Annotated in this window: 52 protein-coding genes and 1 pseudogene (2 of these 53 cut by a window edge); 34 read left to right on the top strand and 19 right to left on the bottom strand. The window is 68.1% G+C overall.

Translation table 11 applies throughout. The features are described 5' to 3' along the window. Positions 1-868, bottom strand: the start of a protein-coding gene (locus ACIA49_RS26000; protein WP_396379926.1) for a sigma-54-dependent Fis family transcriptional regulator. Its footprint begins 911 nt before the window's first position; only the first 868 of its 1,779 coding nucleotides appear in the window; its start codon is at positions 866-868; the stop codon falls past the left edge of the window. A gap of 103 nt (positions 869-971) precedes the next feature. Here ACIA49_RS26000 and ACIA49_RS25995 point away from each other — a divergent pair, with 103 nt between their 5' ends. From ACIA49_RS25995 to ACIA49_RS25950, 10 genes are all read left to right on the top strand, one after another. After that, complete coding sequence (locus ACIA49_RS25995; protein WP_396379925.1) at positions 972-1,199, top strand: hypothetical protein; 228 nt, start codon at positions 972-974, stop codon at positions 1,197-1,199. 79 nt (positions 1,200-1,278) lie between these two features. After that, positions 1,279-2,925, top strand: coding sequence for a hypothetical protein (locus ACIA49_RS25990; RefSeq protein WP_396379924.1), 1,647 nt, complete (start codon positions 1,279-1,281; stop codon positions 2,923-2,925). A 3-nt stretch (positions 2,926-2,928) separates the two neighbouring features. Then, positions 2,929-4,008 carry an NADH:ubiquinone reductase (Na(+)-transporting) subunit F gene (locus tag ACIA49_RS25985; protein WP_396379923.1) on the top strand — a complete coding sequence of 360 codons (1,080 nt, stop codon included), beginning with the start codon at positions 2,929-2,931 and terminating at the stop codon, positions 4,006-4,008. Then, complete coding sequence (locus tag ACIA49_RS25980) at positions 4,005-5,189, top strand: aromatic/alkene monooxygenase hydroxylase subunit beta (protein ID WP_396379922.1); 1,185 nt, start codon at positions 4,005-4,007, stop codon at positions 5,187-5,189. Before ACIA49_RS25985 ends, ACIA49_RS25980 begins: the two co-directional genes overlap by 4 nt. Continuing rightward, positions 5,186-5,560 carry a propane 2-monooxygenase effector subunit MimD gene (mimD, locus tag ACIA49_RS25975; RefSeq protein ID WP_396379921.1) on the top strand — a complete coding sequence of 125 codons (375 nt, stop codon included), beginning with the start codon at positions 5,186-5,188 and terminating at the stop codon, positions 5,558-5,560. The genes ACIA49_RS25980 and mimD overlap by 4 nt, the downstream gene beginning before the upstream one ends. A 13-nt stretch (positions 5,561-5,573) precedes the next feature. Beyond that, the gene (locus ACIA49_RS25970; protein WP_396379920.1) at positions 5,574-6,617 is read left to right on the top strand and encodes an amidohydrolase family protein; all 1,044 of its coding nucleotides are present in this window, start codon (positions 5,574-5,576) and stop codon (positions 6,615-6,617) included. After that, positions 6,617-7,312, top strand: a complete 696-nt coding sequence (locus ACIA49_RS25965) for an iron-sulfur cluster assembly protein (RefSeq protein ID WP_396379919.1) — start codon at positions 6,617-6,619, stop codon at positions 7,310-7,312. Before ACIA49_RS25970 ends, ACIA49_RS25965 begins: the two co-directional genes overlap by 1 nt. Further along, on the top strand, positions 7,309-8,334 hold the full coding sequence (locus ACIA49_RS25960) for an NAD(P)-dependent alcohol dehydrogenase (RefSeq protein ID WP_396379918.1): 1,026 nt from the start codon (positions 7,309-7,311) through the stop codon (positions 8,332-8,334). The genes ACIA49_RS25965 and ACIA49_RS25960 overlap by 4 nt, the downstream gene beginning before the upstream one ends. A 22-nt stretch (positions 8,335-8,356) precedes the next feature. After that, the gene (gene groL / locus ACIA49_RS25955) at positions 8,357-10,048 is read left to right on the top strand and encodes a chaperonin GroEL (RefSeq protein WP_396379917.1); all 1,692 of its coding nucleotides are present in this window, start codon (positions 8,357-8,359) and stop codon (positions 10,046-10,048) included. 12 nt (positions 10,049-10,060) lie between these two features. Further along, a complete protein-coding gene (locus ACIA49_RS25950) occupies positions 10,061-11,263 on the top strand; it encodes an ROK family protein (protein WP_396379916.1) in 1,203 nt (400 codons plus the stop codon). Here ACIA49_RS25950 and ACIA49_RS25945 read toward each other — a convergent pair. Next, positions 11,260-11,505, bottom strand: coding sequence for a winged helix-turn-helix transcriptional regulator (locus ACIA49_RS25945; protein WP_396379915.1), 246 nt, complete (start codon positions 11,503-11,505; stop codon positions 11,260-11,262). The genes ACIA49_RS25950 and ACIA49_RS25945 overlap by 4 nt on opposite strands. A gap of 48 nt (positions 11,506-11,553) precedes the next feature. Between ACIA49_RS25945 and ACIA49_RS25940 the strand changes: the two genes are divergently transcribed. Further along, positions 11,554-12,009, top strand: coding sequence for a cupin domain-containing protein (locus ACIA49_RS25940; protein WP_396379914.1), 456 nt, complete (start codon positions 11,554-11,556; stop codon positions 12,007-12,009). A gap of 796 nt (positions 12,010-12,805) precedes the next feature. On the opposite strand, the gene ACIA49_RS25935 is transcribed toward ACIA49_RS25940, so the two are convergent. Next, the gene (locus tag ACIA49_RS25935) at positions 12,806-14,500 is read right to left on the bottom strand and encodes a DUF222 domain-containing protein (protein WP_396379913.1); all 1,695 of its coding nucleotides are present in this window, start codon (positions 14,498-14,500) and stop codon (positions 12,806-12,808) included. A gap of 2,536 nt (positions 14,501-17,036) precedes the next feature. Next, complete coding sequence (locus ACIA49_RS25930) at positions 17,037-18,386, bottom strand: NAD(P)/FAD-dependent oxidoreductase (RefSeq protein WP_396379912.1); 1,350 nt, start codon at positions 18,384-18,386, stop codon at positions 17,037-17,039. A 166-nt stretch (positions 18,387-18,552) separates the two neighbouring features. Between ACIA49_RS25930 and ACIA49_RS25925 the strand changes: the two genes are divergently transcribed. Then, positions 18,553-20,286, top strand: coding sequence for an L-aspartate oxidase (locus ACIA49_RS25925; protein ID WP_396379911.1), 1,734 nt, complete (start codon positions 18,553-18,555; stop codon positions 20,284-20,286). Here ACIA49_RS25925 and ACIA49_RS25920 read toward each other — a convergent pair whose 3' ends face one another. Genes ACIA49_RS25920 through ACIA49_RS25900 form a run of 5 tightly spaced genes read right to left on the bottom strand, consistent with a single transcriptional unit; the run spans position 20,287 to position 23,147 of the window. Then, positions 20,287-20,751 carry a nitroreductase family deazaflavin-dependent oxidoreductase gene (locus tag ACIA49_RS25920; RefSeq protein ID WP_396379910.1) on the bottom strand — a complete coding sequence of 155 codons (465 nt, stop codon included), beginning with the start codon at positions 20,749-20,751 and terminating at the stop codon, positions 20,287-20,289. It abuts the gene before it with no gap. A 49-nt stretch (positions 20,752-20,800) separates the two neighbouring features. Beyond that, entirely contained in the window at positions 20,801-21,376 is a 576-nt protein-coding gene (locus ACIA49_RS25915; protein ID WP_396379909.1) for a hypothetical protein, read from the bottom strand. Position 21,377: 1 nt separating this feature from the next. Beyond that, a complete protein-coding gene (locus ACIA49_RS25910; protein ID WP_396379908.1) occupies positions 21,378-22,436 on the bottom strand; it encodes a DUF6286 domain-containing Asp23/Gls24 family envelope stress response protein in 1,059 nt (352 codons plus the stop codon). Continuing rightward, positions 22,429-22,617 (bottom strand): hypothetical protein, encoded by a 189-nt coding sequence (locus ACIA49_RS25905; protein WP_132173446.1) that lies wholly within the window; start codon positions 22,615-22,617, stop codon positions 22,429-22,431. Before ACIA49_RS25905 ends, ACIA49_RS25910 begins: the two co-directional genes overlap by 8 nt. Before the next feature lie 38 nt (positions 22,618-22,655). Then, positions 22,656-23,147: an Asp23/Gls24 family envelope stress response protein gene (locus ACIA49_RS25900; protein WP_396379907.1), complete on the bottom strand. Its 492-nt coding sequence runs from the start codon at positions 23,145-23,147 to the stop codon at positions 22,656-22,658. A 224-nt stretch (positions 23,148-23,371) separates the two neighbouring features. On the opposite strand from ACIA49_RS25900, the gene ACIA49_RS25895 reads away from it, so the two are divergent. From ACIA49_RS25895 to ACIA49_RS25870, 6 genes are all read left to right on the top strand, one after another. After that, positions 23,372-23,932: an RNA polymerase sigma factor gene (locus ACIA49_RS25895; RefSeq protein WP_396379906.1), complete on the top strand. Its 561-nt coding sequence runs from the start codon at positions 23,372-23,374 to the stop codon at positions 23,930-23,932. After that, positions 23,923-24,498, top strand: a complete 576-nt coding sequence (locus ACIA49_RS25890; protein WP_396379905.1) for a hypothetical protein — start codon at positions 23,923-23,925, stop codon at positions 24,496-24,498. The genes ACIA49_RS25895 and ACIA49_RS25890 overlap by 10 nt, the downstream gene beginning before the upstream one ends. Beyond that, positions 24,495-24,860: a hypothetical protein gene (locus ACIA49_RS25885; RefSeq protein WP_396379904.1), complete on the top strand. Its 366-nt coding sequence runs from the start codon at positions 24,495-24,497 to the stop codon at positions 24,858-24,860. The genes ACIA49_RS25890 and ACIA49_RS25885 overlap by 4 nt, the downstream gene beginning before the upstream one ends. A gap of 278 nt (positions 24,861-25,138) precedes the next feature. Beyond that, the gene (locus tag ACIA49_RS25880) at positions 25,139-26,683 is read left to right on the top strand and encodes an aldehyde dehydrogenase family protein (protein ID WP_396379903.1); all 1,545 of its coding nucleotides are present in this window, start codon (positions 25,139-25,141) and stop codon (positions 26,681-26,683) included. Next, a complete protein-coding gene (locus ACIA49_RS25875; RefSeq protein ID WP_396379902.1) occupies positions 26,680-28,014 on the top strand; it encodes an aminotransferase class III-fold pyridoxal phosphate-dependent enzyme in 1,335 nt (444 codons plus the stop codon). The genes ACIA49_RS25880 and ACIA49_RS25875 overlap by 4 nt, the downstream gene beginning before the upstream one ends. Position 28,015: 1 nt before the next feature. Then, entirely contained in the window at positions 28,016-29,335 is a 1,320-nt protein-coding gene (locus ACIA49_RS25870) for an aspartate aminotransferase family protein (RefSeq protein WP_396379901.1), read from the top strand. Here ACIA49_RS25870 and ACIA49_RS25865 read toward each other — a convergent pair. Together ACIA49_RS25865 and ACIA49_RS25860 are read right to left on the bottom strand one after the other, a co-directional pair. Next, complete coding sequence (locus ACIA49_RS25865; RefSeq protein ID WP_396379900.1) at positions 29,325-30,320, bottom strand: Gfo/Idh/MocA family protein; 996 nt, start codon at positions 30,318-30,320, stop codon at positions 29,325-29,327. The genes ACIA49_RS25870 and ACIA49_RS25865 overlap by 11 nt on opposite strands. Before the next feature lie 10 nt (positions 30,321-30,330). After that, positions 30,331-31,311 (bottom strand): Gfo/Idh/MocA family protein, encoded by a 981-nt coding sequence (locus tag ACIA49_RS25860; RefSeq protein ID WP_396379899.1) that lies wholly within the window; start codon positions 31,309-31,311, stop codon positions 30,331-30,333. Positions 31,312-31,478: 167 nt separating this feature from the next. Between ACIA49_RS25860 and ACIA49_RS25855 the strand changes: the two genes are divergently transcribed. The 4 genes from ACIA49_RS25855 (at position 31,479) to ACIA49_RS25840 (ending at position 37,562) form a co-directional block, all read left to right on the top strand. Then, a complete protein-coding gene (locus ACIA49_RS25855) occupies positions 31,479-32,621 on the top strand; it encodes an ROK family protein (protein ID WP_396379898.1) in 1,143 nt (380 codons plus the stop codon). 111 nt (positions 32,622-32,732) lie between these two features. Further along, positions 32,733-34,469, top strand: coding sequence for a DUF4832 domain-containing protein (locus ACIA49_RS25850; RefSeq protein ID WP_396379897.1), 1,737 nt, complete (start codon positions 32,733-32,735; stop codon positions 34,467-34,469). An 11-nt stretch (positions 34,470-34,480) separates the two neighbouring features. Continuing rightward, positions 34,481-35,944, top strand: coding sequence for a DUF4832 domain-containing protein (locus ACIA49_RS25845; RefSeq protein WP_396379896.1), 1,464 nt, complete (start codon positions 34,481-34,483; stop codon positions 35,942-35,944). Positions 35,945-36,140: 196 nt separating this feature from the next. Then, positions 36,141-37,562 (top strand): alpha/beta hydrolase, encoded by a 1,422-nt coding sequence (locus ACIA49_RS25840; RefSeq protein WP_396379895.1) that lies wholly within the window; start codon positions 36,141-36,143, stop codon positions 37,560-37,562. Here ACIA49_RS25840 and ACIA49_RS25835 read toward each other — a convergent pair. Continuing rightward, positions 37,526-38,179, bottom strand: coding sequence for a response regulator (locus ACIA49_RS25835; RefSeq protein WP_396379894.1), 654 nt, complete (start codon positions 38,177-38,179; stop codon positions 37,526-37,528). The two genes, ACIA49_RS25840 and ACIA49_RS25835, sit on opposite strands and share 37 nt — an antisense overlap. Continuing rightward, positions 38,176-39,285 (bottom strand): sensor histidine kinase, encoded by a 1,110-nt coding sequence (locus tag ACIA49_RS25830; RefSeq protein WP_396379893.1) that lies wholly within the window; start codon positions 39,283-39,285, stop codon positions 38,176-38,178. Before ACIA49_RS25830 ends, ACIA49_RS25835 begins: the two co-directional genes overlap by 4 nt. A 189-nt stretch (positions 39,286-39,474) precedes the next feature. Between ACIA49_RS25830 and ACIA49_RS25825 the strand changes: the two genes are divergently transcribed. Next, positions 39,475-40,923: an alkaline phosphatase PhoX gene (locus ACIA49_RS25825; RefSeq protein ID WP_396379892.1), complete on the top strand. Its 1,449-nt coding sequence runs from the start codon at positions 39,475-39,477 to the stop codon at positions 40,921-40,923. A gap of 33 nt (positions 40,924-40,956) precedes the next feature. Here the strand turns inward: ACIA49_RS25825 and ACIA49_RS25820 are convergent, their stop codons facing one another. The 3 genes from ACIA49_RS25820 to ACIA49_RS25810 form a co-directional block, all read right to left on the bottom strand. After that, entirely contained in the window at positions 40,957-41,421 is a 465-nt protein-coding gene (locus ACIA49_RS25820) for a hypothetical protein (protein ID WP_396379891.1), read from the bottom strand. Between the two features lie 18 nt (positions 41,422-41,439). Then, entirely contained in the window at positions 41,440-42,003 is a 564-nt protein-coding gene (locus ACIA49_RS25815) for an RNA polymerase sigma factor (RefSeq protein ID WP_396379890.1), read from the bottom strand. Between the two features lie 64 nt (positions 42,004-42,067). Then, complete coding sequence (locus tag ACIA49_RS25810) at positions 42,068-44,662, bottom strand: CHAT domain-containing protein (RefSeq protein WP_396379889.1); 2,595 nt, start codon at positions 44,660-44,662, stop codon at positions 42,068-42,070. An 85-nt stretch (positions 44,663-44,747) separates the two neighbouring features. On the opposite strand from ACIA49_RS25810, the gene ACIA49_RS25805 reads away from it, so the two are divergent. Next, positions 44,748-46,010 carry a S8 family peptidase gene (locus ACIA49_RS25805; protein WP_396379888.1) on the top strand — a complete coding sequence of 421 codons (1,263 nt, stop codon included), beginning with the start codon at positions 44,748-44,750 and terminating at the stop codon, positions 46,008-46,010. Positions 46,011-46,297: 287 nt separating this feature from the next. Here ACIA49_RS25805 and ACIA49_RS25800 read toward each other — a convergent pair whose 3' ends face one another. Then, positions 46,298-46,726: a hypothetical protein gene (locus ACIA49_RS25800; RefSeq protein WP_396379887.1), complete on the bottom strand. Its 429-nt coding sequence runs from the start codon at positions 46,724-46,726 to the stop codon at positions 46,298-46,300. Positions 46,727-46,947: 221 nt separating this feature from the next. Between ACIA49_RS25800 and ACIA49_RS25795 the strand changes: the two genes are divergently transcribed. After that, positions 46,948-47,508, top strand: a complete 561-nt coding sequence (locus ACIA49_RS25795; protein ID WP_396379886.1) for a hypothetical protein — start codon at positions 46,948-46,950, stop codon at positions 47,506-47,508. Positions 47,509-47,524: 16 nt separating this feature from the next. Here ACIA49_RS25795 and ACIA49_RS25790 read toward each other — a convergent pair whose 3' ends face one another. Next, the gene (locus ACIA49_RS25790; protein WP_396379885.1) at positions 47,525-50,935 is read right to left on the bottom strand and encodes an error-prone DNA polymerase; all 3,411 of its coding nucleotides are present in this window, start codon (positions 50,933-50,935) and stop codon (positions 47,525-47,527) included. Positions 50,936-51,035: 100 nt separating this feature from the next. Between ACIA49_RS25790 and ACIA49_RS25785 the strand changes: the two are divergent. The 9 genes and pseudogenes from ACIA49_RS25785 to ACIA49_RS25745 all read left to right on the top strand — a co-directional run. Then, positions 51,036-51,176: pseudogene (locus ACIA49_RS25785) on the top strand (TetR family transcriptional regulator); the annotation flags it as partial. A gap of 93 nt (positions 51,177-51,269) precedes the next feature. After that, positions 51,270-51,650 carry a hypothetical protein gene (locus ACIA49_RS25780; RefSeq protein ID WP_396379884.1) on the top strand — a complete coding sequence of 127 codons (381 nt, stop codon included), beginning with the start codon at positions 51,270-51,272 and terminating at the stop codon, positions 51,648-51,650. A 22-nt stretch (positions 51,651-51,672) separates the two neighbouring features. Beyond that, positions 51,673-52,200 carry a TetR/AcrR family transcriptional regulator gene (locus ACIA49_RS25775; protein ID WP_396379883.1) on the top strand — a complete coding sequence of 176 codons (528 nt, stop codon included), beginning with the start codon at positions 51,673-51,675 and terminating at the stop codon, positions 52,198-52,200. After that, positions 52,197-53,387, top strand: coding sequence for a cytochrome P450 (locus tag ACIA49_RS25770; protein WP_396379882.1), 1,191 nt, complete (start codon positions 52,197-52,199; stop codon positions 53,385-53,387). The genes ACIA49_RS25775 and ACIA49_RS25770 overlap by 4 nt, the downstream gene beginning before the upstream one ends. Before the next feature lie 187 nt (positions 53,388-53,574). Continuing rightward, a complete protein-coding gene (locus ACIA49_RS25765; protein WP_396379881.1) occupies positions 53,575-54,303 on the top strand; it encodes a GNAT family N-acetyltransferase in 729 nt (242 codons plus the stop codon). Next, entirely contained in the window at positions 54,296-54,520 is a 225-nt protein-coding gene (gene infA / locus ACIA49_RS25760; protein WP_391548810.1) for a translation initiation factor IF-1, read from the top strand. Before ACIA49_RS25765 ends, infA begins: the two co-directional genes overlap by 8 nt. Before the next feature lie 29 nt (positions 54,521-54,549). Next, positions 54,550-55,353 (top strand): helix-turn-helix transcriptional regulator, encoded by an 804-nt coding sequence (locus ACIA49_RS25755; protein WP_396379880.1) that lies wholly within the window; start codon positions 54,550-54,552, stop codon positions 55,351-55,353. A 48-nt stretch (positions 55,354-55,401) separates the two neighbouring features. After that, the gene (locus ACIA49_RS25750) at positions 55,402-56,145 is read left to right on the top strand and encodes an SDR family NAD(P)-dependent oxidoreductase (RefSeq protein WP_396379879.1); all 744 of its coding nucleotides are present in this window, start codon (positions 55,402-55,404) and stop codon (positions 56,143-56,145) included. A 76-nt stretch (positions 56,146-56,221) separates the two neighbouring features. Next, positions 56,222-56,557, top strand: a complete 336-nt coding sequence (locus ACIA49_RS25745; RefSeq protein ID WP_396379878.1) for a hypothetical protein — start codon at positions 56,222-56,224, stop codon at positions 56,555-56,557. Here the strand turns inward: ACIA49_RS25745 and ACIA49_RS25740 are convergent. After that, positions 56,543-57,288 carry the 3' portion of a transglycosylase domain-containing protein gene (locus ACIA49_RS25740; protein ID WP_396379877.1) on the bottom strand. Its footprint extends 1,534 nt past the window's final position, so 746 of the gene's 2,280 nt are visible here — the last part of the coding sequence; its start codon lies beyond the right edge, outside the window; its stop codon occupies positions 56,543-56,545. The two genes, ACIA49_RS25745 and ACIA49_RS25740, sit on opposite strands and share 15 nt — an antisense overlap.

The following is a 57,288-nucleotide window of genomic DNA, read 5'->3' as shown; positions in this document are numbered from 1 at the left end:
CCGGACGGCAGTTGATCCGCACCCACGTGCCCGAAGGCAACTCCGCTGCTACTGACTCCGCCGTACCGCGGCTCAGGCTTTCACCGGCATAACCCAGTACGGCGCGTTGATCCGCCGCGTCCAGGAACTGTCGGGCCTGCGCGTTCATCATCAGCAGGTCGTCGTCGACCACCATGACCATGTCGCCGAGCCGGCGGCTGCTGTTGCGGTACGCCTGAAGCAGTGCCAGCTCGCGGGTGGAGCTGTCGGAGAGCATCGCGGCGCGGATGTTGTCGGCGGTCGTCTTGGCCAGCGCGATCAGCAGCGACCCGGCGTCCTTGCGCCAGCAGGTCAGGTCGATCGCCCCGACCGTCTTCCCGGTGACCGGGTGCTTGATCGGTACGCCGGCGCAGGCCAGGTCCTCGAGGTCCTCCGCGTAATGCTCGTGGCCGAAGACGTGCATCGGGCCGCCACCCTCGAGCGCCGTACCGATGCCGTTGGTGCCGGCGAACTCCTCGGCATAGCTGAACCCCGGCGCGAGGTGGACCTTGTCCAGGTGCCGGCCGAGACCGGCGTCAGCGGTCAGGCGTTCGAGGACGAGTCCGCTGCGGTCGGTCAGGATGATGCTGATCGCCTGGCCGTCGAGATTCTCGTGCAACTGCTGGAGCACCGGACGTGCACTACGGCTCAACGGCAGCTCGAGATCAGGGTCGGCGACGTACGGGAGGGCGATGCGGTCCGCGGGCAGCTTCCACCGCTGCGAGCGCACCCAGGACGCGAGGATGGTCGGCCGCACGTCGGCGGCGCGGACCGGTTCGAACGTCAGGAAGTTCAGCCGGGCCTGCGCGACCCGTGGGCTGGTCTTGGTTGTCAGAGCGAGTTCGTCCACAGAGCCTCCCCACTGCACTCCTTTCGAGAGTAGTGCAGTGCGCCACATCCGCGGTCTCAGATTGAGACATCCGTTGCGTCCGGGTGGCCGTCCGATGTGAAGCATGAGCGAGACCTACAACCCCTGGACCATCGTCCACGCGGTCTTCGAGCATCTGGCCGCCGCCGGCCTGCATCCGGTTCTCGGCAGCGACGGCAATCCCAGCGAGCCCGCGGCCGAGCTGCTGCGGGCCCTCGGGATCGATCCCGACATCCAGGGCGACCAGCGGATCGCGGTCGCCAAACAGGAACGCCTGGCCGAGCTCAGACAAGCGATGTTCGGCGAGCCGTGACCGGCATCTCATATTGAGACCTCGGTGCGGTCGCGGCGGCGATCTACTTCGAAGCAACCCCAGCGACGTAAGGAGTGCCATGAGTCGCCAGAGTGTGGCCAAGGCCCACCAGAAGATCCAGGAGCTGTCCTGGGAGCCTGCCTACCACGAGCCGGTCTCCCAGTACGGGACCGACTACACGTTCCGCAAGGCGCAGAAGAAGGACCCGCTCAAGCAGGTCCTGCGGTCGTACTTCCCGATGCAGGAGGAGAAGGACCACCGCGTCTACGGCGCCTCCGACGGAGCGATCCGCGGCAACATGTTCCGGCAGGTGCAGGAGCGCTGGCTGGAATGGCAGAAGCTGTTCCTGAGCATCATCCCGCTGCCGGAGATCTCCGCCGCGCGGGCGATGCCGCTGCTGTTCCGGACCGTTCCGAACCCGGAGCTGCACAACGGGCAGGCCATCCAGATGATCGACGAGGTCAGGCACTCGACGATCCAGCAGAACCTCAAGCGCCTGTACATGAACAACTACATCGACCCGGCGGGCTTCAACTCCAGCCTGCGCAACTTCCAGAGCGACTACTGCGGCACCATCGGCCGCCAGTTCGCCGAGGGGTTCATCACCGGGGACGCGATCACCGCGGCCAGTATCTACCTCACGATCGTGGCCGAGACCGCGTTCACCAACACGCTGTTCGTCGCGATGCCGGCCGAGGCCGCCGCGAACGGCGACTACCTGCTGCCGACCGTGTTCCACTCGGTCCAGTCCGACGAGTCCCGGCACATCAGCAACGGGTACGCGACGCTGCTGATGGCGCTGGCCGACGAGGGCAACCACCAGCTGCTGGCCCGCGACCTGCGCTATGCCTGGTGGAACAACCACCGCGTCGTCGACGCCGCGATCGGCACCTTCATCGAGTACGGCACCAAGGACCGTCGCAAGGATCGCGAGTCGTACGCCGAGATGTGGCGGCGCTGGATCTACGACGACTACTACCGCAGCTACCTGGTGCCGCTGGAGAAGTACGGCCTGGAGATCCCGCACGACCTGATCGAGGAGTCCTGGAACCAGATCTGGAACAAGGGCTACGTGCACGAGGTCGCGCAGTTCTTCGCCACCGGCTGGCTGGCCAACTACTGGCGGATCGACCCGATGGACGACAAGGACTTCGAGTGGTTCGAGTACAAGTACCCGGGCTGGTACGACAAGTACGGCGCCTGGTGGGAGAACTACGCCCGGCTCTCGAAGCCGCACGGCAACAAGCCGATCGTCTTCGAGGAGGTCGACTACGAGTACCCGCACCGCTGCTGGACCTGCATGGTGCCCTGCCTGGTCCGCGAGGACATGGTGATGGAGAAGGTCGACGGTCAGTGGCGCACCTACTGCCACGAGATGTGCAAGTGGACCGACGCGACCGCGTTCCGGCCGACGTACCAGGGCCGGCAGACGCCGAACATGGGCAAGCTGATCGGGCACCGCGAGTGGGAGACCCTGTACCACGGCTGGAACTGGGCGGACGTGGTCTCCGACATGGGCTTCGTCCGTGACGACGGCAAGACGATGGTCGCGCAGCCGCATCTGGACCTGAACCCCAAGGAGATGTGGACCCTCGACGACCTGCGCAAGTGCCCGCCGCTGGCGAGCCCGAACGTGCTGCTGAACGAGATGAGCGACGACGAGCGCACCGCGTTCGCCGCCCGCTACGTCAAGGGTGGTCCCGGCGGACGTCCCGGCAAAGACTGACGGATGACGGGCAAACACGTCGTACGGTTCGAACCCGTCGGCATCGAGATCGAGGTGGCGGAGGATCAGACGATCCTCCGCGCCGCGGCCGAGCAGGGCGTGATGCTCATGCACGGGTGCAAGGAGGGGCAGTGCGCCTCCTGCAAGTCGTTCGTTCTCGACGGTGACGACATCGAGCACGATCGGTACTCGACCTTCGCGCTTCCGGACTACGAGCTGGACGAGGGCTACACGCTGCTGTGCCGGGCGCACGCCTACGAGGACCTGACGATCGAACTGCTCAACTACGACGAGGAGATGATCCGCTCCGGGCTGCCGATCCAGGAGCGGGTCGCCGAGGTGGTCGCGATCACCCCGGTCACCCATGACCTGCGGCATCTGGTGCTGAAGCTGACCGGGGACGACGGCGAGCTCAAGTTCTTCCCCGGCCAGTACGTCGACATCCGGGTACCGGGGACGGAGGCCAGCCGTTCGTTCTCGATGGCCAACACCTCAAGCCGCGGCGGTGTCAACGGTGAGGGGGGCCAACTGGAATTCGTCATCCGCATCTACCCGGGCGGAATGTTCTCCGAGTTCCTCGACCAGCGGTTGCAGGTCGGGGACCAGCTGGAGATCACCGGCCCGTTCGGGGTCTTCACGCTGCGGGACAACCCGGGCTCGCGGATCGTGTTCGTCGGCGGCGGCGCGGGGATGGCGCCGATCCTGTCGCTGTTGCGGACGATGGCCGAGCGCGGGATCGAACGGCAGGCCACCTACTACTACGGGGCCCGCAAGCAGCAGGACCTGTGCTTCCACGACGAACTCCAGGCACTGCAGGAGACCCTGCCGGGTTTCCGGTACGTGCCGGCCCTGTCCGAAGAAGAGTGGGACGGCGAGAGCGGGCTGATCACCGACGTGGTCCGCAAGCACGAACCGGATCTGAAGGGCGCCGACGCGTACGTGTGCGGCCCGCCCCCGATGGTCGAGGCCGCACTCCCGTTGCTCGAGGGACTGGGCGTCGTACCGAAGCACATCTACTACGACAAGTTCACCACGACCGGCGATGCCGGTGACCCCAAGGTGCTGGAGGCAGAGAGCCGATGACCACCACACAGAATCCCGCTCCCGAACGGAGCGTGCCGAAGCCGGTCTTCACCGATGCCGAGGCAGGCGCACGGGTCTTCCCGGACTCGTCGTCGCGGCAGTACAACTACTACAAGCCGCAGAAGCGCAAGCAGAGCCTGTACGAGGACGTCACGGTCGACGTCCAGCCCGACCCGCGGCACTACCTGAGCCAGGGCTGGCTGTACGGCTTCGCCGACGGCCGCGGTGGTTACCCGCTGGACTGGACCGCGCTCAAGGCGTGGGGCCAGGACAAGGAGTCCCCGCAGCGCGGCATCGGCAGTGGCGGGATGTTCCCGAAGGAGTGGCCGGCCACCGGCTGGCACGAGTTCCGCGACCCGAACGAGGAGTGGGAGCTCACCTTCTACCGCAACAACTCCAACGTGGTCCGCCAGGTCAACCAGAACATCGACTCGGCCAAGCTGTCCAAGGCGTTCGAGCAGTGGAACCCGAACTGGGTCCGCTTCGTCGAGCAGCACGTCGGCGCCTGGATGCACGTCGACCACGGCCTCGGCCTGTACCTGTACGCGAACGCCAACCGGCGCGCACCCACCAACATGCACAACAACGCGATCTCGGTGAACAGCATGCACCGGATCCGGGCCGCCCAGGACCTCGCGCTCTACAACCTCACGCTGTCGGAGGAGATCGAAGGCTTCGACGGTACGGCGCACCTGGAGACCTGGACGTCCGATCCGGCCTGGCAGGGTGTCCGCGACGTCGCCGAGCGACTGACCGGCATCGACGACTGGGGCGAGGCGATCTTCGCCGCGAACGTCGTCTTCGAGCCGCTGGTCGGTGAGCTGTTCCGCAGCCAGCTCGTCCAGCAGGCAGCACCGCGCAACGGTGACTTCGTCACCCCGACGGTGATCGGTGCCGGCGAGCACGACTTCGCCGAGCGCGACCTGCGCTACACCACGGCGATGTTCGAGCTGCTGACCAACGACAGCGAGTTCGCGGACCACAACAAGGCCCTGCTCCAGGACTGGCTGTCCACCTGGACCGCGCTCGCCCTGTCCGCTGCCCGCACCCTGCAGCCGCTGTGGTCGCAGCCGGATGCCAAGCCGCCGCGGTTCGAGGACGGACTCGACCGGGTGAAGAGCCGGTTCAGCGGGATCCTCTCCACGCTGGGCCTCGAGGACCCGAAGGAGCTGACACTGTGACCAGCCTCAAGACCACGTCGGAGAGCCCGTTCAAGTCCGACAACACCGCGTCGAACAAGTGCGGCGTGACCCTGATGAACAACCAGGTCGGCGCGGTCGTGGCCGAGGTGATGAGCGGTCTGGACAACGTCACCGTGACGCCGCTGCCGTCGATGATCCGGGTCGACGCGACCGGCCGGATGGACTTCGTCTACGACGACATCTCCGAGGCCCTCGGCCAGGAGCCCGGCTACTACGACGCGGCCGAGTTCGAGGAGAACATGTCCACCCACTACGGGCGGATGGTGCACCTCGACGACCGGACCATCATGTTCGCCAATCCCGAGGACGCGGCCGAGTACATCGGCTTCGATCTTTCCGCGACCGAGTAGGGGGAGACCGCCCGTGTACGAGAAGAACGGTGAGAAGTACTTCGTGGTCGACAGCCACATGCACTTCTGGGACGCCGGGCCGGACAACTGGGTGCCGGGCGCCGAACAGTACGCCAAAGGCTGGATCGAGTGTTTCCACGCCTACCAGAGCCTGGGTCCCCAGGAGACCCACTGGACGATCGAGAAGTTCATGAGCTACACCGAGGACGACCTGATGAAGGACGTCTTCTCCGACGGCTACGTGGACGTCGCGGTCTTCCAGCCGACGTACCTCAAGGAGTGGTACGCCGACGGGTTCAACACCACCGAGAAGAACGCCGGCCTGGGTGAGAAGCATCCGGGCCTGTTCGTCCACAACACCCGGTTCGACCCGCGGGACGGCGACACCGGGCTGGCCGAGCTGAAGGCGAACATCGACCGGTACAACTCCACCGGCGTCAAGCTCTACACCGCCGAGTGGAACAACGGGTCCCGGGGCTACAAGCTGTCCGACCCGGCGGCGTACCGGTATCTGGAGAAGGCCCAGGAGTGGGGCATCAAGAACGTCCACGTCCACAAGGGCCCGACGATCTGGCCGCTGGACAAGGACGCGTTCGACGTCTCCGACATCGACCACGCGGCAACCGACTTCCCCGAGCTCAACTTCATCGTCGAGCACGTCGGGCTGCCGCGGATCGAGGACTTCTGCTTCATGGCGACCCAGGAACCCAACGTGTACGCCGGTCTGTCCGTCGTGATCGGCGGTCTGATGCACGCCCGGCCGCACTTCTTCGCCAAGGTGATGGGTGAGCTGCTGTTCTGGGTCGGCGAGGACAAGATGACGTTCGGCAGCGACTACGGCATCTGGGAACCGAAGTGGCAGATCGAGGGCTTCGTCGACTGGGAGTTCCCGGACGCACCGGAGTTCGCGGACTACCCGCGGCTCGGGGTCGAGGGCAAGAAGAAGATCCTCGGACTGAACGCGGCCAAGCTCTACGACATCAAGGTGCCGGACGAGCTGCAGCTTGCCAGTGCCACTCCGGCGGCGCAGGACGACGCGAAGCTGGTCACCCAGTAATGACGACAGTCGTCGAGCGGTCCAGGGTGCTGAGCGCCCTGGACCGCGTCCGGGATCCCGAGCTGGATGAGCCGATCACCACGCTCGGGTTCGTTGCGTCCTGCCACGTGTCGGCAGCCGGCGACGTCGCCGTCCGGCTCCGGCTCCCGACGTACTTCTGTGCGGCCAACTTCGCGTTCCTGATGGTCGCCGACGCGTACGACGTCCTGGCCGCCCTACCGGAGATCCGCTCGGTCGACGTGGTCCTGGAGGACCACTTCGCGGGCGCGCAGATCAACGCCGGGGTCGCCGCCCGGGCCGGGTTCGTCGCCAGCTTCGACGGTGAGGCGGCCGCCGAGCTGGACGAGCTGCGGCGCACCTTCGTCACCAAGGCGATGCTGGCCGGCACCGACCAGGTGTGCCGGCCGTTGATTGCCTCCGGCACCGATCCGGCGTCGCTGGCCGCGCTGACGCTGGGCGACGTACCGGAGTCTCCCGAGCTGGATCGGCTGCGTCGTCGGCGTACCGAGCTCGGCTTGCCGGTGGACGACACGTCGCCGTTGCTCATCGACCCGGCGACCGGTGGGCCGGTCGAGGCGGCCGGGGCACCGAAGTACTTGGGTTTCGCTCGCCTCACCCGGACCGGGATCGAGGCCAACACCGGGATCTGCAGGGGCATGTTGAGTCATCGGTACCCCGAGGAGGAGCAGGGATGAAGGCCGTTCGACTGCACGGATACCACCAGCAGCCGGTCGTCGAGGACGTACCGGAACCGGCCGTCAAGGGCCCGCTGGACGTGGTCGTCAAGATCGGTGGCGCGGGAGTGTGCCGGACCGATCTGCACATCATCGAGGGCCAGTGGGACGCGGCGATGCACCCGCCGCTGCCGTACACGATCGGCCACGAGAACGCCGGCTGGGTCTCGGAGATCGGTTCCGCGGTGACCAATGTCGCCGTTGGCGACACCGTCATCCTGCACCCGACGCCAACCTGCGGGCTGTGCCGGGCCTGCCGGGCCGGCGACGACATGCATTGTGTGGCAAGCACTTTCCCGGGACTCGACAGCGACGGCGGGATGGCGGAGTACCTCCTCACCTCCGCACGCGCCTGCGTCAAACTCGACCCGGCGACGCGACCACAAGACGTTGCCGCGTTGGCCGACGCCGGCATCACGGCGTACCACGCGGTCCGCAAGGCGATCCCGCTGCTCTGGCCCGGTACGACGGCGGTCGTGATCGGCGCGGGCGGTCTCGGCCACATCGGGATCCAGTGCCTGGCCGCGTTGACCGCGACCCGGATCATCGTGGTGGACCGCAATCCCGAGGCGCTGAAACTCGCCGAGCAGCTGGGTGCCGATCAGACGGTCGTTGCGGACGGCAACCAGATCGAGACGGTCCGGGAGCTCACCGACGGCGCCGGAGCGCACGTCGTACTGGACTTCGTCGCCGAGCAGGGTGCGGAGCAGGACGGCTTCGCGATGACGGCGGCGGGCGGTTCGTACTTCGTGATCGGGTACGGCGGCCAGGTGCAGATCCCGACCCTGGACATCATCTCCACCGAACGCAACATCATCGGGAACATCGTCGGGACCTTCAACGAGCTGGCCGAACTGATGGCGCTCGCCCAGGCCGGCAAGGTCACCCTGCACACCCGCAGCTATCCCCTGGACGCGGCCGCCGAGGCGATCGCCGATCTCGACGCCGGCCGGGTTCGCGGCCGCGCGATTCTCGTTCCCTGACTGACTTTTCTGGAGGGTTTTCATGGCCAAGGAACTTCGCTTCGGCACCCAGGCACGCGACCTGTTGCTGGCAGGGGTGGATCAGCTCGCCGACGCGGTGAAGACGACCCTCGGCCCCAAGGGCCGCAACGTGATCCTGGAGAAGATCACCGGATCGCCGGTGATCACCAACGACGGCGTCACGATCGCCCGGGAGATCTTCCTCAAGGACCAGTTCGAGAACATGGGCGCGCAGCTGGTCAAGGAAGCCGCGATCAAGACCAACGACATCGTCGGTGACGGTACGACGACCGCCACCGTGATCGCCCAGGCCATCGTGCACGAGGGCATGACGGCGATCTCGGCCGGCGGCAACCCCGTGCTGGTGAAACGGGGTATCGACCTGGCCGTCGGCAAGCTGGTCGAGCGGCTGCGCGAGGTGGCGCATCCGGTCCAGAGCGAGCGCGATCTCGCCCGGGTCGCCGCGATCTCGGCCAACGACGACGACACGGTCGGCGCGGTGATCGCGAAGGCGCTGCACACCATCGGTGACGGCGGCATCGTCACGGTCGAGGAGTCGGCGACGTACGGGATGCGGGTGGACTTCGTCGAGGGATTCGAGTTCGACAACGGATACCTGTCGCCGTACATGGTGACGGATCCGGGCAGCATGCAGGCGGTGCTGGAGGATCCGTACATCCTGTTGTGTAGCGAGAAGATCACCAAGATCCAGGAGATCATGCCGCTGCTGGACAAGATCATGCGCGCGCCGCGACCGCTGGTGATCATCGCGGAGAACCTCGAAGGCACCGCGCTCAGCATGCTCGTGCACAACCATGTGAACGGGCTCTTCCAGTGTGTCGCCGTTCGGGCACCTGGCTTCGGTGACCGGCGGCTGCACAAGCTCGAGGACATCGCCGCGATCACCGGTGGCGCGGTCTACAGCAAGCACTCCGGCTTCACCCTGGAGACGATGACGCTCGACCAGCTCGGCCGCGCGGACCAGATCCGGGTCAACGCGGACCGGACCGCGATCGTGGCCGAGGGCGGGCACGAGAAAGAGGTCGAGTTCCGGCTCACCCAGCTGCGGGCCGAGCTGCAGCGGGCGTCGTTCGGAGTCGACGAGGACGTGCTGACCGAGCGGATCGGCGCACTGTCCGGACGGGTCGCCGTGATCCGGGTCGGTGCACCGACACCGGCCGAACTCAAGGAACTTCAGCATCGCGTCGAGGACGCGCTCTCCGCGACCCGCGCCGCAATGGCTGAGGGCATCGTGGCCGGCGGCGGCATGGCCCTCCTACATGCCGCGTCGGCTCTCGATGATCTGGACGTCAAGGACGACTACGCCACCGGAGTGGCGATCGTGCGGCGCGCGCTGCGCGAACCGGCGTACCTGATCGCGACCAACGCCGGCTACAACGGCGGCGAGGTCCTGGAGCGTACGTCGGCCATGGGGGTCGACGACGGTTTCGACGCCCTGGACGGCGTCTACGGGAACATGCTCCAGATGGGCATCGTGGATCCGCTCCGGGTCGCCCGGTCGGCGCTGCAGAACGGCGCCTCGGTGGCCGGGCTGCTGCTGACCACCAACACGCTGATCGCCGAAGAGCAGACGCCGTGGGGCGGCAGCGCGGCCCTGATGACCGAGTACGGCGCGCTGGACGAGGGCCTGCACCAGCCGTCGCCCGACTCGAGCACGCCGCAGTCCCTCGGGCTCGGCCCCTCGGTCGGATAGTAATCTCCTGGGGTGGCTCAGGATTCTGGACGATCAGGTGACTCCTCGCTGCTGCGGAAGCTGAACGCCGCAGCAGCGCTGGAGGCCTTCCTGAAGGCCGAGTCGCTGACCCCGCGTGAGCTCCGCGCCGTCGTCGGCGTCTCCCGGCCGACGGCCGAGGAGCTCCTCGCCGGCCTGATCGCGGAGGGGCGCGTCGAAGAGACCGCTCCCCCACGGTCCACGGCCGCTGCCTCCCGCGGCGCCGGCCGTCCGGCCCGGCACTTCCGCTTCCGGGCCGAGTCCGGCCACGTCAGCGGTATCGACATCGGTGCGCACAAGGCAATGGCCGTTGTCACCGACCTGCGCGGCAACACCCTCGCCACCCAGCGCGTCGAGCTCGACCCGACGCTGGACGCTGCTGGTCGTTTAGCTGCTGCCATCGAGATCACGCGCGCCACCTGGCGCGAGGCCGGTCTCGGCCCGGCCGAGATCACCAACGCCGCCTGCGGCGTCACCGGAGCGCTCCGGGCCGGTGAGGGCGTTCAGGACGTACGGCGTGGTCCGATCGGCTCTGGACTGGCCGTGTACTCGCTGCCCGGCTTCACTGAGGTCGACGTAGCTGCCGAGCTGTCGGCCGGGCTCGGCGTACCGGTTGCGGTAGCGAACGACGTGAAGCTGGCTGCCCTGGCTGAGCAATGGAAGGGCGCGGCGCAGGGGTATCGCGACATCGTCTACATGTTCGCCGGTCATCGCGCCGGCGCCGGAGTGCTGATCAACGGGCACGTGCACCAGGGCCACCACGGCGCGGCCGGCGAGATCGGTACCTGGCCGGCGCTCGGCTGGGAGGCCGCGGTCGACCAACTGCACGCCCGCGGTGCCGCGTTGGCGGCGGCTGCCGGTTTGCCTTCCGGTCGTGAGGGCGAGTTGGTGATCGCGTCCGCGGCTGTGCAGGATCCGGAGAGTCAGCGAGTGCTGATCGAATTCGCCGAGGTGCTGGCCCGTGGCGCCGCCGTACTGGCTTTGGCCGTTGATCCCGAGGTCGTCGTACTCGGCGGCGGGATGTCACGCGGTGGGGCAATCATCGCCGAACCGTTCCGACGTGAGCTGGCCCGGTTGGCGCTGGTCCCCATCGAGGTCATCAGCTCGACGATGGGTGCGGATTCGGTCGCGCTGGGCGCGGCCCGGATGGCACTCGACACCGTGCTCGCGGACCTCCTCGCCGTACCGGGTGCTTAGCCGCGGTACGTCGTCACCCAGCCCTCGATCTGGCCGACGATCGCCAGGAGATCCTTGCCCGCGGCCGTAACGGCGTACTCGACCTGTGGCGGCAGGGTCGGATAAACGGTTCGCGTCACGAGTCCCGCCGACTCGAGATTGCGCAGGCTCGTGCTCAACATCCGTTGCGTGATCGGAGCGAGCGTTCTCCTCAGTTCGTTGAACCCCTTGGCGCCGTCGCGGAGCTCGAAGAGCGCGAGCACTTCTCCCCGATCAGCGCCAGCACCTTCCGCGCCTCCTCACACGCCTGCATGGGTCCGGTCTGGGCAGCCGGCGACGTCTACACGATCAAAGCCCGCGCCGAGCAGACCCACGGCGGCTTCGGCCTGATCGAAGCCACGGTCCCCGCCGGCGGCGGTCCCCCACCCCACGCCCACCCCAACGAGGAAGAGACCTTCTACCTGCTGTCCGGCGAACTCGAGTTCCTCGACGGCGACGAAACCTTCCTCGCCAAGCCCGGCGACTTCGTCCACATCCCCCGCGGCGTCCGCCACCGCTTCCACAACATCGGCAACCACGCCGCCAAGATGCTGTTCTTCTTCACCCCCGGCGGCGTCGAATCCATCATCGCCGACCACGCTCAACCCGCCGTACCCGGCGAATCCCCACCCACCACCCTCACCCCCGAACAACTAACCCGCTTCGCCACCATGTCCGCCCTAGCCCACACCATCAACCTCCCCGCCCCAGTTGACGCATCAACCTAACCCTAACGCGCTCCTTAGCCAGCCGATAGGACGGCGCCCACGAACGACGACTGCCCCGCCTCACACCGCCGTTGCGTGGGCATCCGGCCGTTGACCACCTCAACCCACCACCCCGACTACCCCTGCCCCGACAAGGGCACGTCCGCCCATGCCCCTCCAACTCGCCGCCCTGCATGGGCATCCGGCCACTGCTGCACAACCGCGTATGCGGCCATACCCACCTCAACTCGCCGCCCCAGCGTGGGCATCTGGCCATGCGGGGCGGCAATTCAACCGGCTCCACACCTGCACCCCCGGTACACCGGGCCCTCCCCGCCTCAGCCCGCCGCCCACAACCCGACCACCTCCACCCCAAACCGCCATACCAACACGTCCGGGCACGCCGGGCCTGCCCGCCTCAGCACAGTGCCCCCAACAACTCGACCGGATCCGCGCCAAACCGCCGTACCAGCACGTCCGGGTACGCCGGTCCTGCCCGCCTCAGCCCGCCGCCCCCACAATCCGACCAGCTCCACGCCAAACCGCCGTACCAGCACGTCCGGGTACGCCGGTCCTGCCCGCCTCAGCACAGTGCCCCCGACAACTCGACCGGATCCGCGCCAAACCGCCGTACCAGCACCCCCCAGTACGCCGGCCGCCAGCGCGAGCCTCGACCGACGCGAACCCGGTCTCGCCCTACCGCCTAATGCACGGCGTACACCGACTGGATTCGCGGTCCGCGGCCGCGATCGTGCGATCCGCGAGGCAGTGACCGCGCGGATCGCTCGGGGCGGGAAGCCGCCCGCGGGCTGGGCGACTACGGACCGGTGGCTGGGGCGGTGTCAGTCGCCCAGGGATCGGTGAAGTCGGGCACCATCGCCCTCAAGCGAGTCCGGAAGGCCTCGCGAGCGGCGGCCACCTCCGGACTAGGGAGTCGACTGGCGGCAGGAAGTCGAGTCGCCTGCTCGTACACCGGGTTGCTGCTGACACCGCCACCCATGCGGTCAGCGCTCAGCCCACCAGCCCCGCCGCTGTCGGCAGGCGTGAGCCCGTCAACTCCCCAGAACCCGGAGCTGCGGGCAGGTCCGAACCCATCACCACCAACATCGCCACCCGGCGTAAACCCACCAGCTCCACCGTCGCCTGCAGCCCTAGGCCTCCCAGGGTCGGCTGCAAGCCCATCAGCAGCAGCATTGTGGGCAGGCGTGACCCCGTCTGGGCTCGCGCTCGAGGCAGGCGTGGCCCAGCCGATGACGGCGGCCAGGTCGGCGAGGGCTGTGGGACTCGTACGGGGTGGTGGGTCAGCCCAGCCGGGACGGGTGACCTGGACGAGCCCGCCCGTGATCGAGACAGCCCACTGGCCCGCGTGCACTGCGCGGTGGTGGGCAGCGCACAGCAGGACGAGGTTCTGAAGGCTGGTCGGGCCGCCGTCGGCCCAGTAGATGATGTGGTGGGCGTGGCACATCCACGGTGGTGCTTTGCAGACCACGCAGCCTTTGTCGCGCTTGTTCAAGGCCCGGCGCAGGTACCGGTTCACGAACCGCTGCTCGGTACCGACGTCCAGGGGTTGTGAGTCGCCGCCGAGCACGATCGGCAGGATCGCCGCGTCACAGGCCAGCAGCCGCACGGCCGAGGCGGACAGGTTGCCTCCGAGCACCATTTCACCGACCGCACCAGCCCCACCGGACTCAGTGTCTCCGGCGCGGAAGGCTTCGGGGGTGTTGGTGAGGAGCGCGGCTTTGAGGTCGTTGAAGTCGATGGTGACGGTGATGTGCGGTACGCCTGGATGGTCGGGGTTGCCGGCGGCGGCGTCCAGGACTCCTTTGAACGAGTCGACTTGGCGGACGTCGAGTGGCCGGGGGTCGCGTTCACCGTCGACGGTCTTGTGCGGTTTGGCTCCGGTGTGGATCTGGGTCAGTAACAGTTCGCCGCTGGCACCGGCCACGAACCCGGAGAACCTGACCCCACCATCGACCTGCCGCAACCGGAATGTCTCTTTCGCCAGCGCCTCGTCCTCAGCCGGCTCAGCACCATCGGTATCCAACCGCGCCAGGACCTCCTGGCCGAACTTGGCCAGCTCACGCGGGTTGGAGATCCGGGCCACCTCGACCATCTGCTCCTCGGCGACCTCCAACACGTCAACCGGGACCGACGCGGGCGCCTTCTCCAGGGTGGTGACGATCACCTTGGCCAGCGCGGGATCCAGGACCGCCGGGTGTGCCGGGTCGGTGGGGTCGGGCAGCGCGTCGGTCACCGCCGGATACTTGCCGAGGGCACCGGAAAACTTCAGGTCTTTACGGACGACGGCGGGGTCGAGCCGGTACCGCTGTGATACGAGTTCGACGGTGTCGCGGGCGCCGAGTTCTTGGGCGGTGCCCATGTCGTCGAGTCGTGCGGTGGCTTGCAGGATGTAGGTCTCGATGAGGGACTTGGCGGCGTACAGGTTGTCGAGAGTGGTCAGCAGTTCGCTGCCACTCTGCGACCACACCGGCGCCATCGCCAAGTTCTCCATACCGAAAAGCATAGCCACGCCTACCGACAGTTTTCGAGCCGAGAACCCCTTATTTACAACGGATTCGTGGGCTGTTTTGTGGGCTGATTGCCCGTTCAACTTGCCCACACCTCCCGATGACGTTGCTCGGTACTTTTTCGTCACCTGGACCCGAAAAACTTACCGATAACGCAAGACCCCCCAAGCATCACGCACCCAAGCCACAGCCCGGAAGCCCAGGCAACCTCAACCTCGGTCGCCGACCGCACCATCCCCCTCAACCATCCACCTGCCGCACCCGAAGGTTTCAGTCGACCGCCGCAGGCGGCCGGAGCGACGCCAACCACCAGGGGTTTGAACAAGACGTCGGGGATGTGAACAGGCCATAGCTTGTTCACGCCCACCGCAGCAGGTGCACACCCCCGACACGCGGTCCCTATCCACCGAGCCACACCATGACTGGCGGGGTGCACTACCGGTTGGCTTTCATTGCCTGGACCCGAGAAACTCACCCATAGTGCAAGACCTCCTCGCATCCCGCACCTCAGCCATAGCCCGTCAGCCACTGGCAAGGGTGTACCTCGGTCGCCGACCGCACCATCCCCCTCAACCATCTACCTGCCGCACCCGAAGGCTCCAGTCGACCGCCGCAGGCGGCCGAGTCACGCCAACCACCGAGGGTTTGAACAAGACCTCGGGGATGTGAACAGGCCATAGCTTGTTCACACCCACCGCAGCAGGTACACACCCCCGACACGCGGTCCCTATCCACCGAAGCAGACCATGACTGGCCGGGTGCACTACCGGTTAGCTTTTCGTCGCCTAGACCCGAGAAACTCACCCCAGCGCAAGACTCCCGAGCATCACGCGCCTCAGCCACAGCCCGTCAGCCACAGGCATGGGTGTACCTCGGTCGCCGACCGCACCATCCCCCTTAGCCATCTGCTTGGCGCACCCTATGGTTTCAGTCGACCGCCGCCGGTGGTCGAGTCGCAGGGCGGCCAGGTAGGCGACTCGGCCGGGAGCGTGTCGCTGTGGCTGAGCGTGTCTGCGGCCGATTAAAGACAGGGCGGCTGAGCGACGCTGTGGCTGAGGGGGATGGCGAGGCTGCGACCGGGATCTCCCTTGCCTGGGGCTGACGGGCTGTGGTTGCGGTCCGGGAAAGACGCCGCGACCGGGTTCACGTTGCCTGTGATTGAGAGGTTGTGGTTCCTGTTAGGAAAGGGAGCTCTCGGCAACTTTCCGGACCCTTGCGCCACCAGCGCGACCGAGCAGGTCGATCCGTTCACGTCGGACGTCTGGAGGTTTAGTCGAGAATCGGTGGTGGTCGAATCCCCAGCAGGCCAGGTGGGCGACTCGGCCGGGAACGTGTCGCTGTGGCTGAGCATGGCTGCGGCCGATTAAAGACAGGGTGGCTGAGCGGAGCGGGGGCTGAGGGGGATGGTGAGGCTGCGACCGGGTTCTCCCTTGCCTGGGGCTGACGGGCTGTGGTTGCGGTCCGGGAGAGACGCCGCGATTGGATTCACGATACCTGGGCTGACGGGTTGTGGGTCCTATTACGAAAGGGGCTCTAGGCAACTTTCCAAATCCTCATACCACGGGCGTGACCGACCAGGTCGGTACGGTTCATGTGTGGCGCCTCGGGGGCTTGGTGGGCCGTCGGCGAGGGTCGGGTTGTGGGGCGGCCAGGTGCGCGACTCGGCCGACTATGTTCGCTGTGGCTGAGCATGTCGGCGGCCGATTAAAGGCCGTGCGGCTGAGCAGGGCGGTGGTTGAGGGGGGTGGCGAGGTCGCGACGCCAGTTCACCCTTGCCTGTGGCTGACGGGCTGTGGTTGCGGTCCGGGGAAGACGCCGCGATCGGGCTCACGTTGCCTGTGACTGACGGGCTGTGGTTGCGGTCCGGGAGAGACGCCGCGATCGGGCTCACGTTGCCTGTGGCTGACGGGCTGTGGTTCCTGTTAGGGAAGGGGCTTTCTGCAACTGTTCGAACCCTCACACAGCCGGCGTGACCGAGCAGGTCGATGCGTTCATGTGTGACGCCTTGAGGTTTGGTCGACCGTCGGTGGTGGTTGTGGGACGGTCAGGTAGGCGACTCGGCCGGCTATGTCTCGCTGTGGCTGGGCATGGCTGCGGCCGATTGAAGACAGGAGGCTGAGCTGGGCGGTGGCTGAGGGGGATGGCGAGGCCGCGACCGGGTTCACCTTTGCCTGTGGCTGACGGGCCGTGGTCGCGGTTCAGGAAGGGCGCCGCGAACGGATTCACGTCGCCTGAGTTGACCGGGATGTGGTTGCGGTTCAGGAAGGGCGCCGCGAACGGATTCACGTTGCCTGTGACCGACGGGGTGTGGTGCGGTCCGGGAAAGGCGCCGCGACCAGACTCGCGTTGCCTGTGACCGACGGGCTGGGATGCGGTTCGGGAGGGGTGACGCGGCTGGGTTCGCGTTGTCTGTGGTTGAGGGGCTGTGGTGGCGGTTGGGGAAGGGCGGCGCTCGGGACTGGCTGCGGTACGGGGAGCGTCGGGTTGCGGCGGCGGTTGTCGTGGGGTGGTTGTTGGGTGTTAGAGGTGGTTGGCTTTCTGGGTGAGTGGGTGGGGGTTTTGGTCGGCTTCGGTGGTGAAGGCGGCTCGGGGTTGTTGGACTGAGGCTAGGGAGACGATGTCGCGACCGTAGAAGACGGCTGCGAGCCAGATCGCCAGGACGCGGACCTTGCGGTCCCAGGTCGGTACGGCGAGGACGTGGTAGCCGCGGTGCATGAGCCAGGCGAGGAGGCCCTTCACGACGATGCGACGGAACTGGAAGACGCCGGTGCCCAGGCCTAGGGTCGCCACCGAGCCGAGCGAGTGGTGTTTGTACTGCTTCGGTTCGCGACCGCGGAGGTTGGCGATCAGGTTCTTTGCGAGCAGCTTTCCCTGCCGTACGGCGTTCTGTGCGTTCGGTACCGTCAAAGCGCCGGGCACGTCCGAGGCGAGGTCCGGGATCGCGGCGTCGTCACCTGCCGCCCATGCATCCGGGACGATGTCGTCGTCTGTTCCGACTCGCAGGTCGGGCCGGGTCTGGATCAGGCCGCGCGTTGTCACCGGGAGGTCGGTGTGACCGCGAACCAGTCGGGTCGCCGCGTTGCCGGCCGTCCAGACGATCAGCTCGGCGTCGAACTCCGATCCGTCGGACAGCACGACGTGACCGCCGGTGGCTGAGACGACCGTGGTCTCCAGGTGCAGGTGACCGCCTCGGCCTTCGAGCAGTCGGCGTACCCAGGCTCGCGGACCGTCGGTCACCTCGGGCAGGATCCGCGAGGTCGCCTCGACCATGTGGAACGACAGGTCGTCACGGGTCAGGCTGGGGTACGACTTGAGCAGGCTGTTGGCCAGTGAGAGCAGTTCGCCGAAACTCTCCACGCCGTTGAAGCCTGCGCCGACGAACACCACGGTCAGCAGCCGGCGTCGTACCGGGCCGGGCGGCAGCACGGACGCCTCGTCGAAGGCGGTGAGCAACCGGTCGCGGACTGCCACCGCCTCCTCGACGTGCTTCATCCCGATCGCGTGCTCCGCGATTCCGGGCAGGTCGAACGTGCGGGTGACCGCGCCGGCGGTCACCACGATCACGTCGTACGGGAGCTCGAAGTCGTCGCCGCTGACCGGGTGGATGGTGACGGTACGGCGGGCATGCTCGACCGTGGTCACCGAGCCGGCGATGATCCGGGTCCGGCGCAGGTTCCGGCGGAGCGAGATCGCCGCGTGCCGGGCCTCGACCGAGCCGGACAGCACCTCGGGCAGGAACGGCTGGTAGGTCATGTACGGGCGCGGATCGATCAGCACCACCTCGGCCTCACCGCGCCGGAGCTTCTTCTCGAGCTTCCAGGCGGTGTAGAAGCCGGCATACCCGCCCCCGACCACCACGATTGTGCGCACCGAAGTCCTCCTCCGTAAAAGCTGTCACCAGCTAAGACAGCGCATCGACCCCCACTGTGACAAGCCCCACCGCCGATGTGACTGCCGTTACCTGATCGATCTGTCACGGTTCCGGAATCTGCGTGGTCAAGTGGTTGTAGAGCCGATGAGCCGAAGGAGACCGTCAATGACGATGGCCGAGCAGCAGATCGCAACCTCCGTCCTGGTGATCGGAACCGGCGGTGGTGGCCTGCGGGCCGCGATCGAGCTGGCCGAGCGTGGCGTCGAAGTTCTTGCCCTGGGCAAACGTCCGCGGAACGACGCGCACACGTCGCTGGCGGCCGGCGGGATCAACGCGGCACTGGCCACGATGGATCCCGAGGACACCTGGCAGCAGCATGCCGCCGATACCTTGCAGGAGAGCTACCTGCTGGCCAACCCGGACACGGTCCGGATCGTCACCGAGGGTGCGGCGCAGGGAATCGCCGACCTCGAGCGTTACGGCATGCCGTTCGCCAGGGAGGCCGACGGGCGGATCTCGCAGCGGTTCTTCGGCGCGCACACCTACCGCCGGACGGCGTTCGCCGGTGACTACACCGGCCTGGAGATCCAGCGCACGTTGGTGAATCGCGCGGTTCAGCTCGGCGTACCGATCCTCGACAACGTCTATGTGACCCGGATCCTGGTCCGTGACAACACCGTGTTCGGCGCCTACGGATTCGACCTCGACACCGGTCGCCGGTATGTCATTCACGCTGATGCCGTGATTCTGGCGGCCGGCGGTCATACCAGGATCTGGCGTCGTACGTCGTCTCGTCGTGACGAGAACACCGGAGACTCGTTCCGGCTCGCGGTCACGGCCGGTGGGCGGATTCGCGATCCCGAGCTCGTCCAGTTCCACCCGTCCGGCCTGCTCGAGCCCGAGAACGCGGCCGGGACCCTGGTCTCCGAGGCCGCGCGGGGTGAGGGCGGTCAGCTCCGGAACGCGCTCGGAGAGCGCTTCATGAGCCGGTACGACGCTGAGCGGATGGAACTGTCCACCCGGGACCGGGTCGCGCTGGCGGCGTACACGGAGATCAAGGAAGGACGCGGTACGCCGAAGGGTGGCGTCTGGCTCGACGTGTCGCACCTGCCGCGGGAAACGATCATGCAGCGGCTGCCGCGGGTCTACCAGACGCTGCTCGAACTGCAGATGCTCGACATCACCCAGCATCCGATCGAGATCGCGCCGACCGCGCACTACTCGATGGGTGGGGTCTGGGTGCGGGCCGAGGATCATTCGACCGGGGTCGACGGTCTGTACGCGCTCGGCGAGGCGGCCAGCGGGCTGCACGGAGCCAACCGTCTAGGCGGGAACTCGCTGATCGAACTGCTCGTGTTCGGCCGGATCGTGGGCGAGGAGGCGGCGAAGTTCTCGATGAATCGCGAGTCCCAGCAGCGATCCGCGGACGTGGTCGGAGAGGCGCGGGCCGAGGTCGACGGCCTGCTCGCGGCCGACGGCCCGGAGAACGTCCGGGCCCTGCAGAGAGCGCTCCGCGACACTCTCACGGCGCGCGCCGGGGTGGTTCGCGACGAGGCCGGTCTGCTGGCCGGCATCGAAGAGCTCGGCGAGATCGAGGAGCGCACGGCTCAGATCGGCGTTCACCCTGACATCGCCGGCTTCCAGGATCTGGCACACGCGTTCGACCTGAAGTCCTCCGCACTCGCCGCTCGGGCCACGCTCGATGCTGCGCTCGAACGCCGGGAGTCCCGCGGCTGTCACAACCGCTCGGACTTCCCCGACCTCGACGAGTCGCTGCAGGTCAACCTCGTGTGGTCCGGCCCCGGCGAGATCACGAGAGAGCGCATCCCCGAGATCCCGGCCGAGATCCGGGCGCTCATGCGCGACGACATCTCCACCGAAGGCAAGCTCGTCGAGTAATCAGACGCGCGGGGTCAGCCGGACGACCGGATACTTACGCGCCGACTTCTCCTGGTACTTCGCGAACCGTGGCTGGGCCTCGACCACCGAGGCCCACGCCGCGTCGTACGACGAACCAGTCAGCCGCTCGGGCGTCACCGCGAAGACACCGCGACCGGGCAGTTCGGCCGTGGCCGCGCCCGGGTTGGCCAGCAGGTTCGCGTACCAGCCAGGGTGCTGACTCCCGCCGCCGGAAGCGACCAGCAACCAGGCGTCCGGACCGTCCGCGAACCAGGCGACCGGGTTCTCCCGGGTCAGCCCGCTGCGGCGTCCGACGGTGGTCAGGACCAGCAGATCCATCCCCATCATCGTGGCGCGTCCGCGACGGATCTTGCGGATCGCCCGCCCGTTCACCGTGCGCTGGAACCAGCGAGAGAGCGCTCCCGGCGTTCCCGCCTTCTTTTCCTGTGTGCTCGTGTTCTCCATGGCTACGACAGTAGGGATGAGACCGTCGTACCTGCTTCTCGATTCCTGATCAGATCACGCGAGCGACGGCAACGGTCTTGTCGGAGCGAGCCACGCGGAGCCGGATCCGGGTCCGGATCGCGGGCAGGCCGACAACGCCGGTGAGCTCGGTGGCGATCCGGGCTGCCGCCGCGCGGACGACCTCCAGATCGGCGGTCGGCTCGATCGTGCAGGTGAGCTCGGCAACCAGTTGACCCCGGTCAGCGACTACCTGACCAGAGCCGTCGCGGATGCCCGGCGTACGGGCAAGCGCTTGAGCAGCGGCGTCCACCGCCGAGTGAGCGTCGGCCACGAGCTGGCCGCTCCGGTCACCGCCAGGCAGCGCGAACCGACCGCCAACCCGTCGGGGCAGGTGGCGCGCGAGCCACCAGAGGCCGAACAGGATCGCGATCACTCCGGCAGCACCCGTTGCCCAGGGCCACCATTCCGCGCCGGTCGGATCGGTCCACGGACCGGCCGTGATCCGATCCGGTGCGGACGGGAGCTCGTCGTACTGCCAGGCGATCAGGAGAGCGCCGGCGGCGAGCAGAGAGAGCGCTATCAGCGTTCCGACCGTACGGTCGAGGGCAATCACTCCACGTCGCATGTCATTCCTCCCGTACGGCGATGCGCGTGCGCGGCGCCGGGGTGATGATCCGAAGGCGGTCGTCGACGACCGAGGTCACATCGGTGGTGACGCGGGCCCGATCACCGAAAGTGGTGACGATCAGGTCGACGCGCTTGCGCTTGAAGTGGCCGGACACCTCGGTCACCGAATCCACGTGCCGAGCACTGTCGGCGGCCAGCCGCGCGATATCCGTACTCCGCAGCCACACGAATCCGTCGGCCCCGTTGATCGCGTGATGAGTCCGGCGCCGGCGCTTGTACGTCAACAGCAGGACCAGCAGACCGACAACCAACGCACCGATCCCGGCCCACAGCATCCACCCCGCGGGCTCCAATGCGAACCTGCGACCGAACCCGCGAGCCACCCACGACGCACCGTCCATCAGCCCGGAAGCAACAGCCATCTCCCGAATCGCCACGCACCCGGCCAGGATGAGCAGAAACGCTCCAACGATGCCGACCCAGACAACCGCCGCCCCCGCCACCGGCCGCTTCCCGGCCACCGCATCGGAAGCCACCGAAGCGTCAGCCGAGAGAGCGCTCTCCGAGTTTTCTGAAGCGTCCACGGTGGTGATAGTGACGTCGGCTCGATCCACGCCAAGCCCCGTCAGGTCTTCAACTGCCGTCGTGATCGCCTGGCGGAGGTCAGCCGCCGTCTCGGCGAGCGGATGGGGCCACGTGATCGCGGTCTCCAGGGAGACCCGGACCCGCTGACCAGCAACCACTGCTCGCGCTTTCGGCAGCCCACGGCCCAGTACGGCGGACTGCCGCGACACCGCGGGATGCCGGCGGGCCGTGATCTCCACGATCCGCTCGACCGCCCGCTGTGCGATCTCGAGCCGGCCGCGATCGCCCCCGAATGCGATCGCGGACGGCTCCGAGACCCCCGGCACCGGCCCGTCCACCGGTGCGAGATCGTCCGGCGCGCGTCCGTTCGACGCACGCCCGTCCACCGTCGTTCCGTCGGTCACCACACCTCCGGCCGGCAAACCACCGGCGGGCAGTTCGTCGGTCGGGCGCGGGGTGCTGGTGTCAGCCACGGTTTCGGCGGGAGAGGAGGTCGTCGAGCGCCTTGGTCCCGCTGCCGTCGGACAGGAAACGGCCGACGACGAGGCCGACCGCACCCAGCACGAGGGCGAGCAGGAAGCCGGGGAACCCGCCGGCCGCGGCAGCGATGGCGATCAACAGGCCGGCGAACAGGCCGATGGTCGAGGTGCTCACTCGAATCTCCTCTAGCGAAGGGTCCTGCGGAAGGTGGGTCAGCGCACGCGGGGTTCGGCGGTCTCGGCCGCGTCGTCGTCATCGTCGTCGTCGCCGTCCAGGTGCACGTCGGTGACGGAGATGTTGACCTCGGTGACCTCGAGACCGGTCATCCGCTCGACGGCCGAGATCACGTTCTCCCGGATCGCGGCGGCCAGGTCGGCGATGCTCACGCCGTACTCGGCGACGAGCTCGATGTCGACCGCGGCCTGGGACTCACCGACCTCGACCGAGACGCCCTGGGACAGGTTGATCTTGGAGCCCGGGATCCGGTCCCGCAGCATCCCGACCGCCCGGGCGGCACCGCCGCCGAGGGCGTGCACGCCGGGGATCTCGCGGGTCGCGATGCCGGCGATCTTGGAGACCACGACATCCGCGATCGAGGTCTTGCCGCCGGCAACGGTGCCATCGGCAACGATCGTCTCCGCACCGGTGATCGGGGCGACGGTCGGGCGCTTGGCGGCCGGCTTGGTGGTGGCGGTTTCGGTCATCGGAGGATGCCTTTCTCGTCAGCGTCGGTGGTCTGAACAACACCAGGTTCGGAGCCGTTCGCCGGAAGGACGACCGTTCGGGCGGAATCGTCACGGTCCCTTCACATGGTCCACAGCGTGACATGGCTCACGCGCCGGATCCGAGAGGCTACCGTGACATCTGGCCATGCAGTGTCGTCTCAATTGCGGTCGTCCCAATCGCGCAGGCACAACCAGGAGGTGGAGTGACCACAGGGCTGACCGAGCTCGACGAGGCGACCCTCGTCGCCCGAGCCCGTGATCGCGACCCCGCGGCGTTCGAGCTGCTGGTCCGCCGCTACCAGCGGCGGATCTACACGCTCTGCCTGCGGATGCTGAACGGCGCGACCGGTGACGCCGAGGACGTCGCCCAGGAGACGTTCGTGACCGCGTGGCGCCGATTGCCGGAGATCCAGCACGACGCTGCCTTCGGTTCCTGGCTCTACCGCACCGCCACCAACAAGTGTTTGACGGTCTTGCAGCGCCGCAAGCCGACGACTGAACTGAACGAAGAGAGCGCTCCCCCGGATCTTGGCAACGACGCTGACCCTGCCCGTGCGGTGGGGAACACAGCGGCGATGCAGGCACTGGCCGTCGCACTGAAACGGCTCCCGCCGCCACAACGTGCCTGCTGGCTGTTGCGTGAGGTCCACGGTCGCTCGTACCAGGAGATCGCCGATCTCGTCGGTACGACGCCCACGGCGGTCCGCGGCCGGATTGCCCGTGCCCGCGCCGAACTTGCGGAGGTGATGAAGCCATGGAGATGAATCCCGACGAAGCGGTCACCGATCTGCACCCCTTGCCGTGCGGACGAACCGTCGAGGACGTCTGGGACGATCTGGAGTCCGGCCAGGACAGCGCGCACCGAGCCACCTGCCCGCATTGCCAGACGGCCCAGGCCGGCCTGGAGCAGTTGGCCGAGGCGACCCAGTTCCTGATCGACGACCCGGTCGAGGTCCCCGGTGGACTGCTCGACCGGATCATGACTGCCGTCCGGGCCGATCTCAACCTCGGCCGCACGATCCCCCTGCCCACCGAACCGGCCGAGGTCGAGGTCTCCGTGCACGCGCTCGCCGCCGTACTGCGGTATGCGGTCGACGGCACCACCGGCGTACGGGCTCGGCAGTGCCGGATCGAGTCGTCAGAGACGGACCCCGGATCCATCAGGGTGTGGATGTCGGTCGCGCTCGAGTTCGGGGCCGGTCAGGTCGGCGCGCTCGATGAGGCTCGGCAGCGGGTCGCGCTGGCGTTGCGCGGTCAGATCGGCCTGGAGCTCGAATCGCTCGACTTCGAGGTGGTCGACGTCTGGACCAACCCCGGAGGACCGCTGTGACGGACGACGCGGTCGCACAGATCGGGGCCGCCGACGCGGCGGCCCAGGCCGCCCGTGCGGTCGGCGGGGTCGTGCGGCTGCAACCCGGGATCAAGGGTCTGCTGCGCCAGTTCGGGGCACAGGCCTGGCAACGAGCGACGGGCCGTGAACTTCCCGATGTCGCCGGGGTCGAGGTCGATCTGAGCGATCCCGATCAGGTCAGCGCCGAGGTGCGGATCGTGGTCGGGGTCGACCATCTCGCCAGCGAGGTCGGCGAGAAGGTTCACCAGGCCGTCACCGCGGCGCTCGTGGTGACCACCGGGCGTCCGGCGATCGTCCGGATCCGCATTGTCGAGTTCGATCTGGAACCGCGCTACACCTGACCCACCGTGACGCAGATCGCCCTGTCGCCGCGCCGGGTTCGATGGTAGAAAGGCCGTGACATCGTCCGCGTGCCGCTTCGGCCGCAGACCACCGTGAGCGAAGGGAGCGGGGCCAATGCGTCCTCCGGGTTCCCTCAAGCCGCTCACGATTCTTCCCCCCGGGTAGCACTCGCTCCCCACACCACCAGCTGACCCCTGGTGGCCTTTGGCATGCGCGCGTTCTGCCGCCCTGCCCTCTTTCTGCCACAACCCATCTCTGTGTGTCGTGGAGGACATCTATGACGAAATTTCGTGTCACCTACGCAACCCTCAGTGCGGACAACGAGGATCTGCACACCGCGTACGAGCAAGGCCTCGCCACCGCGAAGGACTGGCTCGGCGCCGACCTGACCGGTTTCGTGGGCGGGAAACCGCTCTCTGGCCAGGAAACGTTCACGATCACCAGCCCCGGCGATGCCGCGCTCACCTTGTGCACCGTGCACAGCGCGACCTCGGCCGAGGTCGACTCCGCGGTCGGCGTCGCGGCCGACGCCGTACAGGCTTGGTCGGGCCGGCCGTGGCAGGAGCGGGTCGACATCCTGCTGCGCGCCGCGGATCTGATCAGTGAGCGCTCCAACGAACTCGCCGCGCTGATGTCCATGGAGGTCGGCAAGAACCGCCTCGAGGCGCTCGGTGATGTCGAGGAGTCGGCGGACCTGATTCGCTACTACTGCAAGCAGTACAGCGACAACGACGGTTTCGTCCGGCCGATGGATCAGTTGTCCGACGCCGAACGGACGACGAGCGTCCTGCGCCCGTACGGCGTCTGGGGCGTGATCAGCCCGTTCAACTTCCCGATGGCGCTCGCGGCCGGCCCGGCCGGTGGCGCACTCGTCGCGGGCAACACCGTCGTCCTGAAGCCGAGCCCGCAGGGCACGTTCACCGCGGTCAAGCTCTACGAATGCCTGCAGGACGCGGGTCTGCCGGGCGAGGTCCTGCAACTGATCCCCGGTGGTGACGAGGTCGGCCGCTTGCTGGTCGCGCATCCGGGAGTGAACGGACTGACCTTCACCGGCTCGTTCCAGGCCGGGATGGAGATCTACCGCAGCTTCCCGACGCCGTACCCGAAGCCGGTCGTCTGCGAGATGGGCGGCAAGAACCCGGCCATCGTGTCGGCGAAGGCCGACCTGCCGACGGCGATCGCCGGGATCGCGCGGTCCGCCTTCGGCTTCTCGGGCCAGAAGTGCTCGGCCTGTTCGCGCGTGTACGTCGAACGCTCCGTGTACGACGAGTTCGTCGCCGGACTCGCGGTCCGGGCCGGTGAGCTGAAGGTCGGTGACGCGACCGAGCGCGATGTCTTCGTCGGCCCGGTCGTGAACGACGAGTCGGTCACCCGGTTCAAGGACGCCGTCGCCCACGCGGCGAGTGTCGGCCGGGTCGTCGCGGGCGGTGAGGTGATCGAGGGTCGCTACGTGCAGCCGACCGTGGTCGCGGATCTCCCCGCGGGAGACCGGCTGCTGACCGACGAACTGTTCGTGCCGTTCGTCGCCGTTCAGCCGGTCGACTCGCTTGACGAGGCGATCCAGCTCGCGAACGCGACCGAACTCGGTCTCACCGCGGGCTTCTTCTCGGCCGACGACGCCGAGGTCGACGACTTCCTCGACCGGATCGAGGCCGGGGTCGTCTACGTCAACCGCGCCGCCGGCGCGACCACCGGTGCGTGGCCGGGCGTCCAGCCGTTCGGCGGCTGGAAGGGCTCCGGCAGCTCCGGCAAGGCCGGTGGCGGCCTGTACTACGTCCAGCAGTTCCTTCGCGAGCAGTCCCGAACGGTGGTAGCCCGATGACCCAGACCCCGACTCACGCCAAGCCCGACACCGGCCGACCTGAGTGGTTGCCCGAGGGCCGGCCGATACCGGACCTCAAGACCATGATCCCCGGACCACTGTCGAGCGCCGTCGTAGAGCGCGATCTCGCGGTCACGAGCCGTTCTCTCCCCCGCGCGTACCCGCTGGCTCCGCGCCGCGGGCACGGCAGCGTCATCGAGGATGTCGACGGCAACCTCTTCCTCGACCTCAACGCCGGCATCGCGGTCAACTCGACCGGTCACTGCCACCCGCGCGTCGTGGCCGCCGTCCAGGAGCAGGCTGGCGAGCTCCTGCACTACTCGGCGAGCGACTTCTTCCTGCCGATCTACAGCGAGATGTGCGACGCGCTCGCCGCGACCGCTCCGATGGACGGCCCGGTCCGGGTGTTCCTGTCGAACTCCGGCGCCGAGGCCGTCGAGGGTGCGCTGAAGCTCGCCCGCTACGCGACCAAGCGTCCGTACGTGATCAGCTTCTACGGCGCTTTCCACGGCCGGACGATGGGCGCGGTCACGCTGACTGCCTCGAAATCCAAGTACCACAAGGGATTCGGGCCACTGCTGCCCGGCGTGCTGCACGCCCCGTACGGCGATGACAGCACCTTCGAGCACCTGGAGAACACGCTCTTCCGCTACGAGGTCGCCCCGGATGAGGTGGCGGCGATCTTCGTCGAGCCGATCCAGGGCGAAGGTGGTTACCTGGTTCCGCCGGCGGGCTGGATGGCGCGGCTGCGGGAACTGTGCAACAAGCACGGCATCCTGCTGATCGCCGACGAGGTCCAGTCCGGGGCCGGGCGGACCGGCAAGATGTGGGCGATCGAGCACACCGGTGTCCAGCCGGACATCCTGATCACGGCCAAGGGTCTCGCCTCCGGACTGCCGCTGGGCGCGTTCATGGCTCGGGCCGAGCTGATGGAGAGCTGGCCGGCCGGCGCACACGGTTCGACGTACGGTGGTTCTCCGGTGGCATGTGCGGCCGGGCTCGCGACGCTCGAGGTCATCAAGTCCGAGCGCCTGATGGAGAACGCGACCGAGATCGGACAGCAGCTCCTCGAGGGGCTGACCAAGATCCAGGCACAGCACCCGGACCTGATCGTGGACGTCCGCGGCGTCGGGCTGATGATCGGCGTCGAGTTCGCGACCGCGGAGGACGCGGCTGCGGTGCAGCAGCGCGCGTTCCAGCGCGGGCTGCTGGTGCTGGAGTGCGGAGAGAGCGCTATCCGGCTTTCTCCCCCGCTGGTGATCACGGCGGGAGAAGCCGAGATCGCGCTCTCTCTGTTTGCCGACGCGGTCGCCGACGCGGTCGCCGGGTGACATGACCGGCTCCGTCTTCTCCCGTGCCGCCGGTCGCGACCTCCCGGTCGTGGCCGGCGGCCAGGGCGCCGAACTGTTCGACACCACCGGCCGGCGCTACCTGGACGCCGCCGGTGGGGCGATCGTGGTCGGGATCGGGCACGGTTCGGCCGAGGTCGCCGATGCGATCGCGGCCCAGGCCCGCGAGGTCGCCTACGTCCACGGCTCGGCGCTCGCCTCCGCGTCCTTGATCGAGTACGCCGAAACGCTCGGACCGCTCCTCCCCGTCGACGACCCCTACATCTATCCGGTGTCGGGCGGCAGCGAGGCAGTCGAGACCGCCCTCAAGGTCGCGCGCACCTATCACCTGGCCCGTGGCGAAGAGCGCTCTCTCGTGATCGGCCGCACCGGCGCGTACCACGGAAACACCCGGGGAGCGCTCTCCGTCTCCGGCCGCGACGGCCTGCGCGCGCCGTACCTGCCATGGCTGGGATCGGCGGCACACACGACCTCGCCGTACGAGTATCGCTGCCCGTTCCCGGACACCCACCCGGACGGTTGTGGAGCGAAGCACGCCGAAGCACTGGAGCAGCTGATCGTTGCCCAGGGCCCACAAAACGTGGCGGCGTTCATCGCGGAACCGATCGCGGGAGCCGCCCTCGGCGCCTGCGTTCCGCCTGACGACTACTGGCCGGCCATCACCGCAGTCTGCCGCCAGTACGGCGTACTGGTGATCGCCGACGAGGTTATGACGGGGTTCGGGCGAACAGGTCGCTGGTTCGGCTCTGACCACTGGGGCGTCCGGCCGGATCTGCTCGTCGCCGCCAAGGGAGCGGCTTCCGGCTACTGGCCGTTGGGGCTAACGGTCGCCAGCGGCGAGGTCCACGACACCGTGCAGCAGGCCGGCTTCGTCCACGGCCTCACCTACTCGCACCACGCCGTCGGAGCCGCAGCCGGCCTCGCCGTACTGAACATCCTGCAGCGCGACGGACTAGTCGAAGCAGCCGCCACCCGCGGACACCAACTCGAAACCGAGCTACACACCAACCTCGCCGACCACCCGCACGTAGGCGACATCCGTGGCCGCGGTCTGTTGTGGGCAATCGAATTGGTCGCCGACCGCGAGACCAAGGCACCCTTCCCGCGCGAAGACCGCGTCGCCGAGCGAATCGTCGCCGCAGCCAAAGAGCACGGCCTACTCCTCTACCACTCCACCGGCTGCGCAACCGGAACCGAAGGCGACCTCCTCGTCCTCGGCCCACCACTAGTGATCAGCCCTGCGCAGATCACGGAGATCACGCAGGGCTGCGCGGCAGCTATCCGCGACGCACTCAGTGGATGACGGGGGCGATGGTGTTGGTGCGGGCGCCTTCGTAGGCGGCGAGGAGGATGCCTAGGACGGCGATGCCTTCGACTTCGGTGTGGAGGGGGCGGGTCTTGGCGATGAGGGAGTCGGCGAAGTGACCGATCTCGGCGGCGAAGGTGTCGACGGGTTCTAGGTCGAAGGTCTCCGATTCACCAGAGCGGAGGTTGTAGGTGAGCGACGTACCGTCGCTGTGCAGGGAGCCCAGCTCGCCGACGGCGGAGAAGCGTTCGGTGGATCCGGCGGGCTGGTAGGCCCAGCTGGTCACGAGCTGGCCGACGACGCCGTTGTCGAAGCGGATCAGCACCTGGGCGGAATCCTCGCCCTCCATGAACTTCAGGCGGTGCGTCGACAGCATCGCGGTCGCCTCGACGGGCATGCCGCCGGCGAGGTGCAGCATCAGGTACGTCGGGTGGTAGCCGGTGTCGATGAGTTCGCCGCCACCGCTCGTCTTGCTGCTGGCGCGCCAGCCCATGGAGCTCGGGTCGAAGTCGTTGTAGAAGCTGTCGGTGGTCCGCACCTCGTAGATCGTGCCGATCGTGCCGGCCTCGAGGAGTTCCTTCGCCTTGGCGACCGCGGGCATGAACAGCTGGTTGTGCGCCGACATCAGCGTCACCCCGTTGGCCTCGACAGCACGCCGTACGTCGGCTGCCTCCTCGGCACTCAGGCACAGCGGCTTCTCACACAGGATGTGCTTGCCTGCTTCGGCTGCCGCGACGATCGCGTCCCGGTGCAGATGGTGCGGCAGGCAGATGTCGACCGCGTCCACATCCTCGTTGGCGAGCAGCTCGCGATAGTCCGTGTACGCCGTTGCGCCGAGCTCCGCCGCACGCACCTTGGCGGTCTCTTCGACCGCGTCGGCGACCGCGGTGACGCCGATCTTGTCCGCGTGCTCCGCGTAGCCCTTGATGTGGGCCGAGGCGATGCCGCCGGCGCCGATCAGGCCGACCTTGATCTGGGGCATGGTGATCTCCTCAGGAGTAGGCGACGACAGTGTTGGTGGTGGCGGCTTCGTTCGCGGCGACCACCAGGCGGGTGAGCTCCAGCGCGCGGGCGATGTTGTCGTCCGCACGCGTGCCGTTGGTGATGTGATCGACCCACTGGCCGAACGGGTCCAGGCTGTCCTCGGGCACCGGGAGTTGCTCGTCGCCGACCTTGAGCACGTTGCCCGCGTCGGTGTAGGTGAGCGTGTTCTCGGTGCCGAAGATCTCGATCGTGAACGGGTTCGGGCTGGCGAAACCGGCCTCGATCACGCCGATCGTCTGGTTCGGGTAGCCGACCACGACGACCGCGTTGTCCTCCAGGCCGAGACCCGCGATCGACCGGTACGTCGCGCTGACCGTCTCGGCGTCGGCGCCCAGGAAGAGCTGGGTCAGGTAGACCGGGTGGCAGCCCAGGTCGGTGAGCGCTCCCCCGATCGCGGCCTTGGGCTCGAAGAACCGCAGCGGCAGCCAGCCCTCCGACTTGCCGTCGCGCGGGATCGCGCCGTCGTGCGAGAGCCGGACCCGGGCGTAGGTCACCTGACCGAGCCGCCCGCTGTCGAGCACCTCGCGGATCGCGTTCGTGTACCCGTGCGCCAGCCGCGGCAGCGAGACGGTGAGCTTGACACCGTTGTCGTCGGTCGCGGCGATGATCTCCTCGGCCTCCGCGACGGTCGGTGCGAGCACCTTCTCGGTGAAGATGTGCTTTCCGGCCCGGGCGACCTTGACCATCAGGTCCCGGTGCTCGTCGGTGGCGGTGGTGACCACCACGCCGTCGACGTCGCTGGCCAGCAACGCGTCCAGATCGCTTGTGTAGGCGACGCCGAAGGCTTCGGCGCCCGCCTTGCCGCGCTCTTCGTCGGTGTCCCAGACCGCCACCAGTTCGGTACCCGGATGCGCCTGCGCCTGCCGCGAATAGTCGCCCGCATGGACGTGCCAGAAGCCCAGGGTCGCGATCTTGAGGGGGTTCGGCATCTGCTTCCTCCTGCCCGAGGTCGTCCCGGCTCACCAGCACCGGCCGCGCACCAACGTACAACGTTGTCATGGGGTCTTGGGAAGGGCTGGCACGCACCATTTCATCCACCGGACCGGGGCCGCGGTCCCTATAGTTATCCAGGACTCCTAGGTAATTGAGGTACGCGATGAGCGAGGCACTGTCCGGCGGGGATCTGCAACGGTTGCGGCAGCTCAACGTGGTCGCGGCCCTGCGAGTGCTGCGCGCCGAGCCGCCGCTGACCGTCACCGAGCTGGCCAAGCGGACCGGCCTGTCCCGCGCCTCCACCGAGGACGTCGTACGGGATCTACTCGGCCGCGGCTGGATCAGCGAGGTCGAGCCCACGGCCGGCACCGTCGGTCGCCCGGCCCGCCGCTACCGGTTTCGGGCCGACGCCGGGCGGCTCCTGGGCGTCGACATCGGCGGTCACAAGGTGCTGGCGGTCGTCACGGATCTCGAGGGCGACGTACTGCACCAGGCCCGGATTCCAGTGGCGCCGGACGCCGGGCGGCGGGAGCGCTTGCAGGCGGTCGACGACTGCATCGCCGCGGTTTTGGCCGGTGCGGACGCGACGGCCGGGCAGGTCTGGGCGACCGGCGTAGCAACGACCGGCCTCGTCGACGGCACCGGCAAGGTGATGCTCTCGGACTCCCTACCCGAGTGGACCGGCGTCGACCTGACGGCACACCTGCGACGGATCGTCCCCGGACCGATTCGGGTCGAGAACGACTGCAAACTTGCTGCCCTGGCTGAGAATTGGCGCGGTGTCGCCCGTTACGCCAAGGACGTAGTGTTCCTGCTGGCCGGGCTGCGGACCGGCGCCGGCCTGATCATCGACGGCAAGCTGCATCGCGGATTCGCTAACTCGTCCGGCGAGATCGGCGCGCTGCCCGCGGTCGGCTGGGAGCGCGCACCAGAGCATCTCCACGCCTGGCTCAACCCCGGCGACCCGGTCGAGCGCGTTTTCCTCGCCGCCCGCGACGGCGACCGCGCCGCCCTACGGGCCGTCCGCGCTTACGTGCGCGACATCGCCATCGGTACGTCGGCCCTGGTGCTGACCCTGGACCCGGAGCTCGTCGTGATCGGTGGTGGCTTCTCCCGCTCCGCCGACGTACTGGTCGAGCCGCTCCGGCGCGAACTCGACCGCTGGTGCCTGCGCACGCCGGAGATCCGCGTCTCCGACTTCGCCGACGAAGGGGTCGCGCTCGGCGCCGTCCGGCTCGCCGTCGAGCAGGTCGAGTCCACCCTGTACGGCGACGCTCCCGCGACGGCCGCTCTGCTGATGTTCTAGAGCGCTCGTTTTGATCGAATCTGCTCGAAACTACCCCGTTGTGAACTCTTGACACAGTTTCCGTGGAGTCCATGATTATTCCATCGCCCGCCCCCGCGAGAGGAACCATCCATGCGACTCCTCCGGCTGTTGACCGGCATCACCCTCGGTGGACTCCTGACTGCCTTCGCGGTGGTCTCCCCCGCCGGCGCGACGATCAGCGGTGGTTCCGCGAGCAACACCGCGACCACCGTCACGTACCAGTACACGTTCACCGGCGCGCCGACGTACCAGCGTGTGTACGTCGACACCGACCGGAACAGCGGTACCGGCTACGCCCAAGGCAGCGTCGGCGCCGACTACCTGCTGGAGAACGGCAACCTCTACCGGAGCACCGGCACCGGCTGGAGCTGGGCCCTGGTCAAGGCCGTCACGTTCTCCGCAACTGGTGGAGTCGCACGCTGGACGGTCGATCGCGCTGATCTTTCAGAGAGTGCTTCCCCGAATGACGCTGACCTGATCTTCCAGGTCGAGGCTCCGATGGAGACGTCGAGCAAGTACACCCACGTCTACAGCGGCGGCGGTACCGGCGGAAGCGTAACCTACACCGCGAGCACCGAGAACTTCGCCAACCCGGAGCGCGGTTTCTACCACCACACCGGGGACTGCGACAAGGCCGACTTCTCGCTCAGCACGTTGCAGAGCTACCGCACCAGCCAGGGCATCTCGCTGGTGATGTGCGTCTTCTACCTGGCCGAGTACAAGAACGGTCCGATCGCGCAGGCCGCGCTCGACCAGCTCCAGCAGCAGATCGACACCGTGCGCGCCGCCGGGCTGAAGATGGTGCTGCGCTTCGCCTACACGACCTCGACGACCGGTGACGACGCGCCCAAGGCGCAGGTTCTCGCCCACCTCGACCAACTGGCGCCGTACCTGAACTCGGCGAAGGACGTCATCGCCGTCGTCCAGTCCGGTCTGATCGGTGCGTGGGGTGAGTGGTACTACACGCAGAACTTCGGGAACGCCGGCGTCGTCAGTACGACGGACTGGGCGAACCGGAAGGCGGTCGTCGACAAGCTGCTGAGCGTCGTACCGTCGAGCCGGATGGTGCAACTGCGGACGCCGAAGTTCAAGCGGACCATGTACACCACGACTCCGGTGCAGTCGGCCGATGCTTACAACGGATCCGCCACCTCCCGGATCGGTCATCACAACGACTGCTTCCTGGCGAGTCCGGACGACTACGGCACCTACGAGAACACCTCGGTCGAGTACCCGTACCTGCAGGACGAGACCAAGTACGTCGCGATGGGTGGCGAGACCTGTGGCGTCAACGCACCGCGGTCGACCTGCCCGACGGCGACGTCCGAGCTCGCGCAGTTCCACTGGTCGTTCCTGAACACCGACTACGAGCCGAACGTGCTGAGCTCCTGGAACACCGGCGGCTGCCTGGCCGACGTGACCAAGAAACTCGGATACCGCTTCCGCCTGGAGACCGGGACCTTCCCGACCTCCGCGGTGCGGGGCGGGAGCCTGCCGATCTCGCTGTCGGTGCGCAACGACGGCTACGCGACGCCGTTCAATTCCCGCGGCCTGGAACTGGTACTGCGGAACACGTCGACCGGCACCAACTACAAGCTGGCCATGAGCTCGGACCCGCGGCGTTGGACGGCCGGTGCGGCGACCACGGTCTCGCAGACGCTCACCGTGCCTTCGAGCCTGCCGACCGGTTCGTACCAGCTGCTGCTGAACCTGCCCGATCCGCTGCTCTCCACGCGGCCGGAGTACTCGATCCGGCTGGCGAACCAGAACACGTGGGAGTCGTCGACCGGGATGAACTCGCTCCTGCACACCATCACGATCAGCTAGGAGATCCCCTGATGCAGTTGTCGTCTTTCGCGCTTCGCGCGGGGTTCAAGCGCCTGGTCGGCGCCACGCTCGCGCTGGCCCTGCTGGGGCCGGCGCAACTCGCCGATGCCCACCGCACCGATCCGACCGTCACTCGCACCTACGCGGCGACCGACGCCGTGATCGCCAACCAGGAGCGTGGCTTCTACCACCACACCGAGACCCACTACCGCGCCGACGGGTCGGGCTACGAACCGCTCGACCTCACCACCCTGCGCAACTTCAGAACGCAAGAGAGCGTTACCCAGATTCTCCGGGTCTTCTACCTGGAGAAGTTCGCCGGCAGCGACAAGCTCGACCCGGCGTACCTCGGCCTCGTCCGCGCGGACTTCCGCACCGCCCGCGCGGCCGGCGTCAAGGTGATCGTCCGGTTCGCCTACGCGCAACCGGCCGGCTGGCCGCCCACCATCCCGTACGGCGATGCGCCGGTGCAGCGCGTCCTGAAACACATCAACCAACTGACTCCGATCCTGCAGGCGAACGCCGACGTGATCGCGCTCGTGCAGTCCGGCTTCGTCGGGCTCTGGGGTGAGGGCTACTACACCGACTACTTCGCGAACCCGGCCGACCCAAGCCAGGTCTCGGACCAGAACTGGGCCGACCGCCGCGCGGTGGTGATGGCGTTGCTGAGAGCGCTCCCCCGCGATCTCATGGTGCAGGTCAGGACGCCGTACATGAAGCAGCGCATGCTCGGACTCAGCACGGGAACGGAGGGAGCGCTCTCCGCGGATCAGGCGTACGACGGTTCGCCGGCGGCCCGGATCGGTCATCACAACGACTGCTTCCTGGCGAGCCCGGACGACTTCGGGACCTACCTCAGCGACCCGATCGAGCTCGACAAGGACTTCGTTGCCCAGGACACCAACTACGTGCCGGAGGGTGGCGAGACCTGCGGCGTGAACTCACCGCGCTCCGACTGGGACTCGGCGTCGGCCGAGATGGCGCGGCTGCACTTCTCGTTCCTCAACACCGATTACCACCCGGACGTGCTCGGAAGCTGGGGTACGAACATCACCGTGGCCAAGCAGAAGCTGGGCTACCGGCTTGCGCTGGTCCGCGGCACGTTCACCTCGAAGACCCGTCCGGGCGGAGCAGTGCAGGTCAGTCTGGACATCCGCAACGACGGCTGGGCGGCGCCGTACCATCGTCGCCAGGTGCAACTGATCTTCCAGGGTGACAAGCACAGCTACCGGGTGAACCTGCCCGCCGATCCACGACTCTGGGCCGCCGGTACGACGAGCACCCTCAAGGCAACCGTTCGGGCACCGATCGCACCAGGCCGCTACCACCTGCTGCTCAACCTCGCCGACCCGTCGCCCCGGCTGCAGACGTCGACCACCAACCCGATCTACGCCGTACAGCTGGCCAACACCGGTACCTGGCAGCCAGCGACCGGCTACAACGACCTCGGCCAGGACGTGACCGTCTCGAGGTGAGGCTTCTCTGCCGTGCGACGGACATCCGGGTCTGTCGCACGGCAGAGAGAACCGCTGGAAAGTTCGTCCTCAGCGGCGATGCCGGAGTGAGGTGTTCGTTCCTACGCTGCTCGGCATGCGACGAACAATCACCCTGACCACGGCTCTAACGCTATGTCTCTTTGGCGCTTCCCCAGCGGTTGCTTATAGCAACAAATTGACCTGGCACACGTGCAGTACCGGCGCGGACGACGAGACCGGCAACGCGCTCGACGCGGTCGGCGCACGGTGCGCCGAGGTCGCCGTACCGCTCGACTACCGGCTGCCCGGCGGCCGGCAGATCTCCATCGCGATCGCCCGCCGCGCCGCCACCGCCCCCAGCAAAGGCACGCTGGTCGTCAACATCGGCGGCCCTGAAGCCTCCCGCCAAGGCGTGAACTACTTCCTCGACAAGAGCCCGGAGCTGGCGGCCCAATACGACCTGGTCGGTATCGATCCGCGCTTCTTCGGCCGCAGCAACGCAGTGGAATGCGGCTGGCGTACCGACCGCTACCTCCGCAGTGCGCAGTACGCCAGCCCGAACCGCGCCGCCTTTGCCGACAGCGTCTCCGTCGCCCGCGAATTAGCTGCCCAGTGCACGCCGTACCGTGACTTGTTGCCCTACGCATCGACCCGCAGCATCGCGCGGGACATGGATCGCGTTCGGACCGCGCTCGGGATACAGCGGCTCTCTTACTTCGGGATGTCGTACGGGACCTACCTGGGCGCGGTCTACCTGCAGATGTTCCCGGCGAGCGCCGACCGTTTCGTCCTGGACAGCTCGCACGGGCCCGACTCGTACGGACCGCGCTGGACCCGGGAAACCGCTCCCGCCGACGCCGCCGCGCTCGCCGACTGGGCGGACTGGGCCGCCCGCCACAACAGCGGTCTCGGACCCACGAAGGCAGCCGTCCTCAGCACCGTCGACCACATCGCCGCCACCGTCAAGCGCCACCCCCTGCAGGTCGGAACCCACCAGGTCACCGAAGCCATGCTTCCCGGCCTCCTGCTGACCGTCGACGACACCGACGCGTCGTACGCCGAGTTCTCCGCCGCCGTACGCGTCTATCGCGACGCCGCCAACGACTTGCCGGTCACCCCAACCTCGACGCAGGAAGAGCGCTTCGCCCTCTACGACCTTCCCGACGTCATCCCCGCCTTCGGCTTCAGCGCCACCATCGCCAACCAATGCGCCGACCGAGCCGCGCCACGCGACCCCGAGGTCTACTACCGCGACATCCAGACCCACCGCGCCGCCGAGTCCCTCTACGGTCCGCTGGCTCGAGACGTCAGTCCCTGCACCTTCTGGCCGACCAGGCCGCTGGAGCCGCCCACCAGAATCGCCAATAACCACCCAGCCCTGATGCTCGCCGCCTCCGGCGACCCAGCGGTCCCCTACGCCGGGCAAGTAGCCATGCACCAAGCCCTCCAAGGCTCACGCCTGGTCACACTGGCTGACACCTTCCGGCACGGCGTCTACGGCGTCTCCCCCTGCATGGACGCGACCGTCACCCGGTACCTCACGACCAACGCCCTCCCGCCGGCCGACCTCACCTGCACGCCTCAAGGGCGGCCGGGGCGGACGAGGCCGGCTTCGTAGGCGATCACGACGGCCTGCACGCGGTCCCGGACGCCGAGCTTGGCGAGCACGCTACTCACGTGGGTTTTGATCGTCCCCGCGGAGACGGTCAACTGCTCAGCGATCTCGGCGTTCGAGGCACCGCGGGCAACGGCCAGCAGCACCTCGCGCTCGCGGTCGGTCAACGTCTCGACCACACGAACCGCGGCGGGGTCCACGGCCGGTGTCAGATGCTCCAGCAGGCGGCGGGTGGTGGAAGCAGCCAGTACGGCGTCACCCGCGTGCACGGTGCGGATCGCGGCCAGCATGTCCTCCGGCGGCGCGTCCTTCAGCAGGAAGCCGCTGGCGCCCGCGCGGACGGCGGAGAGCGCGTACTCGTCGAGATCATAGGTCGTCAGCATCATCACCCGCGGCGACTCCGGCAGCGCGGTCATCTGACGGCACGCCTCGATCCCATCCAGCCCGGGCATCCGGATGTCCATCACGACCACGTCCGGCCGGGTACGCCGTACCGCTGCCACTCCCGCAGCCCCGTCACCCGCCTCGCCGACGACCTCCAGGTCCTCCTGCGAGTCGATCACCATCCGGAACCCGGCTCGCACCATCACCTGGTCCTCGACCAGCACCACCCTGATCACACCGGAACCCTTGCCCTAAGCAACGACCCGCCACCGGACCGTTCCCTCAGCTCCACCGACCCACCGTACGCCGCCACCCGCTCCCGCATCCCGATGATCCCCAAGCCGCTGCCTTCACCTGGCCCGCCCCCGTCATCAGCCACCACGATCTCCAGCTCCCCCGAGACAACTCGCACCCGCACCTCAGCACGCGCCCCTACTCCCGCATGCTTCATCACGTTCGTCAGCCCTTCCTGCACAATCCGGTACGCCGCCAACCCCACCCCCGGCTCGACCGTCCCTACTTCCATCACCAAGCTCACCTCAACCCCACTCCCCCGCACCCGCTCGACAAGCTCACCAATCTCCCCCACCCCCACCGCCGGCTCCACGGGCTGTCCTGAGTTCTCGCGGAGGACGCCGAGAATCCGCCTGGTGTCGTCGAGTGCCTGCCGAGCGAACTCGCCGATGGTCTCCAACGCCGCCACCGCAGCCCCATCCGCTGCAGGCGAGCGCGCGGCGTAGCGGCCACCGTCGGCTTGGGCGATCACGACGGCTAGGGAGTGGGCTACGACGTCATGCATTTCGCGCGCTATCCGCGTTCGTTCGGCCAGCACCGCCAACTCACGTTGGGCGTCCACTTGCGAGCGGCGGAGGCGCTGCATAGTGCCTACTGCCCAAGCCGCAACCACCGTGCTGCCCAGGAACCCACCGATCACCACGTGCGCCACCACCGTGTCCCGCAACTGCGGCCACGCCACCCCGCTAAGCACCGCCCCCGCCAACCCAGCGACCAACCCAGCACGGCTTGACCACCGGGGGCCGTAAGCGGCTGCGGCGTGAACAGCGAGGGGCACAGCCACATCAGCCGGTACGGCGCCGGCTGTGCCGCGGATGGTCAGCCACTGGGCCAGCGCGACCACCGCGATCGCGATCAGGCACCACGCCGGCCAGCGCCGCCGTACCGACAAGGGCCCCAGCAACAAGACAGAGAACACAAAGTAGGGGCCCTCGGCATGGACCACCACACCGAAGACGACGGCCGCGATCAGGAGGGCGGCCGCGCCCACCGCGTCGACGGCCGGCTCGTGCGCTCGCGCCCAGGCCTCGATCCGTTCGCCGCGCACGCTGGCGAGTATAGGCTCCCCTAATTTTCCTCGCAGGCCGCGACGAGCCGACCACGCACTGCCGACACCAGCCGCAAGCAACTGCTTGACCCATCACCAGGATGCTCGTTGTTCAGCTTCTGTTTGCCGAATGGCAGTGCTCGTCACGAGAGGATCAGGGCGTTCCGCCTACAGCGTCCAAGGAGCTCCATGTCTGTCGATCGTCGTTCTGTCCTGCGCGGCGCCGCGGCTGGTGCCGCCGGTGTCGGCTTCGCCACCGTCGGTTCCATGCCCACCCTGGCCGAAGCCACTCCGGCCTCGCACGGCCACCAGTCGCCGTTCCCGCAGCACAAGCCGTTCCCGCCGCTGCTGGACGACCCCGCCGGCCTGCTCGCGCTGCCGCCCGGCTTCAAGTACCGGGTCGTCACCAAGGCCGGTGAGACCAAGCTCAAGTCCGGTCACCCGACGCCGACCCTGCACGACGGTACGGCGGTCTTCCCCGGCGGTCGTCACGACGCGTACCGGCTGATCCAGAACCACGAGATCGGCGCGGCCGACCCGCTCGGCGTACCGCCGATCGAGGGCACCGTCTACGACGCGGGGGTCGGTGCGGCCGGTGGCTGCACGGTCATCTCGGTCGACCGCAACGGCAAGAACCTCGGCGAGTGGGTCGGCATCTCCGGCACCATCACCAACTGCGCCGGCGGCCCGACGCCGTGGGGCACCTGGATGACCTGCGAGGAGACCGAGAACAAGGCCAACGGCACCACCCGGCTGAAGGACCACGGGTACGTGTTCGAGGTCTGGGGCGACGGCGAGACCGCGCACCCGGTGCCGTTGAAGGCCCTCGGCCGCTACGCCCACGAGGCGCTGGCGATCGACGAGGACCGCACCCACATCTACCTGTCCGAGGACGCCTCCGGCCCGAACGGGTCGTTCTACCGCTGGTCGGCGCCGCGCGGGTACAAGCTGAGCTCGCGCAGCTGGCGGGACCTGCAGGACAAGGACTTCGGCACCCTCGAGGCGCTGGCGATCCTCGGTGACGACGGCAAGCCGATCCCGGATGTCGCCTACCTGACGTCGGCCCAGCTGCTGCGTCCGTTCCGGGTCGCGTGGGTCAAGGTCGCCGACCGCGACGCCACCACGACCTCGGTGCGCAAGCAGTTCACCGACGGCCAGGTCACCCGCGGCAAGAAGTTCGAGGGCGTCTACGGCACCAGGGACGGCGTCTACGTCGTCAACTCGTTCGCCAAGATCGGTACGACGGACATCCCGGCCGACGGCATCCCGCACGAGGGCATGATCTGGTTCTACAACTACCGGTCCCAGACCATCCAGCTGGTCACCTACTTCCCGGCGAACCCCGCTGCCGACAAGGGTTCCGCCGCGAAGTACGACGACTTCAACTTCGACGCTCCGGACAACGTCACCGTCACCCCGTGGGGCTCGCTGGTCCTCGCCGAGGACGGGATCGCGAGCAGCCACGTCCTCAGCGCGACCCCCGGCGGCCCGGCCTACGCGATCGCCCGGAACATGCTGAACGACTCCGAGTTCACCGGCCCGACCTTCTCGGCCGACGGCAAGGTGCTCTTCGTGAACATCCAGACCCCGGGTATCACGCTGGCCATCACCGGCCCGTGGCACGAGTACCTGGGCTGAGCCTCTCCTTCTGGCTGGGTCGCTCTGTGCTTGTCACGGCGTGACCCAGCCGGTCAGGATCGTCGGGCCGTCGTCCGGGCTGCAGACCAGGCGGTACGGCACCTTCGGCAGCGGCTTGAGCACGAAGAAGCCGAGCTCGTCGACGCGCGCCGTGGCCAGTACGCCGGAGTCGGTCCGGGCCGTGATCTCACCGGCCGCGGGCGGATCGAGCTGGCCGAGCAGACCCTCCGGGGTGAGCTCGAGCTCGATCGTCCAGCCGTCCGAGACGAACGTCAGCGCCCGCAGTGTCGCACTCTCCGCCGAACGGACCGGCGCGGCGTCCACCGTCTCCCAGGCCGAGTCGTAGGTGAGTGCAGCCAGTTCCGCATCGATGGTCCGCCAGGCGAAGGCCGCCTTGCCGGCATCGACAAAAGCCCGCGGCACATCCCGGTCGGTCGCCAGCGCGTCGCGCAGCACCTCGAGCAGTTGGCCATCGTCGTTCCAGTCGGTCTCCGTCACCCTACTCACCTCCTCGTTTCAGCGGTTCTCGGCCAGGCCGGCCAGCGCCGGGGTCCGGCGGAGCCGCTCCAGGCACCGGGCGCGGTTCGGCCCGATACTTCCGACCGGCATCGCCAGCTGCCGGCTGATCTCGTCGTACGGCGTCGGCGGGTCCTTCGTGATCATTGCCAAGAGCAACTGACAGCGCTGGGACAGCTGTCCGAACGCGGTCCGGACGATCGTGCAGCGCTCGTACCGGAGCACCTCTTCCTCGGCGACCGCCGGCTCGATCGCGTCGTGCTGTTCGGCCGGGTCGACCGGATCGACCCGGCTGGCCGCTCGCAGCAGGCGGAAACACTCCCGCTGCGTGGTGGTCGCGATCCAGCCGGGAAGCGCCGCCGGCTCCCGGAGACTGGGCAGGTGTTCGATCAGGCGCAACCAGACGCCCTGGCCGACATCGTCGATGTCCGCGGGCGTCAGCCGGTACCGACGGCCGATTCCCCAGATCAACGGTGCATACCTCTCGACCAGTTCGTCCCACGCGCCTTTGTCGCCGTCGACCGCCCTCGCCACCAGGTCGACGACGACCGGATCGTCCCGCATGCCTTGTCTCCTTCCCCCCGATATTTCTACGGAGCGACCGAGGTCGCCGATTGATACAACCCGCTCACGCTCCGAGCGCGACGAACGACCGCCCGGCCGCGTCGGCGACCGGGTCCGTGGCTGTCGCGGTCCGGGCCAGTGTGAACGCTTCGGCCAGTGTCCGGCCCGCCTGCAGATGATCGTGCACAGCGGTCATCAAGGGAACCGTCGCGGGATCATTCACCGGTACGACGCTCGCCAGGATCCCCGCCGCACCGAGTGGAACGAGACTGCTGCTCAGCCCGAGCAGCTCGTCAGCGCCGACCGGTTTGGCCAGTCCGGAGTCGCAGCTCGACAACACCAGCCGGTACGGCGCTCGCCGCAGCCGCTCGAAGTCGTACACGGTCAGCGGACCGTCGTCGAGTCGCAGTGACGAGAACAGCGGGCTGTCGGCGCGGAACGTGCCATGCGCCGCGATGTGCGCGATCCACGCGCCGTCGAGTTCCTTGAGCACCCGCTCCGCCGTCGCGGTTCCATCCCGCAGTACGACGGCATCCGGGTACTGCACGGTCAGCCGATCGATCTCAGCACGCCCGGCGGTGAGGCCCGGCCCCAGCACGAGCACGACCCGGCGATCGCTCGAGGGTCGCAACCGCCGCGCCCGCAACCACATCGCCGCCGACGGAACGACATTCACCGGCCGCTCGGCGAGTGCGGGCACCATCGCCCACGGCACCGCCTGCAGGCTCGCCGGCGGTACCATCACCACTGGCCGGTCCCCGAGCACCTCGCGGACCGGCCCCAGGATCGCCTTCTCCAACCGGGCTCCCAGAACCTCCAGCGAAGGCCCGGTCCGCGACCGCCCATGCGCCAACCACCGCAACCGGAACCGAGACCGCTCGACCTCCACAGCAGCAGTCACCAGCGGCCCCACCTCGTACCGCGTCAGCTCCCCACCAGCAGCAACCACCGCATGGAGCACCCCACCAACATCAATCAACTCAACAAGCGCCGTACCGCCAAGCTCTCCGTGCAACACATCCACGTCGAAGGACTCCGGTACGGCGGAACCGGGCGATTCGTTGCCTTGGGCCCTTAAGACGCGGTCGCGGACTGCGGTCTCCAAGCGGCGGCGGTCGCGTTCGAGAGATGCGGGGCGGATGGGTTCGGGGGTGGACTCGAGGCGGCTGACCACGTCGCGGAGCTGGGCGAGGTCGGTGACCAGTTGTTCGTCGTCTGGTGGGCGGACCGGCGGGACGGTGAGTGCGGTGGCGCGCCAGCGCTCGGCCCAGGTGAGAAGGGCTTGGGAATCGTTGCGGCGGAGAGCGTCGCGGAGCGCCAGCTCGGCCAGCTCGGCGCCGTAGCCGGTGGTGCGGGCGCGCAGCTCGGTCGCGCCCATCATCAATCGGTACTCGTCCAGTGCGTCGAGACCACGCCCGCAGGCGGTCAGCATCCGCCGTACCTCACCTCGCGCCTCGGCACGCAACGCACGAGCTAGCCACGCAGCACTGCGCACCGGAGGCGGCACGTTCTTCGACAACCGCCCCGCCAACTCAAGCTGGTGATCCGCGGTCTGTCGGCGTCCCTCGGACAACGCCAGCCGGCCGGCCAACAGATGCGCCGCGGACGCCTCCGCCGTACTGAGCTCATCCAGGCGACCGGCGGTCCGGACCACCTGACGCAGCAACCCCGGACCACGCTCACCCGACCGGTACCGCGCCTCCAGGTGCAGCATCGATGCCCGAACCGAATAGAACGAACGCCGCTGCGCGGAGAACAACCGTCGGGCCCGCTCAGCCCGCTCCTGCGCCGTGGCCAGATCACCCACCGCCAAGGCGGCCGTCGCGGCGGTGAACAGCACCTCGGCATGCTTGGTCGCCGGCACCCCGCCGGTCTCCATCCGGACGAGTCCTTCGTCCGCCTCGGTCAACGCCTCGGCGGTCAGCCCAGCAGCCATCAACACCGCGCAGCGGTCGATCGACAGGTCCGGCGACACCACGTCGACCTCGTCGTATCCCTGCGCCGCCTCCTCCTGGAACTGCAGCGCCGTCGGCAGATCACCGCGCAGGAAGGCGATCCAACCACGGTTGTGCCGCGTCTCGACGTACTCGAACTCCTGCCCGGCCGCCGCATACAACTGGCCGGCCCGATCGAAGTCCTCATCGGCCTGCCGCGTCTCTCCGAGCCTCCCCTGGATGACGCCGCGATAGTTCAGCGTCCGCGCCTCCCACAGCTGGTCGCCGGAGCGCCGCAGCCGAGCGATCGCCTGCCGCAGATCGTCCAGCGCCTCGCGGTGCCGCCCAAGCACCAGCAGTACGTCGGCGCGCCGCAACAGCACGCGCCCGGCCAGCGCACCCCGACTTAATGCAACGGCCCGATCCAGCCGAGCGAGCCCTTCCTTGCTGCGCCCAGCCCGCCCGAGAGTCGCGCCAAGCGTGGCCAGAACGTCGGCCTCTCGCTCCGGCAGCTCCGATTTCCCGGCCAGTCGCAGTGCTGTCCGAAGCTCCCGGATCGCCGTATCCACCTCGCCCAGCTGGCGAAACCCGATCCCGCTGGCCTGATGAGCGATCGACGCGGTCTCCGCGGTCGGCTTCCCGGCCAGCAGCTCCTGCGCGGCCGCGATCGCGTCGTGCGGACGCGACAACGCCAGGGCCAGCAGTTCTTCGGGTTGGATCGTCATCCGAGTTTCCCCCTAGTACGCCGACGGAGTGGAATGATATCGATCGGACTCGACCATTTCAGTGATTCGAGGGGGCAGCCGTTCCATGGCAGTTGAAGGCAGCAAACCTACCGGCGAGCGCGATCCGAAGTACATCGCCCAGATCAACCTGATCCTGAAGGGTTTCGGCAGAGACGTCGAGGTCTTCCCGGCCAAGTGGCAGTCGACGGGGGCCGACTACCTCTACCACGCCGGCTTCGTCCTGCTCCGCGACGAAGACGTCGAGCGTGTGATCCGGCTCTTCGAAGGCGGCACCACGAGTGAGGGCGGCATCGCCGGCGTCACCCGGCTGAAGCTGCCGGCCAAGGTACCGCCGGGTGCGCCGGAGGATGCGTCCCCGACCCAGCGGTTCCTCAAGTACGCCGACCTGCGGCTCGGCCGTGGTGTCGTCACCCCCGAGCACCTGTTCTACGTCGTACCGAGTGTCAGTCCGTGTCCGGCGACCGAGCCCGAAGAGATCGAGGCGAAGGAACCGAAGCCGTACATCGACGACAAGACGACCACGGGCAAGGGGGTCAAGGTCGTCGTACTGGATGTCGGCTGGTCCCCCGCCCCCTCGGCCGGCTGGCTGGACGGTGTCACCGGTGAGCTGGAGAGCGCGTTCGACTCGGCCGGGCTGATCAAGCCGTACGCCGGTCATGGCACCTTCATCGCCGGCGTGCTGCGCTCGATGGCCCGCGAGACCGAGGTCGTCGTCCAGAGCTACTTCACCACCGCCGGGGCGATCTGGGAGTTCGACCTGGCCGCAGCCCTCGACGAGGTGCTCGACCTGGCGCCGGACATCATCAGCCTGTCGGCCGGTACCCGGACCCGGTTCGACCTGCCGCCGCTCGGCCTCGACGTGTTCATCGAGACCCGGCTGAACCGCGTGAACGGTCTGGTCCTGGTGGCCGCGGCCGGGAACGAATCCACCCGCGACTACTTCTGGCCGGCCGCCTTCCCGGAGACCGTCGGCGTCGGCGCCCTCGACGAGGCCGAGACCGCGCGGGCCGGGTTCAGCAACTTCGGCAGCTGGGTCGACGTCTACGCACCCGGCGAGAACCTGATCAACGCGTTCCTGACCGGCGAGTACCACTGCACCGAACCGCCGCACACCGGCGAGGTGCGCAAGTTCGCCGAGATGGCACGCTGGAGCGGTACGTCGTTCGCCACGCCGCTCGTGGCCGGGCTGATCGCCGGACGGATGTCGCGCACCGGCGAGAACGCCCTGCAGGCCGCCGACGGCCTGCTCGCCTTCGCCCTCGGCCAGGCGATCACCGGGGTCGGCCCGGTGCTCAAGCCTGGGGATGCGCTGAACAGCACTCCCTGAGTACACGTTGGAAGTTCGGGGCGGTGGGGCGGGGAAGGTATCAGGCTAGCCGGCCCCTGCCAGCTCAGTCAGGTGAGTTGGCAGGGACCGGCAGCACGCACTGACGCGGTGCGGAGAAGCTTCGGCCTGACCACCGAAACTCCTCGCGCACCGCGTCAGTCCCTCCCCCCACGGAGGCCCTTGCCCTGCCTTCCCCCCGGAAGCAGTTCAACGGCGTTTCCATAGTGCGGAGTCCGCGCACCGGACCGGTGATACACCGACTTTCAAAAGTTTTTTCAGCGGGTTTCTCAGCGCGCCTGCGGGTTCTCGCACAGGAACGGTGCCCGCGATCCGCCCGAGTGGTACTCGTAGCGCTTGCCGTCGGCCTCCAGGACGATCCGCATCCCGTTCACCAGGGCCTGCGTGTAGCGCATCCCCTCCTCCGGGCAGCCCAGGCTCCCGTCCGACCAGGTCACCTCTTCGGCCGAGACCACCTTCACCCCGGCCGCCGCCACACCGAGCTTCGTCACCAGGTCGGCCGTCGCCTGCTCCACCGCCGTACCGCCCGGCGTCCCGGTCGGCGCCGCACCACCCGGCGTCGGCGAACTCGAACCAGTACTCGAACTGCTCCCGGATGGGTTCACTTCTCGATCTCCTCCTGCAGATTCATTGCCACAAGCAACCAAAGCCAGGACGGCGGCGCCCACCGCCAGCGTCGTACCGAACCGTCGGATCATGATCATCACCTCCCACCCTAGACGCAGCCCGGAGACCGTTCGTTGCACCTGCCGGACGGCCGCGGACGCCGGGCCGGGGTCAAATGGTTGCCCCACGCACCCAATGTCTGCAACAACCTGCAGATCGCTGGCGCCCGCCGCGCTCCGTCACTTAGCGTCAAAGCGGTTGCACTCAGACACCACCAACGGAACGGGGAACTGTGATGATGCGAAGAGCAGGCGTGCGCGGAGCGCTGGTACTGGCACTGGCCGGGGCGGCGCTGTCGACCGGCGGTCACGCCTTCGCCCAGGATCCGCCGTCACCGGGCGACTGCCCCAACGGATACCAGGTCGCGTTCGCCAACTCGTCGTACGCCGGAGGTGGCACCGGCCCGGGGAAGCCGGGCGGCGGTGGGACGGGGACGGGATCGGCCCGGAAGGTCAACGAGCTCCGCGGCGTCGGCTGTTACGGCCGGACCGGAGCCACGACCGGGCGGATCACGCTGAAGTGGAGCGCCGCGGGGAAGCTGTACGACGGGATCATGTACTACCAGCTGCTGGACTGCGCGACCCGCCAGTACCCGGTGACCAAAAGCCTGCAGTATCCGAACGGCACCAAGGTGAACTACGGTTCGGGCGCCGCGAACGTCACGCTGACGAGGGGCCACAAGTACCAGTTGCGGATCATCGGCCAAGGGTCGTTCGCCCGCGCGGTCGACGGCGCCGGGGCCATCGGCTACTTCCGCACGGTCAAGGTCGGCGACACTCCCGCGTGGATGGACTTCAGCTCCAGCTGCATGTGATCAACGCGGTCTTCGATCAACGGAAGTCGCGGGACGGGGTGCGGGTGGCGAGGGGGAGGCGTTCGAGGGTTTCGGCGGAGAGGTTGACGACCTGGCCGGTGCGTTCGACGCGGCCGCGGATGATGAGGGCGGTGGCGTTGCGGGCGACGGCGGCGTGCCGGTGCCAGCAGCCTTTGGTGATGACGATGTTGGCCATGCCGGTCTCGTCCTCGAGGTTCATGAAGGTGACGCCGGAGGCGGTGGCGGGGCGCTGGCGATGGGTGACCACGCCGGCGACCCGGACCCGGGTGCCGTCGGGGACCTCGCGGAGCTGGGCGGCCGAGAGGATGCCGTCGGCGCGGAGCTGATCGCGGACGCGCTGCATCGGGTGGCTGGTGGCGGTGATCGAGGTGGACCACAGGTCGGCCATGTCGGTCTCGATCTCGCTCATCCCCGGCAGGGTCGGTGGTGGACCGGCCGCGGAGACACCGGGCAGTCGCTCCGGGCGCTCCTCGGCGGCTCGGCCCGCTTCCCACAACGCCTGCCGCCGATCCAGGCCGAAGCAGTCGAACACCCCGGCGGTGGCGAGAGCCTCGACCTGTGCGGCGGTGATCCCAGTACGTCGGACCAGGTCGGCCATATCGAGGTAGTCACCACCGCGCTCGCGCTCCTCGACGATCAGCGTCGCGCCCTTCTCCCCCACGGTCCGGACCTCTGACAACCCCAGCCGTACGGCGAAGGCGCCGTCCCGCCGGTGCAGTGACGAATCGAACGGCTTCGACACGTCGAACGGCCCGACCGGCGGCTGCGGATCCTTCAGGCAGTCCGGCGAACCGGTCGGGCCGGTCAGCTCCTGACCGTCGACCAGCACCTCCAGCTCGGCGTTGATCCCGGAGCGCAGCAGATCCGGCCGCCGCACCTCGACACCATGCCGGCGCGCGTCGGCGACCAGGGACTGCGGTGAGTAGAACCCCATCGGCTGGGCGCGCAGCAACGCGGCCAGGAACGCGGCCGGATAGTGCAACCGCAGCCAGGTGCTCGAGTAGACCAGCAGGGCGAAGCTGATCGAGTGCGACTCGGCGAACCCGAAGTTCGCGAAGGCTTCGATCTTGGCGTAGATCTCGTCGGCCAGGTCCCCCTTGATCCCGTTGCGCGCCATCCCGTCGTACAGCTTGGCCTTCAGGGACGAGATCTTCTCGACCCCGCGTTTGGAGCCCATCGCGCGACGCAGCAGGTCGGCCTCGTCACCGTCGATCTCGCCGACCGCCATCGCCATCTGCATCAGCTGCTCCTGGAACAGCGGCACGCCCATGGTCCGCTCCAGCACCGGCTGCAGCTTCGGGTGCAGGTAGGTGATCGGCTCCTCACCGGTCCGGCGGCGGATGTACGGATGCACCGCGCCGCCCTGGATCGGGCCGGGGCGGATCAGCGCGATCTCGGTGACGAGGTCGTAGAACCGGCGCGGTTTCAGCCGTGGCAGTGTCGCCATCTGGGCCCGCGACTCGACCTGGAACACCCCCACCGAGTCGGCCCGGCACAACTGGTCGTAGACCCCGGCCTCCTCCTTCGGGATCGTATGCAGCAGCCACGACTCCCCCAACTGGTCGCGCACCATGTCCAGGCAGTACTGCAGTGCGGCCAGCATCCCGAGGCCGAGCAGGTCGAACTTCACCAGCCCCATCCACGCGCAGTCGTCCTTGTCCCACTGCAGGACCGTGCGTTTCTCCTTGCGGGCATGCTCGATCGGCACCACCTCACCGACCGGCCGCTCGGTCAGCACCATGCCGCCGGAGTGAATCCCCAGATGCCGGGGGAACTTCAGTAACGCGGTCGCCATCGTCACGACACGCTCCGGGATGTCGTGCTCAGTCGAGGTGATCTCAGGACTCCAGCCGTCCACTTGTTTCGACCACGCATCCTGCTGACCGACCGAATACCCCAGTGCCTTGGCAACATCCCGGACGGCGGACTTCGGGCGGTAGGAGATCACGTTCGCCACCTGCGCGGCATTATGGCGGCCGTACTTGTCGTAGACGTACTGGATCACCTCCTCGCGCCGGTCGGAGTCGAAGTCGACGTCGATATCGGGCTCCTCGGCCCGGGTCGAGGCGAGGAACCGCTCGAACGGCAGGTCGTAGAGGATGCTGTCCACCGCGGTGATCCCGAGCGCGTAACAGACCGCCGAGTTCGCCGCCGAGCCGCGGCCCTGGCAGAGAATCCCGTTGCTGTGCGCGAAACTGACGATGTCGTGCACGATCAGGAAGTACCCCGGAAAGCCCTTCGCCTTGATCACGGCCAGCTCCCGTTTCAGCCGCTCGTAGGCATCCGGCCGCTGCTCGGGTGTCCCGTACCGCCGGGCGGCGCCCTCGAGCGTGACGTACTCCAGCCAGCTGTCCGGATCGTGCCCGTCGGGGACATCGCGCAACGGCAGCTTCGGTTTGGCCCGACCCAGGTCGAAGGCGAGTTGGTCGGCCAGGGTGACCGAACGCGCGACAGCGCCGTCGTACCGGCGGAAGCGGTAGGCCATCTCCTCGCCGGTGCGCAGGAACGCCATCCCGCTGGGTGGCAGCCAGCCGTCCATCGCATCCAGGTCGCGCCGGGCCCGGACCGCGGCCAGCGCGGCGGCCAGCTTGTGCTGCGCCGGGATCGCATAGTGAACGTTGTTGGTGGCAACGACCGGCAGACCACGATCGGCGGCCAGACCGGCCAGGATCTTGTTGCGGGTGCTATCGGCCGGCAGGTGGTGATCGGTCAGCTCCACGACCACCCGATCCTTGCCGAACAGGTGCGTCAGCCGATCCAGCTCCTGCCCGGCATCCGCCGGCCCACCCCCCGCCAACGCCTGCTGCACCAGCCCCTTGCGGCACCCGGTCAGAACCACCCAGTTCTTGCCTTTCTCGGCGAGTCGCTCCAGGTCGTAGACCGGCTTGCCCTTCTCGCCCCCCTTCAGCTGCCCGTAGGTGATCTCGCCCGCCAGTTGGTGATACCCCTCCTGCCCCTCGGCAAGCACCAGCAGGTGACTCCCCTCCGGATCCGCCACCCCGTTCTGCGGACCGGTCAGCCCCAGCGACAGCTCCGCCCCGAACACCGTCGGCAACGAATACGCCGCCGCGGCCTCCGCGAACCGCGCCGCCCCGTAGAACCCGTCATGATCCGTCAGCGCCAACGCATGCAGCCCCTGCCGCACCGCGGTCTCCACCAGATCCTCCGGCTGCGAAGCCCCGTCCAGAAACGAGTAGTTCGAGTGCACATGCAGCTCCGCATAAGCCACCGCCGACTCGCCCCGCTCGACCCTCGCCGGCACATAAGGCCCCCGATGCTGCGACCACGCCGGACTGTCCCCACCGTCCGCCGTCACCGGCCGCCCACCATGGCTCCCCGGCCGCGACCGGTCCGACAACCGTCGCTCCAACTCCGACCACTTCACCGGCGGATTGTTGTACCCCATCGCGACACCTCCCCGTCGCGACCAAGAATAGAACAAATTTTCGATCAGGGAGAAATTCTGAGATCAACCCGATTCTGAAAGTGCAACCGTTCCACTTTCGATAGAGTGCGCTGGTGACCGAGAGACCGATCGGGCGGCGGGAGCGGAAGAAGGGGCGACCCGGAAGGCGCTGGCCGACGCCGCGCTCGAGCTGTTCGTCGCCCGCGGCTTCGACCAGGTCGGCGTCCGGGAGATCGCCGAGGCCGCCGACGTCTCGACCGCGACCCTGTTCAAGCACTTCCCCGGCAAGGAGGCGCTCGTCTTCGACGAGGACGAAGCACTCGAAGCCGCCCTCGTGAGCGCAGTCCGTGACCGCCCAGCCGGCCAGTCCGTGGTGACCGCCCTGCGCGAATACATCACCCGCACGATGGACAACCGCAGCCAAGACCCAGCCATCGCCCAACTGCGAGAGCTCATCCACTCCACCCCCGCGCTGATCGAGTACGGCCAGCGACTCTGGATGCGCCACGAGACCTCGCTGGCCCGCGCGATCGCCGAAGCCCACGGCCTGCCCGAAGACGACCCGGCCTGCGCCGCACTGGCGCACTTCGCCCTCGCCGCAAGGTTCCTGCGCCAAAGAAGAGCCGCCCCCGACGAGTCCGTCGACCGTGCCTTCGACCTCCTCGAACACGGCTGGACCGTAGTGACCACCACTGAGGGCCTTTCGCAAGGGTGAACAGCGCTGTACCGTCGTGAACATGAGCGTTCAGCTGGTGTCGGCGCCGGTTCTTGATGTCGCCGCGGCTGTGCTCGCCAAGGATCCGGCTGCCTCGCTGGGGCAGATCGCGCTGGCCGCGGGGATCGGGCGGACGACGCTGCACAAGCAGTTCGCGACTCGGCACGATCTGCTGGTGGCGGTCGCGGCACGGGCGCTCGACATCGGCGAGGCGGTGATCGCGGCCGCGCCGGCCGACGCTGATCCGCTTCGCCGGATGGTGGTCGACCTGCTGCCGTTCGGCGCGTATCTGACGTTGCTGACGGCACAACCCGAGGTCTTCGCCGATGACGACGTCACGTCCCGGACCGATGCGTTGACCGCGCCGATCGCGGCGATCGTCGCCGGCGCCGGAAGCGTCCGCACCGGCGTACCGGATTGGTGGCTTGTCCGGTCTCTGCATGCGCTTATGTTCACCGCGTGGGAGCTGGTCCAGGGCGGCTGGCTCGCGCCCCGGGACGCGCCTGACCTGGTTCTGTCGACGTTCACTGGAGGGGTGCTGACCCGATGACTTCTGCGATCGAAGCGTTCTGGGCCCGGTCCGGGCGGGAGGATCCGTTCCCGATCTACGAGCAGCTGCGCGGCGGCGGGTCGGTGGTCGGTTCCGGTCAGGAGTGGCTGACGACCGACTACGGCATCTGCAACGCGGTTCTGCGCGACCGGCGCTTCGGTGTCCGGCCGGTCGGCGATCCGGGGCCGACGTCGGAGGACACCTCGGGCAACACCCTGGACCTCGGTTTCCTCGATCGCGAACCACCGGACCACACCCGCTTGCGGCAGCTCGCCGCGCCCGCGTTCCGGCCGAAGATGATGGCCGGGTACGCCGAGCGGATCGCGGACTTCACCCGCGATCTGATCACCGGTATCGAACGCAAGACCGCGGACGGCCGCCCCTTCGACCTGATCGCCGACTTCGCCGCGCCGCTCCCGATCGGCGTCATCACCACGCTGATGGGCATCCCGGACGCGGACGTCGGCCGGCTCTCCCAGCACGGCACCGTGGTCGGTTCGGCCTTGTCGGGCGTCAACTCTCCGGCCGAGGCGGCCGCGCTCGCCGCCGCGAACGCCGAGCTCTACGAGCTCTTCAGCGAACTCATCCCGCTGAAGAAGGCGCGTCCAGGCGACGACGTGATCAGCTACCTGGTCGCCGCGTCGCCGGACGGCATCACGCCGTACGAGCTGCACACCACGGCAAGGCTGCTGCTGATCGCCGGCTTCGAGACGACCGTCAACCTGATCGGCAACGGCGTCGCCGCCCTGCTCGATCACCCGGCCCAATGGGAACTGCTGCGGGCCGAGCCGGAGCGCGCCGCGGCCGCCGTCGAGGAGGTCCTGCGCTGGGCGCCCCCGGTGCAGAGCACCGGCCGATTCGCGCACGAGCCGGTGTCGATCGGCGGCGCCGACCTCCAGCCGAACAGCTGGATCCTGCTCCTCCTCGCGGCCGCCAACCGCGATCCCGCAGTCTTCAGCGAGCCCGACATCTTCGACATCACCCGCCCTCGCCAAGCCGAGCACCTGGCCTTCTCCAGCGGCATCCACTACTGCCTAGGCGCCCCACTGGCCCGCCTCGAAGCCCAGATCGCCTTCGCCGAACTGGCCACCCGACTCCCCAAACTCCGCCGCTCACCAGACACCCCCACCTGGCGCGACTCCCGAGTCATCCGCGGCTACTCCACCCTCCCCCTGCTGGTGGGCTAAAACCAGTGGCCGGTACGGCGGTTGCGTTGGTACCGTGCCGTGGTCCGTGACATCACTTTTGGAGGTGGGAACCCATGAACGCTGTTTCGCAGTGGGTGCTCCCCTTCCCGTGGTCACGGGCGGGCGATTGACATAGGTGTCGCCGGGAGCGCCCCGAGATGTTGGGCACTCCCGAAAGGAAACACCTATGAACTCTTTGCTTCTCACGGTCTCCCGTGTTGCCGAGAACCAGTGGCACGCGGTGGAGAACGACCTGGTCGTCGGTCGCGGTCATGCGTCGCGAAGGCTCGACGGCCGTACCTTCCTGAGCATCGACACGTGGCGCGACGATGTCTTCGAACCACTGGCGGCGGCGATGCTGGCCGACCAGTCCGGTCCGCTGTACACGGTGGTCGACGAGACCGACCGTGATCTGACGGCCGGTTGGGAACACGCCGGTTTCACCAGTTGGCGCCGCGAGCAGGAATTCGTCGTACCGACCGGGGTCTTCGATGCCTCGGATGTCGTCATCACGACGGCCGAAGAAGAACCGCTGCGCGAGCTGGACCAGGCGATCCGCAGCGAGATCGACTGGCTGACCATGCCGGCCGAGGTCCTCCCCTGGCAAGGCGGGACCAGACCGTTCGACCCGTCCACGTACACCGTTGCCCAACGCAACAACCAGTACGTCGGCCTGCTCCGGCTGGCCACGCATACCCGGCAACCGCGGATCGGGCTGATCGCGGTCCGATCCGGGGAGCGCCGTACCGGAATCGCCCGCGCGTTGCTCGCCCACGTGCTGACCGAACTGCACCACGCCGGGACCGAGACGGTCGCGGCCGAGGTCAACGACACCAATGTCGCGGCACTGGCGTTGTTCGAGAGCTTCGGCGCCCGCCGCACCGCAAGCAACCTGGAGCTGATCCACCATGCCTAGAAAAGCAGGAGCCATCGAACTCGACGGCGTCGTCGTCGAATCCCTCCGCAACGCGAACTTCCGGGTCGAACTCACCAACGGCCACCAGGTCCTGGCCCACATCAGCGGCAAGATCCGGAAGAACTACATCAAGATCATCCCCGAGGACCGGGTCCTCGTGGAGCTCAGCCCCTACGACCTGACCCGCGGCCGGATCATCTTCCGCTACCGCAACTGACGGATCGCGGGCGCGTAGGATCCGTCGTGATGACCACTCAGCTGGGTGAGTTCCTGCGCGCCCACCGCGCCCGCCTGACACCGCAAGAGGTCGGGCTCGTCGCGACCGCGGGCCGACGGGTGGCGGGGTTGCGGCGGGAAGAGGTCGCGGTGCTGGCGGGAGTCAGCGCGGACTACTACACGCGGCTGGAGCAGGGGCGGGAGCGGACGCCATCCGCACAGGTGGTCGACTCGATCTGCCGGGCGTTGCGGCTCGAGGAGGATGCCCGCGGCCACCTGTTCCGGCTGGCGCAGCTGTCGCCGTCCGTCGAGCATGCGACGGAGGCGATCGCCCCGGAGCTGCTGCAGACGATGGAGGCCTTCGCACACGCGGCGGCCTACGTGACCAATCCGGCGTTCCGGGTGTTGGTTGCCAACCCGGCCGCCGCTCAACTCATCACGCCGCTGCAAGCACAGGAGGAGAACGTGCTGGCGGCGCTGTTCTTCGATCCGTTCGCGCAGGAGTTCTACGGGAACTGGGACGAGGTGGTGCGGGCGTCGGTGAGCGCACTGCGGCTGTCCGCCGGCTTCACCCCGCCGCACCCGGAGGTGACGAGCCTCGTGCAGCGCCTGTACGACGACAGTCCGTTGTTCCGCGGTCTGTGGGACGACCAGAGCGTCGCCGGCCTCACGGTGACTCGCAAGACGATCCATCACCCCGAGGCCGGTCTGCTCGAGCTGAGCTTCCAGACCTTCGACGTCCGGAGCGCACCAGGCCAGCAGTTGACGGTCGCGACGGCAGCGGCCGGTACGCCGAGCGCCGACGTACTCGCATCCTGGGTGCAGCGCTCCTAGGAAGACTCGACCTTCTCCGGTGATCGCCGCGGCCGTTGACTGAGGGTTATGAGCATCGTGATCATCACCGGCGGCAGCCGCGGTATCGGCGCCGCCACTGCCCTCGCCTGCGCCCAGCGCGGCCTCGGCGTCATCCTCACCTACAACAAGAACCCGGACGCGGCAGCCGACGTCGTCGGCAAGATCACCGCAGCCGACGGTACGGCGGTCGCCCTCGAACTCGACGTCACGGACACCACCTCCTTCCCGGCCTTCGCCGAGGCGGTCCGCCGGACCCTGCAGGAGACCTGGGACCGGACCGACTTCGACTACCTGATCAACAACGCCGGCTACGGCCTCTACAACCCGATCGCGACCGTCACCGAGGACGAGTTCGACGGCCTCTTCCGTGTCCACCTCAAAGGCCCCTTCTTCCTCACCCAGACCCTGCTCCCACTGATCGCCGACGGCGGCCACATCGTGAACCTGGTCAGCGCCACCAGCCGCGTGGCCACGGCCGGCGTCGCGCCGTACGCGAGTTTCAAGGGCGGTCTCGAAGTGCTCACCCGCTACATGGCCAAGGAGTTCGGCGACCGCCGCATCCGCGCCAACTCCGTCTCCCCCGGCCCCATCCGCACCGACCTCGGCGGCGGTCTCACCGACGACTTCGAAGCCCACCTCGCCGCCCGCACCGCACTCGGCCGCGTCGGCGAACCCGACGAGGTAGGCAGCGTCATCGCCCAGCTCCTCTCCCCCGCCAACCGCTGGATCAACGCCCAGTCCCTCGAGGTCTCCGGCGGCTTCGACATCTGAACCGGAACTCACCGCACACGCCCCCTCACCGGATCAAGACTAGAACATATGTTCGATGATCGGCTAATCTGAAAATATGCTTGGTCGGTTCACGGTGCGCCCCGCAGATGACGGATCCGAAGGGTTCGGTGTCTGGGACGGCGCGGTCAATGGTTGGCGTGCCAGTGGTCTCGGCACCGAGGTGGAGGCGGTCCGGATGGCCTCCGATCTGGAGGTGCAGTACGACACCCACGGGCCGCGCCCCGCGGACGCCGTTCGGCGGATCGATCCGGCGCAGCCGGTGCAGCGGGCGGAGTGGGCGACCGGGGAGCTCGACGTCTGGATCCGCCACAACGGCGAATGGCTCGGCCGCTTCTGCGACGAGAGCGGCCGGGTCACGTGGATCCCGGGGTCCGACCTACGGCCGTTGTGAGGGGCCCTTGGACAGGTAGATGGTGACCAGGGAGCCCTTGGTGGCGCCGGAGTCGGTGCGCGGGTCGGTGTAGGCGACCTTGCCGGTCGGGACCGGTGAGGTGACCAGCTTGTTCGCGATGGTGACGTCGAAGCCGGCCTTGCGGATCAGCTTGGTGGCCTCGGTGCGGTCCAGGCCGGTGACGTCGGGCAGGCCCTTGCGGTCGCCGTTGATGATCTTCTGGGACGGCTCGACGAAGTGCCGCAGCGGCATGCCCTTGAGGGCGCCGCGCATCGCGGTCTCCCAGAGCGGGCCGGCCGTGCCGGAGCCGGTCGGGTCGGAGATGTCGCGGCCGTCCAGGGTGTGGCCGTACATCAGGTTCGTGTAGGGCAGGTTGGCGTCGGCGACGACCGCGGCGGCCGCGAGGTTCGGGGCGTAGCCGGAGAACCAGACGGCCTTGTTCTCCTGGATGGTTCCGGTCTTGCCGGCCAGGTCCCAGCGGCCGAACTTCAGCTTGCCGCCGGTTCCGCCCGGTTCCATCACCGCGCTGAGCACCTTGTTCACGCCGTCGGCGACACCCGGGGCGAGCGCCTGGTTGCACTTGACCTTCGGGCTGATGACCGGCCGGTTGGCCTTGCTCCGGACCGAGGTGACGACCAACGGCTGGCAGTACTTGCCGCGGGCCGCGAAGGTCGCGTACGCGTTCGACATCTGCAGCGGGGTCACGTAGTTGACGCCCAGCGTCATCGAGA

The sequence above is a fragment of the Kribbella sp. NPDC051587 genome (genome assembly GCF_044453945.1).
Classification (GTDB): Bacteria; Actinomycetota; Actinomycetes; order Propionibacteriales; family Kribbellaceae; genus Kribbella.
This window is presented reverse-complemented; position numbering and strand designations above follow the sequence as displayed.

What these genes read in the sequence shown, in the direction of transcription:
- ACIA49_RS25810 (WP_396379889.1), bottom strand. Translation starts at nt 44,662, where the DNA reads ATGACGATCCAACCCGAAGAACTGCTGGCCCTGGCGTTGTCGCGTCCG.
- ACIA49_RS25990 (WP_396379924.1), top strand. Translation starts at nt 1,279, where the DNA reads ATGAGTCGCCAGAGTGTGGCCAAGGCCCACCAGAAGATCCAGGAGCTG.
- ACIA49_RS25825 (WP_396379892.1), top strand. Translation starts at nt 39,475, where the DNA reads ATGTCTGTCGATCGTCGTTCTGTCCTGCGCGGCGCCGCGGCTGGTGCC.
- ACIA49_RS25865 (WP_396379900.1), bottom strand. Translation starts at nt 30,320, where the DNA reads ATGCCCCAGATCAAGGTCGGCCTGATCGGCGCCGGCGGCATCGCCTCG.
- ACIA49_RS25765 (WP_396379881.1), top strand. Translation starts at nt 53,575, where the DNA reads ATGAACTCTTTGCTTCTCACGGTCTCCCGTGTTGCCGAGAACCAGTGG.
- ACIA49_RS25845 (WP_396379896.1), top strand. Translation starts at nt 34,481, where the DNA reads ATGCAGTTGTCGTCTTTCGCGCTTCGCGCGGGGTTCAAGCGCCTGGTC.
- ACIA49_RS25870 (WP_396379901.1), top strand. Translation starts at nt 28,016, where the DNA reads ATGACCGGCTCCGTCTTCTCCCGTGCCGCCGGTCGCGACCTCCCGGTC.
- ACIA49_RS25745 (WP_396379878.1), top strand. Translation starts at nt 56,222, where the DNA reads ATGCTTGGTCGGTTCACGGTGCGCCCCGCAGATGACGGATCCGAAGGG.
- ACIA49_RS25920 (WP_396379910.1), bottom strand. Translation starts at nt 20,751, where the DNA reads ATGGAGAACACGAGCACACAGGAAAAGAAGGCGGGAACGCCGGGAGCG.
- ACIA49_RS25800 (WP_396379887.1), bottom strand. Translation starts at nt 46,726, where the DNA reads ATGATCCGACGGTTCGGTACGACGCTGGCGGTGGGCGCCGCCGTCCTG.
- ACIA49_RS25770 (WP_396379882.1), top strand. Translation starts at nt 52,197, where the DNA reads ATGACTTCTGCGATCGAAGCGTTCTGGGCCCGGTCCGGGCGGGAGGAT.
- ACIA49_RS25980 (WP_396379922.1), top strand. Translation starts at nt 4,005, where the DNA reads ATGACCACCACACAGAATCCCGCTCCCGAACGGAGCGTGCCGAAGCCG.
- ACIA49_RS25775 (WP_396379883.1), top strand. Translation starts at nt 51,673, where the DNA reads ATGAGCGTTCAGCTGGTGTCGGCGCCGGTTCTTGATGTCGCCGCGGCT.
- ACIA49_RS25940 (WP_396379914.1), top strand. Translation starts at nt 11,554, where the DNA reads ATGGGTCCGGTCTGGGCAGCCGGCGACGTCTACACGATCAAAGCCCGC.
- ACIA49_RS25790 (WP_396379885.1), bottom strand. Translation starts at nt 50,935, where the DNA reads ATGGGGTACAACAATCCGCCGGTGAAGTGGTCGGAGTTGGAGCGACGG.
- ACIA49_RS25875 (WP_396379902.1), top strand. Translation starts at nt 26,680, where the DNA reads ATGACCCAGACCCCGACTCACGCCAAGCCCGACACCGGCCGACCTGAG.
- ACIA49_RS25900 (WP_396379907.1), bottom strand. Translation starts at nt 23,147, where the DNA reads ATGACCGAAACCGCCACCACCAAGCCGGCCGCCAAGCGCCCGACCGTC.
- ACIA49_RS25880 (WP_396379903.1), top strand. Translation starts at nt 25,139, where the DNA reads ATGACGAAATTTCGTGTCACCTACGCAACCCTCAGTGCGGACAACGAG.
- ACIA49_RS25965 (WP_396379919.1), top strand. Translation starts at nt 6,617, where the DNA reads ATGACGACAGTCGTCGAGCGGTCCAGGGTGCTGAGCGCCCTGGACCGC.
- groL (WP_396379917.1), top strand. Translation starts at nt 8,357, where the DNA reads ATGGCCAAGGAACTTCGCTTCGGCACCCAGGCACGCGACCTGTTGCTG.
- ACIA49_RS25960 (WP_396379918.1), top strand. Translation starts at nt 7,309, where the DNA reads ATGAAGGCCGTTCGACTGCACGGATACCACCAGCAGCCGGTCGTCGAG.
- ACIA49_RS25995 (WP_396379925.1), top strand. Translation starts at nt 972, where the DNA reads ATGAGCGAGACCTACAACCCCTGGACCATCGTCCACGCGGTCTTCGAG.
- ACIA49_RS25935 (WP_396379913.1), bottom strand. Translation starts at nt 14,500, where the DNA reads ATGGAGAACTTGGCGATGGCGCCGGTGTGGTCGCAGAGTGGCAGCGAA.
- infA (WP_391548810.1), top strand. Translation starts at nt 54,296, where the DNA reads ATGCCTAGAAAAGCAGGAGCCATCGAACTCGACGGCGTCGTCGTCGAA.
- ACIA49_RS25985 (WP_396379923.1), top strand. Translation starts at nt 2,929, where the DNA reads ATGACGGGCAAACACGTCGTACGGTTCGAACCCGTCGGCATCGAGATC.
- ACIA49_RS25860 (WP_396379899.1), bottom strand. Translation starts at nt 31,311, where the DNA reads ATGCCGAACCCCCTCAAGATCGCGACCCTGGGCTTCTGGCACGTCCAT.
- ACIA49_RS25855 (WP_396379898.1), top strand. Translation starts at nt 31,479, where the DNA reads ATGAGCGAGGCACTGTCCGGCGGGGATCTGCAACGGTTGCGGCAGCTC.
- ACIA49_RS25925 (WP_396379911.1), top strand. Translation starts at nt 18,553, where the DNA reads ATGACGATGGCCGAGCAGCAGATCGCAACCTCCGTCCTGGTGATCGGA.
- ACIA49_RS25890 (WP_396379905.1), top strand. Translation starts at nt 23,923, where the DNA reads ATGGAGATGAATCCCGACGAAGCGGTCACCGATCTGCACCCCTTGCCG.
- ACIA49_RS25755 (WP_396379880.1), top strand. Translation starts at nt 54,550, where the DNA reads ATGACCACTCAGCTGGGTGAGTTCCTGCGCGCCCACCGCGCCCGCCTG.
- ACIA49_RS25915 (WP_396379909.1), bottom strand. Translation starts at nt 21,376, where the DNA reads ATGCGACGTGGAGTGATTGCCCTCGACCGTACGGTCGGAACGCTGATA.
- ACIA49_RS25850 (WP_396379897.1), top strand. Translation starts at nt 32,733, where the DNA reads ATGCGACTCCTCCGGCTGTTGACCGGCATCACCCTCGGTGGACTCCTG.
- ACIA49_RS25815 (WP_396379890.1), bottom strand. Translation starts at nt 42,003, where the DNA reads ATGCGGGACGATCCGGTCGTCGTCGACCTGGTGGCGAGGGCGGTCGAC.
- ACIA49_RS25750 (WP_396379879.1), top strand. Translation starts at nt 55,402, where the DNA reads ATGAGCATCGTGATCATCACCGGCGGCAGCCGCGGTATCGGCGCCGCC.
- ACIA49_RS25805 (WP_396379888.1), top strand. Translation starts at nt 44,748, where the DNA reads ATGGCAGTTGAAGGCAGCAAACCTACCGGCGAGCGCGATCCGAAGTAC.